Origin of the sequence: Pleomorphomonas oryzae DSM 16300 (genome assembly GCF_000422965.1) — a bacterium.
GTDB lineage: Bacteria > Pseudomonadota > Alphaproteobacteria > Rhizobiales > Pleomorphomonadaceae > Pleomorphomonas > Pleomorphomonas oryzae.
This window is the reverse complement of the sequence record NZ_AUHB01000012.1, coordinates 113,987-170,304: the sequence shown is the minus strand read 5'-3', so window position 1 is coordinate 170,304 and position 56,318 is coordinate 113,987. Positions and strand designations below refer to the sequence as shown.

General features: G+C 63.3%; 57 protein-coding genes and 1 pseudogene (2 of these 58 running past the window's edge). 25 read left to right on the top strand and 33 right to left on the bottom strand.

What is annotated here, in order from left to right:
- The 7 genes and pseudogenes from G522_RS0119255 to G522_RS0119225 all read right to left on the bottom strand — a co-directional run.
- On the bottom strand, window positions 1-736 hold the 5' portion of the coding sequence (locus G522_RS0119255; RefSeq protein WP_026792450.1) for a branched-chain amino acid ABC transporter substrate-binding protein. 398 nt of this gene lie to the left of the window's left edge; 736 of the gene's 1,134 nt are visible here — the first part of the coding sequence; it begins with the start codon at window positions 734-736; its stop codon lies beyond the left edge, outside the window.
- Window positions 737-855: 119 nt separating this feature from the next.
- The gene (locus G522_RS0119250; RefSeq protein ID WP_026792449.1) at window positions 856-1,974 is read right to left on the bottom strand and encodes a branched-chain amino acid ABC transporter substrate-binding protein; all 1,119 of its coding nucleotides are present in this window, start codon (window positions 1,972-1,974) and stop codon (window positions 856-858) included.
- Between the two features lie 165 nt (window positions 1,975-2,139).
- A complete protein-coding gene (locus tag G522_RS0119245) occupies window positions 2,140-2,487 on the bottom strand; it encodes a DUF6867 family protein (protein ID WP_026792448.1) in 348 nt (115 codons plus the stop codon).
- An 11-nt stretch (window positions 2,488-2,498) separates the two neighbouring features.
- Window positions 2,499-3,236, bottom strand: coding sequence for an ABC transporter ATP-binding protein (locus G522_RS0119240; protein ID WP_026792447.1), 738 nt, complete (start codon window positions 3,234-3,236; stop codon window positions 2,499-2,501).
- A gap of 29 nt (window positions 3,237-3,265) precedes the next feature.
- A pseudogene (locus G522_RS0119235) lies at window positions 3,266-4,117 on the bottom strand (ABC transporter ATP-binding protein); the annotation flags it as partial.
- Window position 4,118: 1 nt separating this feature from the next.
- Window positions 4,119-5,513: a high-affinity branched-chain amino acid ABC transporter permease LivM gene (gene livM / locus G522_RS0119230; RefSeq protein ID WP_026792445.1), complete on the bottom strand. Its 1,395-nt coding sequence runs from the start codon at window positions 5,511-5,513 to the stop codon at window positions 4,119-4,121.
- 2 nt (window positions 5,514-5,515) lie between these two features.
- Window positions 5,516-6,436: a branched-chain amino acid ABC transporter permease gene (locus G522_RS0119225; protein WP_026792444.1), complete on the bottom strand. Its 921-nt coding sequence runs from the start codon at window positions 6,434-6,436 to the stop codon at window positions 5,516-5,518.
- Between the two features lie 371 nt (window positions 6,437-6,807).
- Here G522_RS0119225 and G522_RS0119220 point away from each other — a divergent pair, with 371 nt between their 5' ends.
- The 3 genes from G522_RS0119220 (at window position 6,808) to G522_RS0119210 (ending at window position 9,699) form a co-directional block, all read left to right on the top strand.
- Window positions 6,808-7,368: a flavin reductase gene (locus G522_RS0119220; protein WP_036840010.1), complete on the top strand. Its 561-nt coding sequence runs from the start codon at window positions 6,808-6,810 to the stop codon at window positions 7,366-7,368.
- A gap of 152 nt (window positions 7,369-7,520) precedes the next feature.
- Window positions 7,521-8,846 carry an adenylosuccinate lyase gene (gene purB, locus G522_RS0119215; RefSeq protein ID WP_026792442.1) on the top strand — a complete coding sequence of 442 codons (1,326 nt, stop codon included), beginning with the start codon at window positions 7,521-7,523 and terminating at the stop codon, window positions 8,844-8,846.
- A 292-nt stretch (window positions 8,847-9,138) separates the two neighbouring features.
- On the top strand, window positions 9,139-9,699 hold the full coding sequence (locus G522_RS0119210; RefSeq protein WP_026792441.1) for an RBBP9/YdeN family alpha/beta hydrolase: 561 nt from the start codon (window positions 9,139-9,141) through the stop codon (window positions 9,697-9,699).
- Between the two features lie 19 nt (window positions 9,700-9,718).
- Here the strand turns inward: G522_RS0119210 and G522_RS27660 are convergent, their stop codons facing one another.
- Both G522_RS27660 and G522_RS0119200 read right to left on the bottom strand, forming a co-directional pair.
- On the bottom strand, window positions 9,719-10,492 hold the full coding sequence (locus tag G522_RS27660) for an HpcH/HpaI aldolase family protein (RefSeq protein ID WP_051228851.1): 774 nt from the start codon (window positions 10,490-10,492) through the stop codon (window positions 9,719-9,721).
- 19 nt (window positions 10,493-10,511) lie between these two features.
- Window positions 10,512-10,895, bottom strand: a complete 384-nt coding sequence (locus tag G522_RS0119200; protein ID WP_084633288.1) for a DUF1476 domain-containing protein — start codon at window positions 10,893-10,895, stop codon at window positions 10,512-10,514.
- A 349-nt stretch (window positions 10,896-11,244) separates the two neighbouring features.
- Between G522_RS0119200 and purC the strand changes: the two genes are divergently transcribed.
- The 10 genes from purC to G522_RS0119150 all read left to right on the top strand — a co-directional run bounded on the left by purC (window position 11,245) and on the right by G522_RS0119150 (window position 18,845).
- Window positions 11,245-12,042 carry a phosphoribosylaminoimidazolesuccinocarboxamide synthase gene (gene purC / locus G522_RS0119195; RefSeq protein ID WP_026782764.1) on the top strand — a complete coding sequence of 266 codons (798 nt, stop codon included), beginning with the start codon at window positions 11,245-11,247 and terminating at the stop codon, window positions 12,040-12,042.
- Window positions 12,043-12,157: 115 nt separating this feature from the next.
- Complete coding sequence (purS, locus tag G522_RS0119190; RefSeq protein ID WP_026792439.1) at window positions 12,158-12,400, top strand: phosphoribosylformylglycinamidine synthase subunit PurS; 243 nt, start codon at window positions 12,158-12,160, stop codon at window positions 12,398-12,400.
- Window positions 12,401-12,407: 7 nt separating this feature from the next.
- Window positions 12,408-12,527: a phosphoribosylformylglycinamidine synthase-associated small membrane protein gene (locus G522_RS30400; RefSeq protein WP_026792438.1), complete on the top strand. Its 120-nt coding sequence runs from the start codon at window positions 12,408-12,410 to the stop codon at window positions 12,525-12,527.
- Window positions 12,528-12,547: 20 nt separating this feature from the next.
- A complete protein-coding gene (gene purQ / locus G522_RS0119180) occupies window positions 12,548-13,219 on the top strand; it encodes a phosphoribosylformylglycinamidine synthase subunit PurQ (protein ID WP_026792437.1) in 672 nt (223 codons plus the stop codon).
- Window positions 13,220-13,409: 190 nt separating this feature from the next.
- A complete protein-coding gene (locus G522_RS0119175; RefSeq protein WP_026792436.1) occupies window positions 13,410-13,973 on the top strand; it encodes a BLUF domain-containing protein in 564 nt (187 codons plus the stop codon).
- A gap of 128 nt (window positions 13,974-14,101) precedes the next feature.
- Entirely contained in the window at window positions 14,102-16,306 is a 2,205-nt protein-coding gene (gene purL / locus G522_RS0119170) for a phosphoribosylformylglycinamidine synthase subunit PurL (RefSeq protein ID WP_051228849.1), read from the top strand.
- Window positions 16,307-16,458: 152 nt separating this feature from the next.
- Window positions 16,459-16,689 carry a BolA family protein gene (locus G522_RS0119165; protein ID WP_026792434.1) on the top strand — a complete coding sequence of 77 codons (231 nt, stop codon included), beginning with the start codon at window positions 16,459-16,461 and terminating at the stop codon, window positions 16,687-16,689.
- A 51-nt stretch (window positions 16,690-16,740) separates the two neighbouring features.
- Window positions 16,741-17,082 (top strand): Grx4 family monothiol glutaredoxin, encoded by a 342-nt coding sequence (gene grxD, locus G522_RS0119160; protein ID WP_026792433.1) that lies wholly within the window; start codon window positions 16,741-16,743, stop codon window positions 17,080-17,082.
- A gap of 473 nt (window positions 17,083-17,555) precedes the next feature.
- The gene (locus G522_RS0119155; RefSeq protein ID WP_026792432.1) at window positions 17,556-17,915 is read left to right on the top strand and encodes a hypothetical protein; all 360 of its coding nucleotides are present in this window, start codon (window positions 17,556-17,558) and stop codon (window positions 17,913-17,915) included.
- Between the two features lie 570 nt (window positions 17,916-18,485).
- A complete protein-coding gene (locus tag G522_RS0119150; protein ID WP_026792431.1) occupies window positions 18,486-18,845 on the top strand; it encodes a hypothetical protein in 360 nt (119 codons plus the stop codon).
- Window positions 18,846-18,934: 89 nt separating this feature from the next.
- On the opposite strand, the gene G522_RS0119145 is transcribed toward G522_RS0119150, so the two are convergent.
- On the bottom strand, window positions 18,935-19,717 hold the full coding sequence (locus tag G522_RS0119145; RefSeq protein ID WP_026792430.1) for an ArsR/SmtB family transcription factor: 783 nt from the start codon (window positions 19,715-19,717) through the stop codon (window positions 18,935-18,937).
- Window positions 19,718-19,896: 179 nt separating this feature from the next.
- On the opposite strand from G522_RS0119145, the gene G522_RS0119140 reads away from it, so the two are divergent.
- Complete coding sequence (locus G522_RS0119140; protein WP_026792429.1) at window positions 19,897-21,018, top strand: serine hydrolase domain-containing protein; 1,122 nt, start codon at window positions 19,897-19,899, stop codon at window positions 21,016-21,018.
- A gap of 64 nt (window positions 21,019-21,082) precedes the next feature.
- On the opposite strand, the gene rpsD is transcribed toward G522_RS0119140, so the two are convergent.
- From rpsD to G522_RS0119120, 4 genes are all read right to left on the bottom strand, one after another.
- The gene (gene rpsD / locus G522_RS0119135; protein WP_026792428.1) at window positions 21,083-21,700 is read right to left on the bottom strand and encodes a 30S ribosomal protein S4; all 618 of its coding nucleotides are present in this window, start codon (window positions 21,698-21,700) and stop codon (window positions 21,083-21,085) included.
- Window positions 21,701-21,935: 235 nt separating this feature from the next.
- Complete coding sequence (gene murI, locus G522_RS27655; RefSeq protein ID WP_051228845.1) at window positions 21,936-22,745, bottom strand: glutamate racemase; 810 nt, start codon at window positions 22,743-22,745, stop codon at window positions 21,936-21,938.
- A 102-nt stretch (window positions 22,746-22,847) separates the two neighbouring features.
- Window positions 22,848-23,651, bottom strand: a complete 804-nt coding sequence (locus G522_RS0119125; RefSeq protein ID WP_051228843.1) for an RNA methyltransferase — start codon at window positions 23,649-23,651, stop codon at window positions 22,848-22,850.
- A gap of 112 nt (window positions 23,652-23,763) precedes the next feature.
- Entirely contained in the window at window positions 23,764-24,795 is a 1,032-nt protein-coding gene (locus tag G522_RS0119120) for an aldo/keto reductase (protein ID WP_026792426.1), read from the bottom strand.
- A 268-nt stretch (window positions 24,796-25,063) separates the two neighbouring features.
- Here G522_RS0119120 and G522_RS0119115 point away from each other — a divergent pair, with 268 nt between their 5' ends.
- Window positions 25,064-25,978 carry a LysR family transcriptional regulator gene (locus G522_RS0119115; protein WP_026792425.1) on the top strand — a complete coding sequence of 305 codons (915 nt, stop codon included), beginning with the start codon at window positions 25,064-25,066 and terminating at the stop codon, window positions 25,976-25,978.
- On the opposite strand, the gene G522_RS0119110 is transcribed toward G522_RS0119115, so the two are convergent.
- Together G522_RS0119110 and G522_RS0119105 are read right to left on the bottom strand one after the other, a co-directional pair.
- Window positions 25,975-26,604, bottom strand: a complete 630-nt coding sequence (locus tag G522_RS0119110) for a LysE family translocator (RefSeq protein ID WP_169453560.1) — start codon at window positions 26,602-26,604, stop codon at window positions 25,975-25,977. The genes G522_RS0119115 and G522_RS0119110 overlap by 4 nt on opposite strands.
- Window positions 26,601-27,161: an Lrp/AsnC family transcriptional regulator gene (locus tag G522_RS0119105; RefSeq protein ID WP_342663910.1), complete on the bottom strand. Its 561-nt coding sequence runs from the start codon at window positions 27,159-27,161 to the stop codon at window positions 26,601-26,603. Before G522_RS0119105 ends, G522_RS0119110 begins: the two co-directional genes overlap by 4 nt.
- Window positions 27,162-27,285: 124 nt before the next feature.
- Here G522_RS0119105 and G522_RS0119100 point away from each other — a divergent pair, with 124 nt between their 5' ends.
- From G522_RS0119100 to G522_RS29695, 5 genes are all read left to right on the top strand, one after another.
- Window positions 27,286-27,837 (top strand): NADPH-dependent FMN reductase, encoded by a 552-nt coding sequence (locus G522_RS0119100; protein WP_026792422.1) that lies wholly within the window; start codon window positions 27,286-27,288, stop codon window positions 27,835-27,837.
- A gap of 31 nt (window positions 27,838-27,868) precedes the next feature.
- Window positions 27,869-28,618: a type I methionyl aminopeptidase gene (gene map / locus G522_RS0119095; protein WP_026792421.1), complete on the top strand. Its 750-nt coding sequence runs from the start codon at window positions 27,869-27,871 to the stop codon at window positions 28,616-28,618.
- A 159-nt stretch (window positions 28,619-28,777) separates the two neighbouring features.
- On the top strand, window positions 28,778-29,995 hold the full coding sequence (locus G522_RS0119090) for an NADP-dependent isocitrate dehydrogenase (protein WP_026792420.1): 1,218 nt from the start codon (window positions 28,778-28,780) through the stop codon (window positions 29,993-29,995).
- 214 nt (window positions 29,996-30,209) lie between these two features.
- A complete protein-coding gene (locus G522_RS0119085; protein ID WP_026792419.1) occupies window positions 30,210-31,751 on the top strand; it encodes a diguanylate cyclase in 1,542 nt (513 codons plus the stop codon).
- A gap of 283 nt (window positions 31,752-32,034) precedes the next feature.
- Window positions 32,035-32,211, top strand: a complete 177-nt coding sequence (locus G522_RS29695) for a YegP family protein (protein ID WP_084633286.1) — start codon at window positions 32,035-32,037, stop codon at window positions 32,209-32,211.
- A 56-nt stretch (window positions 32,212-32,267) separates the two neighbouring features.
- Here the strand turns inward: G522_RS29695 and G522_RS0119075 are convergent, their stop codons facing one another.
- From G522_RS0119075 to G522_RS27650, 3 genes are all read right to left on the bottom strand, one after another.
- The gene (locus G522_RS0119075) at window positions 32,268-32,636 is read right to left on the bottom strand and encodes a VOC family protein (protein ID WP_026792418.1); all 369 of its coding nucleotides are present in this window, start codon (window positions 32,634-32,636) and stop codon (window positions 32,268-32,270) included.
- 103 nt (window positions 32,637-32,739) lie between these two features.
- Complete coding sequence (locus G522_RS0119070) at window positions 32,740-33,000, bottom strand: hypothetical protein (RefSeq protein ID WP_026792417.1); 261 nt, start codon at window positions 32,998-33,000, stop codon at window positions 32,740-32,742.
- Window positions 33,001-33,289: 289 nt separating this feature from the next.
- Window positions 33,290-33,769 carry a GNAT family acetyltransferase gene (locus G522_RS27650; protein ID WP_281168499.1) on the bottom strand — a complete coding sequence of 160 codons (480 nt, stop codon included), beginning with the start codon at window positions 33,767-33,769 and terminating at the stop codon, window positions 33,290-33,292.
- A 284-nt stretch (window positions 33,770-34,053) separates the two neighbouring features.
- On the opposite strand from G522_RS27650, the gene G522_RS27645 reads away from it, so the two are divergent.
- Entirely contained in the window at window positions 34,054-34,680 is a 627-nt protein-coding gene (locus G522_RS27645) for a PadR family transcriptional regulator (protein WP_051228842.1), read from the top strand.
- An 80-nt stretch (window positions 34,681-34,760) separates the two neighbouring features.
- Here the strand turns inward: G522_RS27645 and alaS are convergent, their stop codons facing one another.
- The 3 genes from alaS to recA all read right to left on the bottom strand — a co-directional run bounded on the left by alaS (window position 34,761) and on the right by recA (window position 39,313).
- Window positions 34,761-37,415: an alanine--tRNA ligase gene (gene alaS / locus G522_RS0119055; RefSeq protein ID WP_026792416.1), complete on the bottom strand. Its 2,655-nt coding sequence runs from the start codon at window positions 37,413-37,415 to the stop codon at window positions 34,761-34,763.
- A gap of 348 nt (window positions 37,416-37,763) precedes the next feature.
- Window positions 37,764-38,159 carry a RidA family protein gene (locus tag G522_RS0119050; RefSeq protein ID WP_026792415.1) on the bottom strand — a complete coding sequence of 132 codons (396 nt, stop codon included), beginning with the start codon at window positions 38,157-38,159 and terminating at the stop codon, window positions 37,764-37,766.
- Between the two features lie 68 nt (window positions 38,160-38,227).
- The gene (gene recA, locus G522_RS0119045) at window positions 38,228-39,313 is read right to left on the bottom strand and encodes a recombinase RecA (RefSeq protein WP_026792414.1); all 1,086 of its coding nucleotides are present in this window, start codon (window positions 39,311-39,313) and stop codon (window positions 38,228-38,230) included.
- 211 nt (window positions 39,314-39,524) lie between these two features.
- Between recA and G522_RS27640 the strand changes: the two genes are divergently transcribed.
- Entirely contained in the window at window positions 39,525-40,421 is an 897-nt protein-coding gene (locus tag G522_RS27640; RefSeq protein WP_051228840.1) for a PfkB family carbohydrate kinase, read from the top strand.
- Between the two features lie 190 nt (window positions 40,422-40,611).
- Window positions 40,612-41,526: a pseudouridine-5'-phosphate glycosidase gene (locus G522_RS0119035; RefSeq protein WP_026792413.1), complete on the top strand. Its 915-nt coding sequence runs from the start codon at window positions 40,612-40,614 to the stop codon at window positions 41,524-41,526.
- Window positions 41,527-41,588: 62 nt separating this feature from the next.
- On the opposite strand, the gene cckA is transcribed toward G522_RS0119035, so the two are convergent.
- The 7 genes from cckA to flgB form a co-directional block, all read right to left on the bottom strand.
- A complete protein-coding gene (gene cckA / locus G522_RS0119030) occupies window positions 41,589-44,132 on the bottom strand; it encodes a cell cycle histidine kinase CckA (protein ID WP_026792412.1) in 2,544 nt (847 codons plus the stop codon).
- Between the two features lie 188 nt (window positions 44,133-44,320).
- Entirely contained in the window at window positions 44,321-45,397 is a 1,077-nt protein-coding gene (flhB, locus tag G522_RS0119025) for a flagellar biosynthesis protein FlhB (protein ID WP_026792411.1), read from the bottom strand.
- A gap of 7 nt (window positions 45,398-45,404) precedes the next feature.
- Window positions 45,405-46,169, bottom strand: a complete 765-nt coding sequence (fliR, locus tag G522_RS0119020) for a flagellar biosynthetic protein FliR (RefSeq protein WP_026792410.1) — start codon at window positions 46,167-46,169, stop codon at window positions 45,405-45,407.
- Entirely contained in the window at window positions 46,166-46,429 is a 264-nt protein-coding gene (gene fliQ, locus G522_RS0119015; protein WP_026792409.1) for a flagellar biosynthesis protein FliQ, read from the bottom strand. Before fliQ ends, fliR begins: the two co-directional genes overlap by 4 nt.
- A 27-nt stretch (window positions 46,430-46,456) precedes the next feature.
- Window positions 46,457-46,798 (bottom strand): flagellar hook-basal body complex protein FliE, encoded by a 342-nt coding sequence (fliE, locus tag G522_RS0119010; protein WP_026792408.1) that lies wholly within the window; start codon window positions 46,796-46,798, stop codon window positions 46,457-46,459.
- Window positions 46,799-46,884: 86 nt separating this feature from the next.
- Window positions 46,885-47,295 carry a flagellar basal body rod protein FlgC gene (gene flgC / locus G522_RS0119005; RefSeq protein ID WP_026792407.1) on the bottom strand — a complete coding sequence of 137 codons (411 nt, stop codon included), beginning with the start codon at window positions 47,293-47,295 and terminating at the stop codon, window positions 46,885-46,887.
- A gap of 9 nt (window positions 47,296-47,304) precedes the next feature.
- The gene (gene flgB, locus G522_RS0119000) at window positions 47,305-47,715 is read right to left on the bottom strand and encodes a flagellar basal body rod protein FlgB (protein ID WP_026792406.1); all 411 of its coding nucleotides are present in this window, start codon (window positions 47,713-47,715) and stop codon (window positions 47,305-47,307) included.
- 393 nt (window positions 47,716-48,108) lie between these two features.
- Between flgB and G522_RS27635 the strand changes: the two genes are divergently transcribed.
- Together G522_RS27635 and fliP are read left to right on the top strand one after the other, a co-directional pair.
- A complete protein-coding gene (locus G522_RS27635) occupies window positions 48,109-49,470 on the top strand; it encodes a flagellar biosynthetic protein FliO (protein WP_036840006.1) in 1,362 nt (453 codons plus the stop codon).
- A 132-nt stretch (window positions 49,471-49,602) separates the two neighbouring features.
- Window positions 49,603-50,421 carry a flagellar type III secretion system pore protein FliP gene (gene fliP, locus G522_RS0118990; protein ID WP_084633284.1) on the top strand — a complete coding sequence of 273 codons (819 nt, stop codon included), beginning with the start codon at window positions 49,603-49,605 and terminating at the stop codon, window positions 50,419-50,421.
- 49 nt (window positions 50,422-50,470) lie between these two features.
- Here the strand turns inward: fliP and G522_RS0118985 are convergent, their stop codons facing one another.
- From G522_RS0118985 to fliM, 4 genes are all read right to left on the bottom strand, one after another.
- Window positions 50,471-54,325 (bottom strand): hypothetical protein, encoded by a 3,855-nt coding sequence (locus G522_RS0118985; RefSeq protein ID WP_156886989.1) that lies wholly within the window; start codon window positions 54,323-54,325, stop codon window positions 50,471-50,473.
- Between the two features lie 129 nt (window positions 54,326-54,454).
- Window positions 54,455-55,825, bottom strand: coding sequence for a MotE family protein (locus tag G522_RS0118980; RefSeq protein WP_026792403.1), 1,371 nt, complete (start codon window positions 55,823-55,825; stop codon window positions 54,455-54,457).
- Window positions 55,822-56,298: a DUF6468 domain-containing protein gene (locus G522_RS0118975; RefSeq protein ID WP_026792402.1), complete on the bottom strand. Its 477-nt coding sequence runs from the start codon at window positions 56,296-56,298 to the stop codon at window positions 55,822-55,824. The genes G522_RS0118980 and G522_RS0118975 overlap by 4 nt, the downstream gene beginning before the upstream one ends.
- Window positions 56,295-56,318, bottom strand: partial view of a flagellar motor switch protein FliM gene (gene fliM / locus G522_RS0118970; protein WP_026792401.1) — the 3' portion only. It continues 1,197 nt past the right edge of the window; the window shows 24 of its 1,221 coding nt (coding positions 1,198-1,221); the start codon falls outside the window, past its right edge; its stop codon occupies window positions 56,295-56,297. Before fliM ends, G522_RS0118975 begins: the two co-directional genes overlap by 4 nt.

The window sequence follows — 56,318 nt, the reverse complement described above, 5'->3', positions numbered from 1 at the left end:
TGGCGATCACCGCTGCGTCGGCCTGGAGGGCTCCCACCACCACCGCCGACACCGCAGCATCCTGGATCTTGCCGATCAGATTGTTCTGGCTCTTTTCGCCGGGCGTGAAACCCTCGGTCATGGCAACGGAACCGCTGGCGTCGGCGAACAGCTTGGCCGCCTGTTCGACCAGCCCCTGGCCATAGACGCTGCCATCGTGGACGAAGGCGACGCGCTTGCCCTTGAAACGCTTGCTCAGGTAATCGGCGATCGCTCGCGCCTCGCGATCGGATCGGATGGCCATGCGGAACACGCCGGCGCCGACCTTCTCGTCGGTCAGACGCGGGTTGGTCGCGCCCGTCGATAGGAACAGTACGCCCGCCTGAGCATAAACGCGCGCCGCCGGCAGCGCCGCCGCCGTACAGGCATGGCCGATAACGGCCTTGACGCCCTTGCCGATCAGCTGATTGGCCACCGCCGTGCCGGTCTCGGCTTCGCATTTATCGTCGACGGCGACCGTGCGGATCTTCTCGCCGTTGATGCCGCCGCGCGCGTTGGCCGCCGCCACGGCGATTTCGACGCCGGCTTTGATGTCGCGTCCGATATCGGCAAAGCTTCCACCCATGGGACCGGCGATCCCGATCGTCACGTCGGCCTGCGCAGGCGACAGGGAAGCGACGCCCAGCGCCACGACCAGAAGACCAGCCCGACACGTGCCGCCTGAGATGCCCGCCATGACCACCGTAGCCTCTGCCATCCGTCCCACTTTCAGCAGCAATAGCAGCTTGGCCCACAAAACGAAACGCCGCCGGATCACTCCGGCGGCGCTCGATGAAGGACTGCTGGAACCCACCACCACGGTGGCAGGTAACAGGCTTACTTCAGCATCTTGTAGGTGATCTTGCCGTCGTCGGCCTTGTACCACTGGTAAATGGTGTAGTCGGCGTCCTTGCGGTCACCCTTGGCGTCATAGGCGATGTCGCCGATGACGGTCGAGATCTTCTCACCCTTGTGGATGTTGTCGGCCACGGCCTGCGGATCAATCGATTTGGCACCCTTGGCTCCGGCGGCAATGATCTGCACGGCGGAATAGCTATAGAGCGTATAAGCCTCGGGCTCGAAGCCGGCGGCGCGGAACTTCTTCACGGCTTCCGTGGCGGCCGGGTTCTGACGCGGATCGGGGCCGAAGGTCATCAGCGTGCCCTCGACGGCCGGACCGCCGATGGCGGCAAACTCGTCGGAGGCGATGCCGTCACCCGACATCATCGTCGCCTTGAGGCCGGCTTCCGCCGACTGGCGAGCGATCAGGCCGCCTTCGGTATGCAGGCCGCCCCAGTAGATGACCTCGACACCGGCTTCCTTCATCTTGGAGATGAGGGCCGAGAAGTCCTTGTCGCCGACGTTGACGCCTTCATAGAGGGCTTCGGTGACGCCGGCGGCGTTGAGCGCCTTCTTGGTCTCGTCCGCGAGGCCCTGGCCGTAGGTGGTCTTGTCGTGGAGGACGGCCACCTTCTTGCCCTTGAGATTGTCGGCAATGTACTTGCCGGCAACGGCGCCCTGCTGGTCGTCACGACCGCAGACGCGGAAGGTGTTCCAGAGGCCGCGCTCGGTGAAGGTCGGGTTGGTGGAGGCCGGTGTCACCTGCATGATGCCGTTCTCGGCGTAAACTTCCGAGGCGGGGATGGACACCGACGAGTTGAAGTGGCCGACCACGAACTTGACGCCGTCACCGACGAACTTGTTGGCGACCGAGACGCCCTGCTTGGGGTCCGACACGTCGTCGCCGAGCTCGATCACCACCTTCTCGCCGTTGATGCCACCGGCGGCATTGATGTCGGCAGCGGCCTGCTCGGCGCCCTTCTGGAGCTGGGCGCCGAAAGCGGCGTTCGGGCCGGTCAGCGGACCGGCAACGCCGATGATCACATCGGCCGAGGCAGCGCCGGCGAAGGCGAGGCCAGCGGCGAATACGACGCCGGACAGGAGGAATTTCTTCATGTTGTGGTCTCCCATTTTTCTGTCACTGGAAGTCTGGTGGGTTCAATCCCGAACCCTGGGTCTCAAAGCGGCAACCGGCGGAGAAAACCCCTGCACCCTGACCGGTCGCCACCCGGAACGCTCCTCGACGGCGGCCGACGTCGGCCACAGCCCTGTCGTTTCCGTTCAGCCGCGCCCCTTCCAGGAGAAGGGGCCGGTGATCTCATATAGCCAGTAGTATTGCGTAGCCATTTGCCGGGCGCGCGTAAACTGGAATCCGGCGAAAGCGATGGCTTCCAGCACGATAGCGTCGACAATGTAATAATGCGGCGACAGCAGCGTGCCGCCGAAGATCGAGAAATGGATGAAGCGGATCCCGATGCTGAGGATCGCGACGTAGACCGCCAGGACGATCCGGGGTTTCCAGGTTCTGGCGCAGGCGCGACCGGTCATCCAGGCGCCGAGGCCGCCCAGAAGCAGCGTCACGAAAATGAAAGTGAGGATCGAGCTTTCTTCGTAGAGGATGCCCTGCATGGCCGATCTCCTTAGTGGGCACCACCCTCGAGATACGCGGCGCGTACCTCGGGGTTCTCCAGAAGTTCGCGGCCGGAGCCGCTCATGGTGATGACGCCGTTGACCATCACGTAGCCGCGATGGGCGAGCTTCAGCGCATGGAATGCGTTCTGCTCGACCAGGAACACCGTGAGGCCGTCCTTCCGGTTGAGCTCGCGGATGGCGTCGAAGATCTGCTTGACGATCAGCGGCGCCAGGCCGAGCGACGGCTCGTCCAGCATCAACAGCTTCGGCCGGGCCATCAGAGCGCGGGCGATGGCCAGCATCTGCTGTTCGCCGCCCGACAACGTGCCGCCACGCTGGTTGATGCGTTCCTTGAGGCGCGGAAACAGGTCGAACATGTATTGGATGTCGGTGTCGAAGAACTCCATGTTGTCGATCGACGCGCCCATCTGCAGGTTCTCGAGCACCGTCATGCGCGGGAAGATGCGCCGCCCCTCGGGCGACTGGGCGATCCTGAGGCGGGCGATCTCATGGGTTGGCAGACGGGTGATGTCCTGCCCGTCGTAGACGATCGAGCCTTCCCGCGCCCGCGGGTTGCCGCAGATGGTCATCATCAGCGTCGACTTGCCGGCGCCGTTGGCACCGATCAGCGTGACGATCTCGCCTCGATTGACGTCGATGTCGACGCCCTTCAGCGCAATGATGTTGCCATAATAAGTCTTGGCGCCCCTGACGGTCAGAAGGGGCTTGTTGTCCTCGGCGCTCATGCCCTGCCCTCTTCGCTTCCGGTCACCACGTCGAGCTCCTGCTCGATCTCTTCCACTTCCTCATCGTCGACGCCGAGATAGGCGGCGATAACGCGCGGATCGTTCCGCGTCTCGGTGGGAGTTCCGTCGGCGATCTTGGTGCCGTATTCGAGCACGACGACATGGTCGGAAATGCCCATCACCACGGACATGTCGTGTTCGATGAGCAGGATCGACGTGCCATCGTCCTTGCGGATCGACAGCAGCAGCGCATTGAGCTCGGCCGATTCACGCGGGTTGAGGCCGGCCGCCGGCTCGTCGAGGCAGAGAAGATCGGGACCGGTGCACATGGCGCGGGCAATCTCCAGGCGACGCTGCGCACCATAGGGCAGATCGCCCGCCGGATCGTCCGCCCGACCGATGAGGCCGATCTTGTCGAGCCAATAGCGCGCCCGTTCGATCGCCTCCCTCTCCTTGGTCTTGTAGCCGCCGATGCCGAGCACGCCTAGGAAGGTCATCCCGGAGGCGATCATCAACGGATTGTGCTGGGCAACCAGGAGATTTTCCAGAAGCGTCATGCCCGAAAACAGGCGAATGTTCTGGAAGGTGCGGGCCACCTTGGCTTTGCGGGCGACGACAAAGTCGGGCATCCGCTCGAGAAGATGCAGCGATCCGTCTCTTGGCCGCATCGACATCATGCCGGTGGTCGGCTTGTAGAAGCCGGTGATGCAGTTGAACACCGTCGTCTTGCCGGCACCATTGGGACCGATCAACGCGGTGATATCGCCACGGCCGACGGAGAAGCTAAGATCGTTCACCGCCACGAGACCGCCGAACCGCATGGTCAGATGCTCGACGGCGAGGACAGGATCGCTGTCCCAATTCCTGAGAGAGGTCGTCATGTCAGCCGTGGCCTTCCTTCACGAGATCGCCGGACACCGTCTTTCGCTTGAACAGGAAAGCGGTTGGCTGACGGGCTGAGACGAAGCCTCGCGGCTTCCACACCATGATCCCCACCATGGCGAGGCCGAATATCAGCATGCGGTACTGATCGGGGTTGAAGTCGTTGCCGAACACGGCCTTCAGGAAGTCGAGCTCGCGCAGCAACTCGGTGCCGCCGATCATCGCCACCGCCGCCAGCGCGACGCCGATCATCGACCCCATGCCGCCCAGCACCACGATGGCAACGATCACAGCCGATTCCATGAAGACGAAGGACTCGGGGGAAACGAAGCCTTGGCGGGCAGCGAAGAACGAGCCGGCAAAGCCGCCGAACATCGCGCCGATGGCGAAGGCCGTCAGCTTGGTGTTGGTGGTGTTGATGCCCAGCGACCGACAGGCCACCTCGTCCTCACGCAACGCTTCCCAGGCACGGCCGATCGGCAACCGGCGCAGCCGCAAGGTAATGAACGCGGTGAGCAGGGCGAGCATCAGGATGATATAATAGAGGAACACCTTGTAGTAGGCCGAGGAGGCCGCGAGGTGAAACGCTTTGGCGAAGTTGTTGGGCGCGCTGACATCGAATGAGTAGATGCCGAACATCGTCACCTTGGGGATCGACGAGATACCCGCCGAGCCGCCGGAAAAGGCCTTCCAGTTGATCAGCACCAGACGGATGATCTCGCCGAAGGCCAGCGTGACGATGGCAAGGTAGTCGCCGCGCAGCCGCAGCACCGGAAAGCCGAGAATGATGCCCCAGAAGGCGGCGAGCATACCCGCAATCGGCAGCAGCACCCAGAAGCTCAGGTGGAAGTTGATCGCCAGCAGCGAATAGGAGTAGGCGCCGACCGCGTAGAAGGCGACATAACCGAGGTCGAGCAGGCCGGCGAGGCCGATGACGATGTTGAGGCCCCAGCCCAGCATCACGTAGATCAGGATCTGCACGCCGTAATTGTCGACCCACTTGATCGAGCCCTGCACGCCGAACAGCGAGATGATCAGCAGTGGGTAGACGAACAGGAAGATCAGCCCGACGATCGATAGGCCTTGAGTGAGCTTGGCACGTGCCTCAAGCTCGGCAAGCGTCGCCGCCGCCTTGGAACGGTTGCCGCGTGCGGCAATCCGCGGATAGATGAAGGCCGACAGCAGGAACCGGCCGACGCCGACGATGACCGACAATATGGCGGCAAGGCCGAGCCGGTTCTGCACGATCAGCTCGTTGGACATGTTCTGCTCGGTCTTCAGGCCGACCAGCGGACCGAGCAGGGCAAAGGCGATGATGCCGACGATCACGCCGTCCTTGAGGGCGCGGCCAAAATCGATGCCCGCCCTTTCGTTAGTCTTCACAGCAGAGTTCATGGTCAGACCTTCTCGACTTCCGGACGCCCGAGCAGGCCCTGTGGCATGAAGATCAGCACGATGACCAGGATGGAGAAGGCGGCGACATTCTGATAGTCGGCCGACACATACTGTCCCCACAGCGTTTCGATCAGCCCGATCAGCAGGCCACCGAGAACCGCGCCCGGCAGCGAGCCGATGCCGCCGAGAACCGCCGCCGTGAACGCCTTGACGCCCGGTGTAAAGCCATCGGAAAACACCACCACGCCGTAGTACATCAGGTACAAAGTGCCGGCGACAGCCGCCAGCGCCGCACCGATGACGAAGGTCAGGGAAATGGTGCGGTCGACGTTGACGCCGAGCAGCGAGGCCATCTTGCGGTCCTGCTCACAGGCACGCTGCGCCCGGCCGAGCGCCGTCTTCTGCACCACATACCAGAAGGCGGCGAGCAACAGCGCCGTCACCACCCAGATGATGATCTGCTTCAGCGAAATGTTGACCGGATAGCCGTTGCTACCCTGCCAGAGCGTGTAGACATCGCGGGTCACCGGCGGGATCGGCTTGTTGCGCGGGCCCTGGGCAACCTGGATGAAGTTCGACAGCACGATCGACATGCCGATGGCCGAGATCAGCGGCGCCAGGCGGAATGACCCTCTGAGTGGTGCGTAGGCGACCCGTTCGATCGCCCAGACGAGCAATCCCGTCAGCACCATCGAAACCACCATCACCAGGATCAGCGCCAAGGTCATCGAGGCAATGCCGAACCAGGAGGTCAGCACCAAGAGAAAGATGAGCGCGAAGAAGGCAGACACCATGAACACATCGCCATGGGCGAAATTCACCATGCCGATAATGCCGAACACCATGGTGTAGCCAATGGCGATCAAACCGTACAGCGATCCAATCGTGATCCCATTGATCACTTGCTGGACGAAAACTTCCATGAAACTGAGACCCCCTGCAGTCGCCCTGTGACAGCATTTTTAGCTGCTTCATTTGTGGGCGTTATGGATTCCATTAGCAGCATCGATTGATCAAGACAACCAAGCCTACTTGTTAATCCGTACGGAATTCCCCATGAGTGAAAACAAGCGATAATCATGCCCAGGTGTAGGGAATAAGCCCGCTTTCTACCGATCCCGCCGCGACTTACGCGTAGTATCCGGAAAAGAGCGATCAGATTTCCAACCCCGTTCCAACCGGGCTATGCAAGAAGTCTGCCGGTTTCCGGAGGACCGTAATATTACGGTCCGCCGACCGCGGCCTTCGTGATAAACCTAACGAGTTCAAAGGATTCGAATTGCAAGAGGCAACAATGGCTACCGACAGTACAGCCGATCGCGACCTGGCGACGCCGTCCGGCGCTTCGGCCACCCTGGCACCGGCCACCGGCGAAGCGTTTCGCAACGCCATTGCGCGCCTTCCATCCGGCGTCAGCATCGTCGCCACCGCCGGCCCGGCCGGCAAGGCGGGATTCACGGCCACCGCCGTCGCCTCGGTATCCGACGATCCGCCGACCGTATTGGTTTGCCTCAACCGCAAAAGCCCACAAAACAAGCTTATGCAGGAAAATGCCCAGTTCTCAATCAATCTGCTACCTAAAGATGCAGTGACGCTGGCCAACATTTTCGCGGGCCGAACCGGCCTGCACCTGGAAGATCGCTTCCAGCATGGGCAATGGACGACGCTTTCCACCGGTTCGCCGGTGCTGAAGGATGCCGTCATGGCGCTCGACTGCCAGCTCCTGTCCTTGCAGGAGGTCGGCTCGCATATCGTCTACTTCGGCAGGGTCGTCGCCACGGAGACCAAGCCGCGCGATCCCGACGGCGCCAAGGAAGTGCTGATCTATCACGACAGGCACTACGGGGAAGCATGAGTTCGGCAGAAAAATCAGAGGCTTGGCCAGCACTTCGGACTCAAGACGCGAAACTCCGGTCTGATCGCCAGGATTCGCCGCTCTGACTCCGGTTGAGCCTGTTCGCCCTTCCTGCTAAACCGCGCGCCATCCCCTCAAGAGAAGGCCGAGCCATGATCCCGCGCTACGCCCGCCCCGAGATGACCGCCATCTGGAGCCAGGAAACCAAATTCCGCATCTGGTTCGAGATCGAGGCGCACGCGACCGACGCGCTCGCCGCCATCGGCGTCGTCCCGAAGGAAGCAGCGAAGACCATCTGGGAGAAGGGCGGCGCGGCCAAGTTCGATGTCGACCGCATCGACGAGATCGAGCGGGTCACCAAGCACGACGTCATCGCCTTTCTGACCCACCTCGCCGAGTTCGTCGGCCCGGACAGCCGCTTCGTTCACCAGGGCCTCACCTCTTCGGATGTGCTCGACACCTGCTTCAATATTCAACTGAAGCGCGCCGCCGACCTGTTGATCGCCGACGTCGACGCCCTGCTCGCCGCGCTGAAGCGCCGGGCCATGGAGCACAAGCGCACCGTCTGCATCGGCCGCAGCCATGGCATCCACGCCGAGCCGGTCACCTTCGGGCTGAAGATGGCCGAGGCCTATGCCGAGTTCGACCGCTGCCGCGCCCGCCTCGTTGCCGCTCGGGAGGAGATTTCCACCTGCGCCATCTCCGGCGCCGTCGGCACCTTCGCCAACATCGATCCGCGCGTCGAGATCCACGTTGCCGAGGCTCTCGGCCTCAGGCCCGAACCGGTGTCGACCCAGGTCATCCCGCGCGACCGCCACGCCATGTTCTTTGCAACACTTGGCGTCGTCGCCTCGTCGGTCGAACGGCTGGCCATCGAGATCCGCCATCTGCAGCGCACTGAGGTGCTGGAAGCCGAGGAGTATTTCTCGCCCGGTCAGAAGGGCTCGTCGGCCATGCCGCACAAGCGCAACCCGGTGCTGACCGAGAATCTGACCGGCCTTGCCCGCGTGGTCCGCGCCGCCGTAACGCCGGCGATGGAGAATGTCGCCCTCTGGCACGAGCGCGATATCTCGCACTCGTCGGTCGAGCGCTATATCGGCCCTGACGCCACCATCACCCTCGACTTCGCCCTCGCTCGCCTGACCAACGTCGTCGACAAGCTGCTGGTTTACCCCGAACGCATGGTCGCCAACATGGATCGGCTGGGCGGCCTCGTGCATTCGCAGCGCATTCTCCTGGCACTGACGCAGGCCGGCGTGTCGCGTGAAGACGCCTATCGCCTCGTCCAGCGCAACGCCATGAAGGTTTGGGAAAGCTACCATCACGGCGGCAGCTCGACCGTCGATTTCCTCACCGAACTCCTGAACGACACGGAAGTCCGCGCCGCCCTCTCGGAGAAAGAGATCCGCGACAGGTTCGACCTCGACTATCACTTGAAGCACGTCGAGACGATCTTCGCCCGCGTGTTCGGCGACTGACGGGCCGAGCGCGAGAGGCTCCTGAATCAGAACTTGAAGACGGCCGGGCAGCCCATCTGCCCGGCCGTTTTCGTTGGCGGCAAGCGGCATGGCAAGGAAATGAATCTACGCTTCAACGCGTCGAATCGTCCTCGGAAGTTCCATTGGTAAACCGTTGATTCGACTCGCGATCGAAACCCGACTCTCCACATGAACGGAAGCGCGATACGATCGGATAAGCGCCATTCCTCCACCCCAGGATCGCAAAACGGTCTGCCTTGCATTCCGTCCGAAAGGCATTCAAGGTCACGCCATGAAGACCTCGGAATGCGACATTCTCATCGTTCCCGGCTGGAACAACTCCGGCCCGGACCACTGGCAGACCCGCTGGGAAAAGCGTCTCACCACCGCGCGGCGCGTCATCCAACGCGACTGGGATCACCCCGAACGCGACGCCTGGGTGTCCGCCCTCGGCATCGCCGTCGGCAAGGCGAAACGCCCGGTGGTACTGGTCGCCCATTCGCTTGGCGTCGCCACGGTGATCCACGCGGCGCCCTATGTGGGACGGAAAGTGGCGGCCGCCTTCCTGGTCGGCCTGCCCGATGTCGACCGGCTTGAAGAGCCGGAAATTGCCAGCTTTGCCGGCCTGTCCACGGATCCCCTGCCCTTCCCATCCATGCTGGTGGCGAGCCGCGACGATCCCTACTGCGCCTTCGAGCGGGCGGATGAATACGCCGCCGCTTGGGGCTCGGATTTCGTCGACGCAGGATTTGCCGGTCACATCAACGGTGAAACCGGCTACGGCCCTTGGCCGGAAGGCCTGACACGCTTTGCAACGCTGCTGAGGCGCGCCAGCGCACCGGCGTCACCCTGACCGGCACCGCCGCCTCGGATCAGCCCTCGCTCTCAACTTCGGCGATCGCCGCCTTGGTGGCGCCGGCAATCAAATCCATGTCGGTCGATAGCGTGGCAAAGGTGAACCCGAGGCCGAGATAACGACGCACCAGCGTCGCGTTGGCTCCGAACGCACCACAGACCTTGCCGGCCGCCTTCGTTTGCCGCGCCACCCGCTCCATGGCGGCGATGGTATCCGGCCGGTCGAGCCCCGGCTCGCCATCGGGCGATAGGGCGATGGAAAGGTCATAGGGGCCGACGAACACGCCATCGATCCCCGGCACCGCCAGAATGGCGTCGAGATTGGCCAGCGCCGAGCGCGTCTCGATCATCACGATGGCCAGCGTCGACCCGTTGGCCGATGTGCGATAGGCGTCCGCCGACAGGCCGGACAGCTGAACGGCACGCGCCGGCCCATAGGATCGGAGACCGTCGGGCGGATATTTCATGAAGCTGGCGAAGACGCGGGCGTCCTCCGCCGTCTCTATCATCGGCGCCACCACCATATCGGCGCCCCAGTCGAGAAGACGGGAGGCGGATTGATATTCGCCGACCGGAATGCGGGCGAGCGCATGACCGCCGGCGGCGCGAATCGCACCGAGCATGGCTGGCGCGACGCCCATGTCGATCAGCCCGTGCTGCAGGTCGATCAACACCGCCTCGAAACCGGCGCGCACCATGGTCTCGGTGGCCAGCGGATCAGGCAGGCAGGACCAGCCAACCCGGAGCGGACGGTCGCCGGCAAGGGCGGCACGTAAAGAGGAACGGTCCATCGGCTCCCTTTCGGACGGGTCAGGCTTCAGTTCTGACCTCGAGTTCGGCGCGCGTCATCAGATCGCGCAGCGTCGCCTGTATCTCGTCGTCCGTCACAGTAAGGCCGGCGCCGGCGAGATCTACCGCCAGCTTGGCGGCGACATCGCGACCACCAACCCGATTGAGATCGGCAAGGACGACGGTCCGAGCATAGTCGGCCGCTTCCTGATCGCCCATACCCAATTTGCGCGCCGCCCACAGACCGATCAGCTTGTTGCGGCGCGCCGTGGCGCGGAACTTCAATTCCTCGTCGCGGGCGAACTTGGTCTCAAAGGCTTTTTCGCGGTGATCGAAGACTGCGATGGTACCGTTGTGGCCACTTTCGCCAGACAAAGGTAGGCTTCGGCTCCATGTCGTGGACATCCGAACCTCCTTTCTTTGAAAGGCAAAAGCGCGAGCACTCTCCTTGCATTAAATATATGCTTTCACACTGCCGTGATCAACTTGGACAGAAGTCGGTAAAGAACGTTTAGAGTTAAGGAATGACCACTACGCGAAATTGCGCCGCAACGGGATTGTTATCCGAGACCCGATCGGATAGTGTGCACATAGGCGAGGGAGCGGGCGGACGTCAGTTCGCCCGCTTTCTGTGCTTAGAATGTGTCCACGTTGGCCTGAGGTTTGCACCACGGTCATCATGTCGACGCATCCTGAATTCCCGCCGAGGCGACAAGCGGGCTAATGTATGATTCGGACCCGGAGCCCCGGCCTCATGGATTTCATCAACAGACCACGGTATATCCCCATGAACCGCCGCCGGCGTATCTACGAAGGTAAGGCCAAGATCCTGTACGAAGGTCCTGAGCCGGGTACATTGATTCAGCACTTCAAGGATGACGCCACGGCGTTCAATGCCAAGAAGCACGAGATCATCGACGGCAAGGGCGTTCTGAACAATCGGATTTCGGAATACCTCTTCACTCATCTCAACAACATGGGCATTCCCACCCATTTCATCCGTCGGCTCAACATGCGCGAGCAGTTGATCCGCGAGGTGGAGATCATTCCGCTTGAGGTGGTGGTGCGCAATGTGGCCGCGGGTTCGATCGCCACGCGACTCGGCATCGAAGAGGGCACGCAGCTGCCGCGCTCGATCATCGAGTTCTATTTCAAGAGCGACGAGCTGAAGGACCCGATGGTCTCCGAAGAGCACATCACCGCCTTCGGCTGGGCTTCGCCGCAGGAAATCGACGACATCATGGCGCTGGCCATCCGCGTCAACGACTTCCTGGCTGGTCTGTTCCTCGGCGTCGGCATCCGCCTTGTCGACTTCAAGATGGAATGCGGCCGTCTCTGGGAAGGTGACATGATGCGCATCGTCGTGGCCGACGAGATCAGCCCCGACAGCTGCCGCCTGTGGGATATCGCCACCGGCGACCGTCTCGACAAGGACCGTTTCCGCAAGGATATGGGTGGCCTCGTCGAAAGCTATACGGAAGTCGCCCGCCGCCTTGGCATCCTCAATGAATCCGAGCAGACGCGCCCTTCCGGCCCGACCTTGGTGAAATAAGGACGGACGCTGTGCAAAGCAGCGCCACCAAAGGCGAAGACGCCGCGAAAACCGACTTGTGAATCTGAGAACGCCGGGTTATTCCCCCGGCGTTCTTCATTTTCGGGATACGGCCATGAAAGTGCGCGTCACCATCACCCTCAAGGCGGGCGTTCTCGACCCGCAGGGCAAGGCGATCGAGGGCGCGCTGCGCGGCCTCGGATTTGCCGGCATCGACGGTGCCCGCCAGGGCAAGATCATCGACCTCGCCCTCGCCGAGACCAACCCGGACAAGGCTCGGGCAACGGTCGCCGACATGTGCGAGAAGCTGCTCGCCAACACCGTCATCGAAAACTACGATATCGCCATTCTCGGCTGAGGCAGGCATGGCCGACGGTTCCGACGATACCCGCCGGATCATTGTCTTCATGCTGATCAAGGCAGCGATCTTCATCGGGATACCGGTTATCGCCGCCGCTCTTGCCGTTCTGTTTCTGATGCCCTGACCCTTCGAGGAGAAAACGATATGCGCTCGGCCGTCGTCCTCTTTCCCGGCTCCAACCGTGACCACGACATGGTCAAGGCACTCCATTCGATCACCGGCGTCCAGCCGACCGTCGTCTGGCATCAGGACGCGACGTTGCCCGATGTCGACCTGATCGTCCTGCCCGGCGGCTTCTCCTACGGCGATTATCTGCGCTGCGGTGCCATCGCCGCCCGTTCGCCGGCCATGTTGGACGTGGCGAAGAAGGCGAAAGCCGGTGTCCGCGTCCTCGGCATCTGCAACGGCTTCCAGATCCTGACCGAGGCCGGCCTGTTGCCCGGCGCGCTGATGCGCAACGCCCATCTCCGCTTCGTCTGCAAGGAAGTGAAGCTCGAAGTGGTGAACAACGACACCGATTTCACCCGCGCCTATGCCAAGGGTCAGGTGATCCGCTGCCCGGTGGCTCACCACGACGGCAACTATTTCGCCGACGCCGAGACCTTGGCACGCCTCGAGGGCGAGAATCGCGTGGCCTTCCGCTATGCCGAGGGCACCAACCCCAACGGTTCGATCAACGACATCGCCGGCATTCTCAACGAGGCGGGCAACGTGCTGGGCATGATGCCACACCCGGAAAATCTGATCGAGGCGCTGCAGGGCGGCTTCGATGGCCGCGGCTTGTTCGAAAGCGTCGTCACGTCTCTCGCTGCCTGATGGGCATGCGCATCGCCGGTTGCGGAGATGCGTCATTGACAGTTTTAACGAGTTGATTAACCGCTATTTACCGTAAAGAGCAGATCGCGGATCGTTTTTCACCGCCGCCGGCCCTTGGTAACCATTTCTCTGCCACATGCAGGCATAGCCTCTGTGTTGATTGGATCAACATTGGCCGGAGCGTTGTGCCATGCTGTCTCGCCTGGTGTTCTACGGTCGCACCAATGTCAAAATTGGTGAATCCGCAGGGATGATCAAAAGCATCCTGATGGCGGCCAGTGATTATAGCCCGGCCTCCGGTCTTACCGGCGGTCTGGTCTTCAACGAAAAATACATGATGGAAGTCATAGAAGGCGCGCGTGAGCAGGTCTCAAAGCGATTGCGGCTTCTGTTTGAAGATCCGCGCATCGAAGAACTGACCGTACTTGCCGTCAACACCATCGATAAACGTGTGTTCGAGGGCTGGGCTGTAGGCTATGCTGGCAGAACGATCGATGCCGAGCGGCTCTACTTGAAATATAGCCCGACAGTCGACATCAACCCGACGAGCATGTCGGCGGTGGCTGTTCTCGATTTTGTCCGCGAGTTCTGTGCGCTCGATACCCTCTATGTGCAGCGGACCGGCCTTGCCGAGCAGCGTATGCCCGCTCCCACGCTTCAGCAGGCAACAGCAGCCCGTCCTGCACCGCCTAGACAGGACCCGCCGGTCGAAACGATCAAGGTGGTCAATACCAAGTCGGCGGCGCCGACCTGACGGTTTCCGTCATCTCTGTCTGAAAAATCGGCGACACTCTGTTTTTTGTGCGCCCGCTTTCTTGCGGTTTTGCGCCAGTCGTTCTATCCCCTGCCCAACCGTCGGCCAGGTCTCCAAGGGGATTGCCCGTGTTCCAGAACGACATCGACATTACACCCGACCTCATCGCTCGCCACGGGCTCAAGCCCGACGAATACGCGCGCATCCTTCATCTGATCGGTCGCAAGCCGACCCTGACGGAACTCGGCATCTTCTCGGCGATGTGGAACGAGCATTGTTCCTATAAATCGTCCAAGAAATGGCTGAAGACGCTGCCGACCAAGGGCGACAAGGTGGTGATCGGACCAGGCGAGAACGCCGGCGTCATCGACATCGGCGATGGCGATGTCGCCATCTTCAAGATGGAGAGCCATAACCACCCGTCCTACATCGAGCCCTACCAGGGCGCCACGACCGGCGTCGGCGGCATTCTGCGCGACGTGTTCACCATGGGCGCCCGGCCGATCGCCGCCATGAACTCGCTGTCCTTCGGCGAGCCGGAGCATCCCAAGACCCGCCATCTCGTTGCCGGCGTCGTCGCCGGCGTCGGCGGCTATGGCAACTCCTTCGGCGTGCCGACCATCGGCGGCGAGGTGCGCTTCCACGCCCGCTATAACGGCAACTGTCTCGTCAACGCCTTCGCCCTGGGCATCGCCAAGCGCGACGGCATCTTCCTCAGCGAAGCCAAGGGCGTCGGCCTGCCCGTCGTCTATCTCGGCGCCAAGACCGGCCGCGACGGCGTCGGCGGCGCCACCATGGCCTCGGCCGAATTCGACGACACCATCGAGGAGAAGCGCCCGACCGTGCAGGTCGGCGACCCCTTCACCGAGAAGCGCCTGCTGGAAGCCTGCCTCGAGCTGATGAAGACCGGCGCCGTCGTCGCCATCCAGGACATGGGGGCTGCCGGCCTCACCTGCTCGGCGGTCGAAATGGGCGCCAAGGGCAACCTCGGCATCCGCCTCGACCTCGACCGCGTGCCGCAGCGCGAAGAGGACATGACGCCCTATGAGATGATGCTCTCGGAAAGCCAGGAGCGCATGCTGATGGTGCTGGAGCCTTCCAAGGAGAAGGAGGCCGAGGCCGTCTTCCGCAAGTGGGAGCTCGATTTCGCCGTCTGTGGCGAGACCACCGACGATCTGCGCTTCCGCATCATCTGGCAGGGTAAGGAAGTTGCCGATCTGCCGATCAAGGAATTGGGTGACGAAGCGCCCGAGTATGATCGCCCCTGGGTCGAGCCGAAGAAGGCTGCGCCGCTTGCCGCCGATGCCATTCCCGCGGTGAACGATGTAGGCGCCGCGCTTCTCAGGCTGATGGGTGCGCCGGACCAGTCCTCGCGCGCCTGGGTCTACGAGCAGTATGACTGCCTCGTCCAGGGCAACTCGGCGCAGATCCCCGGCGGCGACGCCGGCGTCGTGCGTGTCGAAGGCACCAATAAGGCGCTCGCCATGTCGGCCGACGTGACGCCGCGCTACTGCGAAGCTGACCCCTTCGAGGGCGGCAAGCAGGCTGTCGCCGAAAGCTGGCGCAACGTCACTGCCGTCGGTGGCGACCCGATCGCGCTGACCGACAATCTCAACTTCGGCAATCCCGAAAAGCCCGAAGCCATGGGCCAGTTCGTGCGGGCGCTGCAGGGCATCGCCGAGGCCTGCCGTGCCCTGACCTTTCCGATCGTCTCGGGCAACGTGTCGCTCTACAACGAGACCAACGGCGAAGGCATCCTGCCCTCGCCCACCATCGTCGGCGTCGGTCTGCTGCCGGACGTGACAAAGATGGCCACCATTGCCTTCAAGGCCGATGGCGACGAGGTTATCCTGATCGGCGGCCATGGCAGCCATCTCGGCCAGTCGGTCTACCTGCGCGACCTCTACGGCCGCGAGGAAGGCACGCCGCCGCCGGTCGATCTCGCGCTTGAGAAGAAGAACGGCGACTTCGTGCGCGGTCTCATCGCCGCCGGACGAGTCTCCACCTGCCACGACCTTTCCGATGGCGGTCTCGGTGTGGCGCTTGCCGAAATGGCCATGGCCGGCCGTCGCGGCGTTCGCGTCGAACTGGGCGGTCTGGCGCCGCATGTGGCAGTCTTTGCCGAGGATCAGGCGCGTTACCTGATCGCCGTGAAACCGGCCGAAGCAGCCACCATTCTGGCGGAAGCCGCCAAAGCGGGCGTCAAGGCCGAGCGGATCGGCACTGTCGGCGGCGACGCCGTCGACTTCGGCGCCGCCGGCAAGGCAACGATCGTCGACCTCCGCGCTGCCTATGACGGCTGGTTCCCCACCTACATGGGCGGCAAAGCCTAAAGCACCGCATTTGGCTCGGGCTGACGCAGCCCGGGCCAGTCGAATATGCGCGAAGGCATCACCCAGAGCATTTCCTTTTTGACCGGATGATGCCATCTGATCGAAAGGTGCTAGGTAGCTCCTGGCCGGTAACGACGAGAGGGGTGTTCGACATGGCCATGCAGGCAAGAGACATCGAGGCGATGATCAAGGAAGCGCTGCCGGACGCCAGCGTCGAAATCCGTGACCTTGCCGGCGACGGCGACCACTATTCGGCCATCGTCGTATCGGAAGCCTTTCGCGGCCTGACGCGGGTCAAGCAGCACCAGTTGGTTTACGACGCGCTCAAAGGAAAAATGGGCGGCGAGCTGCATGCCCTTGCACTTCAGACCAGCGCGCCTTAATTTTGAATGCTTCCAATTCGGACCTTGAATCCGACCGACCGAGGTAGACCAATGGCTGACATCAAGTCGTTCATCGACAACGAAGTGAAGACCAACGATATCGTCCTGTTCATGAAGGGCACGCCAGACTTTCCGCAGTGCGGCTTCTCCGGACAGGTCGTGCAGATCCTCAGCTACCTCGGCGTACCCTTCAAGGGCGTCAACGTGCTGGAAAATCCCGAGCTGCGCGACGGTATCAAGACCTATTCCAATTGGCCGACGATTCCGCAGCTCTACGTGAAGGGCGAATTCATCGGCGGGTGCGACATCGTCCGTGAGATGTTCCAGAAGCAGGAGCTGCAGGCTCACCTCAAGGAGGCCGGTATCGCCGTCAATGAGGCGGCTGCCGAGTAAGGCTACCAGGCTTCGTTCTCCGAGCCTTTCGAGCTCCCGCCATCGCTTGGCGGGGGCTTTTTGCTTTCTCAGGCCCCGTCACCTGAAAAAGCGGGCGGCCAAAAGCCGTTCAAGAGGCGGCTAATCCCGAATCTGGCGGCTTCATCGGAAAATTTTTGACTTTTTGCGGCTGGTTTTCGTGAACGGAGATCTTCCGCCATTCACGGCCAATCCAGACCTCCGTGAGCAGTTGCGACGCACTTTATCGCGGCCAGCCGCAGTTTCATCGAGCCTTGCGGCAAGCGATCAACTTCCGGCACACGAATTCGCGATCCCATGTTCAACTTCCTGACGCGCACTCGTCAGCGGGGGCCGGTTTCCTCGTGATCGGTCTAGGTCCAAATGTTGGTCATCGGCAGCGAACAAGACCTCCTCCCGCTGCCACCCGACAAAACCAACGACCCGACCAAAAATTCTAGACCGGAGTTATCATCATGAAGAAGTTCCTCACTGCCGCCGCTTTCGCCGTTGTTCTGGCCCCCGCCCTGGCCAACGCCGCCTCGTCCTTCGACCCGGGTGCTGACAATGCCTCCCCGACGTTCGTCACCGCCCCGGCTCAGGTGAACCCGGCCAATGCCGCTGCCGCCGCCGCCGATGCCCAGCGTTATGCGCAGGTTGGCTCCGCTGTCGTCGGCACCCATGGCGCCTCGCCGAGCACCGTCGTTGAATATGATCCGGGCGCGGCTGCCGGCACCGATTTCGTGACGAAGACCGTCCTGCCGGGCGCTGCCCCTCAGGTCGCCCAGCCGCACTACATCCCCTATGCCGCCAACAGCGATGTGATCGGCAACTGATCGTCAGCTTGAGCTCAACCGGTCGGCGAAAGCTGACGCTTGTCGGGAAGGCCGCCCATTCGGGCGGCCTTTTCGCGTCTTGGCGGATGTCGGCCCGGCAGCTCCGGCGCAGTGAACTGCCCCTGAAAGCTGGACACCAACCTTCGGGGGCTTTTTCGTTTCCTTGAATGAACGCTGCGCGGGGGATGAAGCGCTCCGTCGGCCCGTTTCAAAGGCGGCTAACGCCTATTTTGCTGGTTTCAATGGAAAATTTTCGACTTTAGTCGAATGCGCTCGTGAACGGACGGCCTCTTCCGTTCACGCCGGCGCTCGCGATCCGTGAGCGGTTCTGATGCCATTTTTGGCGGCAGACCGCGATTTCATTGGGCACCGCGCCAACCGATCAATTCCCAGCACACGATTTCGCGATCCCATGTTCAACTTTCTAACGCGCACTCGTCAGCGGAGGCCGGTTTCGCCGTGATCGGTCTAGGTCCAAATGTTGGTCATCGGCAGCGAACAAGACCTCCTCCCCGCTGCCACCCGACAAAACCAACGACCTGACCAAGAATTCTAGACCGGAGATACATCATGAAGAAGTTCCTCACTGCCGCCGCTTTCGCCGTTGTTCTGGTTCCCGCCATTGCCAACGCCGCCTCGTCCTTCGACCCGGGTGCTGACAATGCCTCCCCGACGTTCGTCACCGCCCCGGCTCAGGTGAATTCGGCCAATGCCGCCGCCGCCGCTGCCGACGCCCAGCGTTATGCGCAGGTTGGTTCGGCTGTGGTCGGCACCCATGGCGCTTCGCCGAGCACCGTCGTTGAATATGATCCGGGCGCGGCTGCCGGCACCGATCTCGTGACGAAGACCGTTCTGCCGGGCGCTGCCCCTCAGATCGCCCAGCCGCACTACATCCCCTATGCCGCCAACAGCGATGTGATCGGCAACTGATCGTCAGCTTGAGCTCAACCGGTCGGCGAAAGCTGACGCTTGTCGGGAAGGCCGCCCATTCGGGCGGCCTTTTCGCATATTGGCGGATGTCAGCCCGGCAGCCCCGGCATGGCGAAGGGGCGTCCGGTTTCCACCAGCGTTTTGAGACGGGAGATGGCCTCGATCCAACCAACGGCTACCATACGGCTGGTCGTCGTATCGCCACCGAAGTCGTCATGAACCAGGCTGAGTTTGGTAGCCCCATTCCCCACCGGCTCCAGTTCCCAGGTAACCCGCGACGGCGGATCGCCGGCAACATCCTCGGACCAGCGGGCAGAAAAGCTATGGGAAAGGCGCTTCGGCGGCGTCATCTCGATCAGCTCGCCAACGATCATCGCCCGATCACCAATCAGGAATTCGATCTTGCCGCCGACGCGCCATTCGGTGCGTGACGTCATGTTGAAATGCTGCCAGAGCGGCGTCTTGTCGTCGTCGGTCAGGACCGCCCACACCGCCTCCGGCGTGGCGTCGATGAAAAGCTCATAAATGTGTTTCGGCGCAATCTTCACGGTATCCATTTTAAATACCCCCTGCTGGAATCCGCTCTTTAGGTCAGCGAGACCGCGCGCAAACGGCGAGGCGTAGCGCGAGATCCAGCGATCGCTCACGTCCTGAATGGGAACGGGGTTGAGATAGTGAAACTTCTCGCGCCCGATTTTGCGGGTGACCACCAGCCCGGCATCTTCAAGGACGCCGAGATGCTTCATCACCGCGAAGCGTGACAATGGCAGACAGGTCTCGAGCTCGCCCAGCGTCTGGCCATCCCGCTCTCTGAGGGCGTCCAGCAGCTGGCGACGGTGCGCACTGGCGAGGGCATCAAAAACGTCGGCCATGGGGAGATAATATGTTCCTATTTAGTAACGTGTCAATATAGTAACGTATGAGACGCGGCGCCACTTTCATATGGCCGGCCATTCCACTCCCGCCAGAAATCGACGTGCCAAAGATTAGGATGCCGCACGCAGCCACAGAGTGGCAGTATGGCTGCGGACAATTTCAGGGAGAGGGCCAAGTGAGCAACGCCAGTCAGTTTTCCGCCGTCGACAGGGTAGTCGACCACGCCATAAGCAGGACGATCGTCGGCGCCAACCTATTGATCAAGCTGAACGGTGAACTCGTCTACAGTAGGCAAGCCGGTTTCCTCGACCGCGAAGCGTCACGGCCGATGGCCCCGAACACAATCTTTCGTCTGGCATCGGTGAGCAAGCCAATGGTCTCCGCTGCCGCGCTCGCCATGGTCGAGGCGGGCAAGATGCGCCTCGACGATCCCGTGACCCGCTACCTGCCCGACTTTCGCCCGCGGCTTGCCGACGGTCGCGCGCCGACCATCACCATCTCCCAGCTCATGACCCACACGTCGGGTTTGACCTATGACACCGACAACGGCAACGGCAAGCCGGCCTGCGGCGGTACTGGTCCGTCCGATTTCGACCTTGCCGAAAACATCCGCCGTATCGCCGCCCTACCCCTCGCCTTCGAGCCGGGTACCAGCTGGTGCTATTCGGTCGCCATCGACGTGCTGGGCGGCGTCATGGAGGTGGTCGACGGCCGCACCTTGCCCGAGATCGTCAAGGCGCGGGTGACCGATCCCCTCGGCATGACGGATACGGGCTTCTGGCCGACCGATCCTAACCGTCTAGCCGTACCCTATGCCGACGGAACGCCGCCGACCCGGATGGTCTATATCGAACGCGTCAAGAACGAGGACGGTTTCGTGGAGTTCTGGACCGGCCGTGCCTTCGATCCCAAGGCCTTCCCGTCAGGCGGCGCCGGCATGATCGGCACGGCAGAAGATTTCCTCACCTTCCTCGAGGTGATGCGCCAGGGCGGCACGCCCATCCTGTCGCCGGCCTCCAGGCCGCTCTTGACGGAAGCGCATACCGTGGATCTCGATCCGGCCCCCTCCGGTCAGGGCTATTCGCACGGCTGGTCAATCTACCGCGACCCAACCATGCAAAAGCTGCCTTGCCAGCCCGGCACCTGGGCCTGGGGCGGCGCCTATGGCCATCAGTGGTACGTCGATCCGGCGACAGGGCTCACGATCGTCATCTTCACCAACACGGCGCTCGAAGGCTGCATAGGCGCCTTCCCGAAGGACATCCTCCACGCCGTCTACAGAGACCTTCAGGCCTGATCCCAAAAGCGAAAAGGCCGCCCGATGGGCGGCCTCTCCATAAGTCCGAAGCTTCGGAACCCTATCAGCGCGAGTAATACTCGACGACCAGGTTCGGCTCCATCTTGACGGCGTAGGGAACGTCGGCCAGGCCGGGCACGCGGACCAGCTTGGCGACCTTCTTGGCGGTATCGACTTCGATGTAGTCGGGGGTATCGCGCTCGGCGAGCTCAACCGACTCGAGAACGATCGCCAGTTCCTTGGACTTCTGGCGAACTTCGACCACGTCGCCGATCTTGCAGCGGTAAGAACCGACGTTGACCTTGCGGCCGTTGACGGTGACGTGGCCGTGGTTGACGAACTGACGAGCCGCGAACGGGGTCGGCACGAACTTGGCGCGATAGACGACGGCGTCGAGACGGGTCTCGAGCAGGCCGATCAGCGCTTCCGAGGTATCGCCACGCAGACGGACGGCTTCCTCGTAAATCTTGTAGAACTGCTTCTCGCTGAGGTCACCATAGTAACCCTTCAGCTTCTGCTTGGCGCGCAGCTGCAGACCGTAGTCGGAGGTCTTGCCCTTGCGGCGCTGACCGTGCTGGCCGGGGCCGTATTCACGCTTGTTGACCGGGCTCTTGGGGCGACCCCAGAGGTTCTCGCCCATGCGGCGGTCGATCTTGTACTTTGCACTATGGCGCTTAGACATCGCGTATCCCGCTTTTTGTCAGTGTTCTATTCAGGACTCGCGCCCTCCTCTGCTCCGATGCGGTCCGAAGACCACCCGAAACCGACAGGGAAACGCTGCGCGCGGCAGGCTCCCCACGGGACACGTGAACGGCCACGCCGGCTCCTCGTTACCAAGGAACCGGCGGGTTGAGGGGTGAATAGTCGAGTGAGGTGCCGCTGTCAAACTGAAAGCGCGGCGTTTCCGGCCTTTTCGGTCAGGCCCGGGCGATTTTCAACGCTTCGCCGGCGAAGAGACCGTCGCTCTCCTCGAATCCGAATGCGTCGAGCATACTGCGCGCAGGCCGGCGACCGGTCGAGAAGAAGCGGCGCGGGGCGTCCTCGTCACGCGACAGGCCGGCACCAGCCGTCACCGTCACCACGCGGCGGGCAATGGCCGGCGCCGGATCGATCCACTCCACCGGCCAGGGCGCCAGCGCCTTCAGCCGGTCGAGCACCAACGGATAATGGGTGCAGGCGAGCACGACGGTATCGGTCCGCCTCCCACTTTCTTCCACAAAGCAGGGAGCGATTTCAGCGAGCAGCTCGGCGTCGGTCACCGGTATGCCTGACACCTCGCGTTCGACCAGCTCGGCCAGGGCCATCGAGCCAACCAGCGTAAAACGACAGTCGCCAGCGAATTTAGCGATCAGGTCGCGCGTGTAGTCGCGCTTCACGGTGCCGGGCGTTGCCAGCACGGAAGCGAGTCGCGATCGGCTGTGCTCGGCGGCCGGCTTCACCGCAGGCACGGTGCCGACGATCGGCAGCTTGAAGCGGGCTCTGAGCGGCGGCAGTACCAGCGTCGAAGCAGTATTGCAGGCAATCACCAGAGCCGCTGGGTCGAGAACGGCGAGTGCCTCGTCCATCAATGACACGACGCGGTCGATCAGCACGTCGGGTTCCAGTGCGCCATAGGGGAAGACGGCGAGATCGGCGACATAGTCCATGCCGACGCCCGGCAGCGCCTTGCCGATTTCGCGGGCAACCGAGAGGCCGCCGACGCCGCTATCGAACACCAGGATACGCATGGGATTCCCTAGAGCCTGCCTCGTTCACCCAGCAGTGCCAGCCGAATGCGGCGACATCGGGCCGAGCCGCCCTCATCCTCGGCCCGCACGGTTAACGAAATCCTATGCTTCGCTATCGTCGGTGATCGGCTTCTTCGGCCGATGGTTCTTGCCGTCGAGGCAGGTGATGATGCCGCGCAGCGTCCGGATCTCCTGCTGCGTCAATTGCTGGCGCTGGAAAATGGCGCGGAGGTTGCGGATCATCGTCGGCCGCTTCTCCGGCGGATGGAAGAAATGCCGCTCGTCGAGCGCCGATTCCAGATGATCGAACAGGCCCAGCAACTCTGCCTTGCCGGCCGGTGGCGAGCGGTCGGAGGCAGCAAACGGCAGCGCACTGTCGGGATCCTCGAAGCCCGCCTTGCGCCACTCATAGGCCACCACCAGCACCGCCTGGGCGATGTTGAGGGAAGCATATTCCGGCGCCACCGGCAGCGTCAGGATCTCGTCGGCAAGGGCCACCTCGTCGTTATTGAGCCCCCAGCGCTCGCGGCCAAACAGCAAACCGACGCCCGCGCCCTGGACTTCGAGCGCCCGCATGTGTTTGGCGGCATGCACCGGTCCGCGCACCGCCTTGGTGACGTCACGGTCGCGTGCCGTGGTCGCATAGACGAAGGAGAGATCGACGATTGCATCCTCGAGCCGGTCGTAGACGCGGGCCGCATGGATGATGTGCGTCGCCTTGGCGGCGTTGGCTTCCGCCTTCTCGTTGGGCCAGCCGTCGCGCGGGGCGACGATCCGGAGATCCGACAGCCCGAAGTTGGCCATGGCACGGGCCGCCGCGCCAATGTTCTCGCCCATCTGCGGCTCGCAGAGGATGATGGCCGGTCCGCGTCCGGCCGCTGTCTCGTCCGACATGATCTTGCCCATTCCGCTTTTGGCGCGGGTTTGGCACATCGCGCCGGCCAAGAAAAGGGAGAAATCCCGGATATGGCCGCGTGGGAAGGCGGGCGGCGCGGTCCCGCGCCACCCGATTCCTCTTTTATCTGGGCTTGGCGACGGTCGACAGCCGCTCGCTGCCCTGCCGCTCCAGCATCCAGCCGGGATATTCGGCCGGCAGGGCCGAGACGGCATCGAGACGGGCAAGTTCATCAGCCGACAGAACCACCTCGCTGGCGGCGATGTTGTCGTTGAGCTGCTCCACCGACTTGGCACCGATGATCACCGAGGAGACGAAAGGCTTGTGCAGCACATAGGCGAGCGCGATGCGCGCCACCGACGCGCCCTTGTCCTTGGCGATTTCGGCCATCACGTCGACGGCGTCGAAGGCGCGATCCTTGTTGACCGGTGGGAAATCGAAATTGGCGCGGCGGCCCTCGCCGGACCCGTCGCGGCTATACTTGCCCGACAGGAGGCCACCGGCCAGCGGGCTCCACACCATCAGGCCGACCTTTTCGGCCTGCAGCAGCGGCGCGATGTCACGTTCGAGGTCGCGACCGGCGATGGTGTAATAGGCCTGCAGGCTGGCGATGCGGTCGAGCCCCAGCCGATCGGCGATGCCGAGCGCCTTCATGATGCGCCAGGCCGGCCAGTTGGAAACACCGACATAGCGAATGAGTCCGTCGCGAACCAAATCGTCGAGCGCCCGTACCGTCTCCTCGATCGGCGTCACCGGGTCGGTGCCATGGATCTGGTAGAGGTCGATATAGTCGGTCCCGAGCCGTTTCAGGCTGGCCTTGACGCCATCCATGATGTGGCCGCGCGAGGCGCCGCGATCGTTGACGCCCTTGCCGACCGCACCGAACACCTTGGTGGCCAGGACGACGTCGGAGCGGGCACGACCCGAATTGCGGATCGCCGCGCCGGTGATCTCTTCCGACAGGCCTTCCGAGTAGACGTCGGCGGTATCGATGAAGTTGACGCCCTGATCGAGGGCCCCGGCGACGATGCTGTCGGCCACTGACTGATCGAGCGAGCCGATGGCGGTCCAGAAGCCCTGACCGCCGAAGGTCATGGTGCCCAAGCAAATTTCCGAGACGAGGAGGCCGGTGCCACCGAGCGTATTGTAACGCATGTCATCACCTTGAAGAATGGATTGAGGAACGAAAGAGCAGCCGGCAGGGGAATGCGCGGCGGGCGGAAGCGGGCTCGAACGAAAACGGCCCCGGCGCCTGCCAATGACATAGGCCGCCAGCGGTGGCCGGAATAGCCATGCCAAACACAACAGGCTGATTAGCTGAACTATACAATCGGCTGCTTTTGAGGTTGTTATTATGCATCCTCTGGCGCGGGTCGCCAAATCACGCTTGGGCGAGCTCGTGCATCCCGCGATAGGAACGACCATGGCCCGAACGGACCTTTTCGACGGCATCAGCGAGTTTCTCACCGTGGTCCGGCGTGGCAGCTTCCGCGCCGCTGCCCGCGAACTCCGCGTCACCCCTGGCGCCGTCAGCCAGGCAGTGCAGACACTGGAGCGGCGGATCGGTCTGCCCCTTCTCCATCGCACCACCCGGCATGTCGCCCTCACCGAGGCCGGCGAGCGCTTTCTCGCCGAGGTCCAGCCAGCCGCCACCGCGATCGCCGGCTCGCTCGACAATCTCGCCAACCTCAGCGGCAGACCCTCCGGCACACTCCGCCTTCTCACCCACCACATTGCCGCCCGCGAAGTGCTGACGCCGATGCTGCCAGCCTTCCTTCAAGCCTATCCCGATATTGCCGTCGAGGTGATCACTGACACCAAACGCAACGACCTTGTCGGCAGCGGCTTCGACGCCGGCATCCGCATCGGCGAGTTCATCGATCAGGATATGCTGACGGTCCGCGTCACCCCGCCCTTCTCCTGGATCGTCGTTGGCTCTCCCGCCTATTTCGCTGCCCACGGCAGGCCGGAGACGCCAGACGACCTCGCCAACCACACCTGCCTGCGCTTCCGCCTGCCGCCGAACGGCGATCTCTATCGCTGGGAATTCGAGCGCGAAGGAGTCGCCGTGACCATCGACCCGCCAGGACAGATGACCTCCGACGACTCGACCCTGCTGCGCGCCATGGCCGTGGCCGGTCTCGGACTGACATATGCCTCGTCGCAGACCGCCCATCGTGAGCTGGCCGACGGCCGCCTCGAAACCTGCCTTGACGATTTTGCGCCGGCCCAAGACGCGCTCTACCTCTATTATCCCAAGTCGAGCCGGCTGCAGCCCAAGCTGCGCGTCTTCATCGACGCCTGCCTCAGAAGCATGCGCGAGCGATCAAGGACCTAGCGCAACAGCCCAGCGACGAAGGAGCCCACCGCCAAAACGCCGAAGGCCAGGATCAGACCACCCGACAGCCGCCCGACCCAGAGCGCAAAGCGATCGCTGACCTTGTGGCGGACCAAAGCCACGCCGCCCGTCAGAATGATCCACCAGGCGAGCGAGCCGGCAAACACGCCGGCCACCACCACCAGGGCAGACGGAGCGTCCGCCGCCGAGGCGAGGCCCAAGCCGGCAAAGAATACGGCAAAGGACAGAATGGTCGTCGGGTTGGCGATGGTGAGGAGAAAGGTGGCGCCGATCGTGCCGAGAAGATCGCGTGCGCCGATCTCGGCCGCCGGGCGCGGCGGCTTCGGTTGCATGCCCTTCCAACCGAGCCAGATCATGGCAAGGCCGCCGACAAGGCGCATCGGCCCGTCGATCGTGGCGAGAAAGGCTGAGAAGGCGGCAAAGCCCAAAGCCGCCAGAGCGCCGTAGAAGGCATCGGCGAACGCCGTGCCGAGCCCGCCGGCTAGCCCGACCCAGAAGCCGCGCTGCAGCGTCCTGTTGATGCAGAGCGCCCCGATCGGTCCGAGCGGTGCGGCGACCGCAAAGCCGAGCGCGAAACCCTTGGCGGCAAACAGCAACAGACTCACGATCGATCCCCTCGCGGTCGGAATGGCGGTTCGACGACCGTGGAAAGCGCGATCATCGTCTCGCTGCGGGCGATCAGCCGCCACCGCTTGAAATCGTCGAGGAAGGACTCGATGCCGGCAAGCGACGCCACGCGGATCTTGATGAGATAGTTCCAGCCGCCGGTCACGTGCTGGCATTCGATGATGGCAGGGTGATCGGCGGCCACCGCCCGAAACACCGCTTCGTCGGCGTCAGCAGCAAGCGCGACGAAGACGAAGGCGCTGATACCAAGCCCCATGGCCTCGGCGTTGGCGTCAATGGTGAAGCGGCGGATCACGCCATTTGCCAGAAGACGGCGAATACGTTCGTTCACCGCCGACGTTGAAAGGCCGACCTCGCCACCAATATCGGCCAGCGAACGGCGCGCATCATCCCCAAGGCACATCACGATTTGACGATCGATTTCATCCATACAGGAAATAATCCCGTCATAAGCCATGGAGTCAATACATTTTCCCGACATCCCGATGAATATCGGGAAATTATCGTGAAAATAGCAACACGACGCAACGATCACTTACATGGACAGTCCTCCGGCAAATCCCCTATAACAACGGCGGCGATCCGCCGTGCCAATTGCGGCCGACGGCGTTGAGACGGAGGTCGGCAATAGCCACTCCGCCGGGGCAAAGGAGAAAATCATGGCCTATGATGTCGCGGTTCTGGTCGGCAGCCTGCGTAAGGGATCTTTCTCGCGGGCAGTGGCCGACAACCTCGCAACGCTTGCCACGGACAAGGTGACGCTTCGCAGCGTGGAGATCGGCGAGCTGCCGCTCTACAATCCCGATCTCGACGAGGGCACGCCGCCGGCCGCCTGGGCCAGGTTCCGCAGCGAGATCGTCGGCGCCGATGCCGTGCTGTTCGTCACGCCCGAATACAACCGTTCCATTCCCGGATCTCTAAAGAACGCCCTCGACGTCGGCTCCCGCCCCTATGGCCACAGTGTCTGGAAAGGCAAGCCCACCGCCATCGTCAGCGTCTCGCCCGGCTTGCTCGGGGCCTTCGGCGCCAACCACCACCTGCGCCAGCCGCTGGTCTTCCTTGACATGCCAGTCATGCAGCAGCCTGAAGCCTATGTATCCAAGGTCGGCGACCTCCTAGATAAGGACGGCAAGCTCGCAAACGACGATACCAAGGCCTTCCTCACCGGCTTCCTTGCCGCCTTTGCGACCTGGATCGGCAAACACAAATAACGGCACTCAAGGTGGCGCCAGGAGAGATAGCATGACCATTACCAGCGAAGACGAGCTCGAAGGGCTCAAGGCGATCGGCCGCGCCGTGGCGGACGCCATCGCTGCCATGGCCACTGCTGTCCGCCCCGGCGTCACCACCGCCGAACTCGACGAGATCGCCGGCCGAGTGCTCGAGGAAGCCGGCGCCATACCGGCGCCGAGAGCAACCTATGGCTTCCCCGGCGTCGCCTGCATCTCGGTCAGCGAGGAGATCGCCCATGGCATCCCCGGCGACCGGGTGCTGAAGGTCGGCGACCTGATCAATCTCGACGTTTCCGCCTCCAAGGACGGCTTCTTCGCCGACAGCGGCGCCTCGTTCGCCGTCTCGCCCGTCCCGGCCAAGCTCGACAAGCTCTGCCGTGACGGCCGGCGCGCCATGTGGGCCGGCATCGGCGCCGTCGCGCCCGGTAAGCCGCTGGCCGGCGTCGGCCGCGCCGTCGGCGCTTTCGCCCGCAAGAATGGCTACACACTGGTGCGCAATCTCGGCAGCCACGGCGTCGGCCGTTCGCTGCACGAGGAGCCGTCCGATATCGCCACCTGGCCCGATCCGCGCGAGCGGCGCGTCATCACCGAGGGTCTCGTCTTCACCGTCGAACCCTTCCTGTCGCTGGGTGCCGAGTGGGCCGAGGATGGCGACGACGAGTGGACGCTCTATTCCGAGCCGCGCGCACCCACCGTGCAATTCGAGCACACCATCGTTGCCACCCGCAACGGGCCGGTGGTGGTGACCCTGCCCTCCTGATACCTTCCGTTTACGTCAGCGTACGCCCAAAAGCCAAGCGGTTGCACTGGCCTCGGCGGCAACGCCATGCTACAGGCGGAGCATCCGTGCGTTTGCGTACCGGCAGGCGCACGAACCGGCCTCAAGGCCCCGGTCACACGTTCGGAAGGTCACCCCACTATGGCGAAAATCAAGGTTGCGAACCCGGTCGTCGATCTCGACGGCGACGAGATGACCCGCATCATCTGGCAGTTGATCAAAGACAAGCTGATCCTGCCCTATCTCGATATCGACATTGAATATTATGACCTTTCCGTCGAAAACCGCGACGCCACGGCCGACAAGGTGACGGTTGACGCCGCCAATGCCATCAAGAAGCACGGCGTCGGCATCAAGTGCGCCACCATCACGCCCGACGAAGCGCGCGTGAAGGAATTCAACCTCAAGGAAATGTGGAAGTCGCCCAACGGCACCATCCGCAACATCCTCGGCGGCGTCATCTTCCGCGAGCCGATCATCTGCAAGAACGTGCCGCGCCTCGTCCCCGGCTGGACGCAGCCGATCGTCGTCGGCCGTCACGCCTTCGGCGACCAGTACAAGGCGACCGACTTCAAGTTCCCCGGCAAGGGCACGCTGACCATCAAGTTCGTTGGCGAAGACGGCGCGGTGATCGAGAAGGAAGTCTACAAGGCCCCCGGCGCCGGCGTGGCGCTCGCCATGTACAACCTTGACGAATCGATCCGCGAATTCGCCCGCGCATCGATGAACTACGGCATCATGCGCAAGTGGCCGGTCTATCTCTCGACCAAGAACACCATCCTCAAGGCCTATGACGGCCGCTTCAAGGATATCTTCCAGGAAGTGTACGAGACCGAGTTCAAGGCCGAATTCGAAAAGCTCGGCATCACCTACGAACATCGCCTGATCGACGACATGGTCGCCTCGGCGCTGAAGTGGTCCGGCGGCTATATCTGGGCCTGCAAGAACTATGACGGCGACGTGCAGTCCGACACCGTGGCCCAGGGCTTCGGCTCACTCGGCCTGATGACCTCTGTGCTGCTGACGCCGGATGGCAAGACGGTGGAAGCCGAGGCCGCCCACGGCACGGTCACGCGCCACTATCGCGAGCATCAGAAGGGCAAGGAGACCTCGACCAACTCCATCGCCTCGATCTTCGCCTGGACGCGCGGCCTCGCCCACCGCGCCAAGCTCGACAACAACGCCGAGCTCGCCAAGTTCTCCGCCACGCTGGAAAAGGTCTGCGTCGACACCGTCGAAAGCGGCTTCATGACGAAGGATCTCGCCCTGTTGATCGGGCCGGACCAGAAGTGGCTCTCCACCACCGGCTTCCTCGAGAAGGTCGCCTCCAACCTCGAAGCCGAAATGGCCAAGTGGTAAACTGATACTCACGAACGGAATTATTAGGCGGCGGATCGGAAACGGTCCGCCGCCTTTCATTTTAACGGTCTGATGTCCATAGGAAATTGTTCATACTTGTAAGATGTTACCATTCGCAGGTATGGATTTGCCTGGAGAATGTCGGCTCGGCCCAGCGGCACCAAGCAGGTACTGGCGGCTTTTCTTACCTACTCCCTGCCTTGCTGGACGATATATGTTCGATATTCCAACGGTATTCATACTCATATCAGTTCTCAGCCTGACACTGGGCGGCGCGATCAGGGTTACACAGACCACAGAACTGAAATGGGGACTTCACGAGCTTTCCTATGGCTTGATAGCACATGGCATAGCCTATGGACTGTTCACCTTATCTCCTTCACTCGGGCTCGGAGCCGTCTGGCTCGCCGAGGTGTCGATCGCACTCTTCTTTTCGTTCGTCATTCAGGCCTTGGAAGTTTTCTTCGGCAGGAAAAAGCGCTGGATTTGGCATCTGCTGCTGATTGGCTCGATCGCGCTGGTCGCCGCCTTGCTGCTCGACAACCGGCCAGCCAGGACCATGTGCGACAGCCTGATTCTCATTGCGACCGAGGCCACCATTCTGCGGTTCTTGTGGGCGAGGCGCGCGACAACACCAGGACGGGGCCAGTATCTGATCGTCGCGGCCATTCTGCTCAATCTGACAACGTTGTTTTATCGCGAATTGACGGCGGTTTACTCGCTCCAGGCGTCTGGCGCCATTTCGATGAGCGAACTGTCGCAGGCACTTCTCTATACGGCGACCCTTGTTGGCCTGACGCTGCTCACCGTGGGCTTTCTGCTGATGGCCAAGGAGCGCACCGAACATCTCAATCAACAGATGATCCTGAGTGACAAACTCACCGGCGTTTGGAATCGCCGAAAGCTCGAAGAGGTCGCGGAAGGCGAAATCCAGCGCCTTGTCCGCCATGGCACATTGGCCTCGTTGCTGATCCTCGACCTCGATGACTTCAAGGCCATCAACGACTCCGAGGGGCACGCCGCCGGCGACGCCGTCCTTCAGGCCGTGACCTCGTCTTGGCAAACTATCCTGAGGGACACCGACGTTCTGGGCCGTTGGGGTGGAGAGGAGTTCGTCGTCGTTTTGCCCGGAACCGGCGTGCGGGATGCGCTGCTGCTCGCCGAGGCGCTGCGCGATGCGACAAGCGCAACGGACATCGGCAATCCTCGACGGGTAACCGTCAGTATCGGCGTCTCGCTTTGCCTTAGCTATGACAGCTGGAAAAGCTGGTTCGATCGCGCCGATGCAGCGCTTTATCGCGCCAAGGCGGCTGGCAAAGATCGCGTTTCCCACGACATTCCCATGGAGTGGGAGGATGGCCTAACGCTTATCAACTGGTCGTCCATGTTTGAAACGTCCGTACCGGAACTCGACGCCGACCATCGTCAACTGGTGAAAAAGGTCAATCAGCTGCTACGCAACGTCAGGACGAGCGGCAACAAGGCAGCGATCAGCCAAGATCTGAATGAAATCGGGCTGGACATGCGCCGCCATTTCGCCCGAGAGGAGGTTGCCATCGCCGATGTCAGCCCAGACGATCTTCAAAAGCATCGCTTCGAACATGCGGCACTCGTGGCGCGTCTAGGCTTCCTCACGGAGCGCTTTCAGCGCGATGCCCTGCCCCTAGAGGCGCTCGTACAGTTTATGGCCTTTGAAATGTGCGCCCATCACATCGCAGGAAGCGACCGGCGTCTCTTCTCAAAACCCGGCCTCTAGCTGTCCGCTCGCGTAGATCGCGGGATCAGCTTCAGCTCTTCCTTGACGCACAATTCCGCCCGTGAAGCACTAACTCTGAATTTCTCTAGACATATTGATGAGGATAAATAGCCGCGTTCATACTTGAAGACCAATGACAGCCTGTCTGGCTGTCAATACCTTTACTCGGGGTGGAATTGCTCCGACACGTCCGACAACCTCGATTGCATCGGGGTGAACCCGCCCTGAACGACGCGGCGACCCACGGTTTTACGGGCAAGCCGCCAAAATGGAGGGGAAAATCATGGCGCACAAATTCGAAATCAAGAAGAACAAGGCCGACGAATACGTCGCCTATTTCAAATATAATGGCGAAACCATCTTTTGGACCGAGGGCTACAAGTCCAAGGCGTCGGCGCTCAATGCCATCGAGTCGATCAAGAAGAATGGCCCAGCAGCGCCCACCGAAGACAACAGCTGACCTCCGGCAAGTCATCAGCCCGCCGGGCCGAGCCCGGCGGGCGCCCGAACCGATCGTCAGGCGGTAACGGCGAAGATGCGGATGCGATGCCCGTCCGGGTCAACCACCATCATGCTGCGGCCGAAATCCATGTCGGTGGGCTGCTGGAATACCGGCAGGCCGCGCGCAAGCCAGCTTTGATGGAAGGCATCGACATCCTCTGGCGTCTTGAGGGCAATGCCGATTTCAAGCGCTCCCGGCGCTCCGCCCGTTGCCGGTTCGACGGTGGCCTTCGACCACAAGCCTACCTTCATGCCGCCTTCGAGGACGAACAGCACGAAGGTCGACGACGTCTCGACCGGCGAGCGACCAAACAGCTCGGTGTAAAAACCCGCGCTTTGCTGAGGGTCGGTAACATGCAGCAGATAATAGGTGGGCGTAAGCATCAGGATCTCCTCATCTCCTAGCGAGGAGCCTGCTTACGACACACTGCTGACAAAATATGTCAGCATTCGAACATGGAGGGCAAGGGTACTTGGCAGTGCGCGCTCAAACGCGCGTACGGATCGGAAGGAACGGAAGCCTGAGATAGGCCAGCGCTGCGCCGAGGGCATAGGCGGCTTCAAAGAAGATGACCGCCTCGGCAATATGCAACGCTATACGTGGCCCGGATGCGCCAATGGTCATGGCTTCCAGAAAAGCACACGCACAGGCAGCCAACGCCAGCGGTGCCATGGCCGACACTCGGAACTGTGTTCCCACGATGAGGCCAGCCACGACCAGCATCAGCACCACCTCGAGCGCAAGCATGTACCGGCCTCCGACACTCTGGATCGCCCTCCCCCGCCGCGGGATCGGAACGAGCCATTCAGGCTGCGAGTCAATTGCAGTAGGAACGTATCATGTTTAAACTTTCCTACTCGGTCTATTTCTACTTAGTCGTAATATCACGTGAAAACAGCGGATGCCCTGTAAAAGCGCACCCTACAATTTCCGGCTGTCAGTTAAATAGCTCGTTTCATTAGAGGTTTAACCATATTACGACACGATTAGACTTTAGTCGGCATGATCATCCGAATGATCGTTTGTGCTGCGTCTCTCAGCCGTGCGCCGCCATCCACGCCACCTTCTCGGCCCGCTCGCTTTCGGCGCGCTCCGGATCGAGCGTACGATAGAGCGAAATGCTATTGGTCGGCAGATAGCCAAGCGCCGCGTAGAAGGCGAGCACGGCTTGATTTTCGTTACGGACAAGTAGGTTGAGCTTGGGTGCACCGCGTGTCTTGCACCAGACTTCAGCCGCTCGCACCAGCGCTTTGCCGATGCCACCCCGGCGGCAATCGGGATCAACGCCGAGATAGTAGAGTGCGCCCCGATGGCCGTCATGGCCGGTCATGGCGGCTCCGACGATTCGTCCGTCCGCCCGCGCCACCAGAACGGTGGCGTTCTCGCTCGCCTCGGCTAGCGCCATATCCGCCTCCGGATCATTCCACGGCCGCGTCAATCCGCAGCGCGACCACAGCGCAATGACCTGCTCGCGCTCATCCCCAACCATCTCGCCGATGTCCGCCTCAAAAGACACTGCCCGTCTCCATTTCCCTGACTGGCTCTCACCGCAAGACCGATAGCCGCGAGCCACTTTAGATATAGCCGATGCCGGTCGTCCGGTAAGAGTAACAGGCGCATCCGTTATCGGCGACGGGAAACACGGGTTTGTGATCGACTGATTATATCCATATTTTTCAGAAGGTTGGCCGATAATTTTTTCTCAGAAATTTCTGGACTGGCAATCTCGAAGCTCTCGCCTCTTGCAATAAGATTCACTTTAGATATATCTAATTACATCACGAGCTAACGGAGATATCCATGCATCACAAATTCCACTTCCTTCGCGCCCTTCATGAACAGAACCACGACCACGACGATCCCCGCGCCACCGGCGGACGCGGTCCGTTCGGCCGCCCGCTTTGGGGCGAGCGGGGCGAGCGTCCAGACCGCCATGGTCCCGGCCATCGCGGCGGTCCGTTCGGTCGCGGCCGCTTCTTCGACAACGGCGTGCTGCGCCTCGTCGTGCTGGCGCTGATCGCCGAGCAGCCTCGGCATGGCTACGAGATCATCAAAGAGATCGAAGAGCGCACCGGCGGCGCCTATGCGCCGAGTGCTGGCGTCATTTATCCGACGCTGACGCTGCTTGAGGAAACCGGCCTGATCGAGGTCGCGAACTCAGAGGGCAACAAGAAACTCTACGCCGCCACCGACGCCGGCCGGGCCGCCGTGGAGGAGAACCGCGCCGCCATCGACGCCGTCCTCGCCCGCTTCGCCGAAGCCGGCTCCGATCGTCGGCCCGAGCGCGATCCGCGCCTCATCCGGGCCGTTGAGAACATGCGCCTAGCCCTGCGCCTGAAGACGCAGAGTGCCACGCTGACGCCCGAGCAGATCGACGCGCTGGCCGAACTTCTCGACGAGACCGCTCGCAAGATCGAGCAGATCTGACGCGGCTTCCATCCCAAAGCAAACGCCCGCCCGAGCCACCGCTCGGACGGGCGTCGTTATTTTGGGCTGTCGGCCAGGCTTCAGCCAGCCAACGCCTTGCGAACGGCGTCGAGCGCTTCCGCCGCCTTGGCGCCATCCGGGCCACCGGCCTGGGCCATGTCCGGACGACCGCCGCCCCCCTTGCCGCCCAGCGCCTCGGACGCCACACGCACCAGATCGACGGCCGAGAAGCGCGCCGTGAGATCCCGCGTCACGCCGACCACCACACCGGCCTTGCCATCCTCGGAGACGCCGACCAGCGCCACCACGCCCGAGCCGAGCTTGGCCTTGCCCTCATCGACGAGGCCCTTCAGGTCCTTCGGGCTGACGCCCTCGGCCACACGGCCCAGGAACTTGACGCCAGCGATCTCCGCCACCTCGTCAGCCGCCGCGCCGCCACCCATGGCAAGCTTGCGCCTGACATCGGCCAGCTCGCGCTCCAGCTTGCGCCGCTCCTCGACCAGCGCCGCCACACGATCGACCACGTCGCCGACCGGCACCTTCAGCTCCCGGGCGACGTTACGGACCGTCTTTTCCTGATCTTCAAAATAGGCGCGGGCACCGTCACCGGTCAGCGCTTCGAGGCGACGTACACCGGCCGCCACCGCGCTTTCAGCCAGAATGTGGACAAGGCCGATTTCGCCGGTGCGCGACACATGGGTGCCGCCGCAAAGTTCGGTCGAATAGGTCTTGCCCGCCTTCTCGCCTTCCAGCGCCGTGCCCATGGTGACCACGCGCACTTCATCGCCGTATTTCTCGCCAAACAGCGCCATGGCGCCCTCGGCGATCGCCTCTTCCTGACCCATCAGGCGAGTGGTCACCGGGCTGTCCTGCAGCACGATGGCATTGGCAAGACGGCTCACTTCGGCAAGCTCCTTCTCGTCCATCGGCTTGGGATGCGAGAAGTCGAAACGCAGGCGGTCCGGCGTCACCAGCGAACCCTTCTGGGCTGCATGCTTGCCGAGCACCTCGCGCAGCGCCTCATGCAGCAGATGGGTCGCCGAATGATTGGCGCGGATGCGCGAGCGGCGGGCATGATCGACGTTGAGCTCGACCGGCTCACTCACCTTCACGGTGCCGCTCTCGACCGTCACCTGATGCACGAACAGGCCGTCGGCCTTCTTGCCGACATCGGTCACCGCCAGGCGGAAACCGGCGCCGGAGATCACACCGCTGTCGCCCACCTGACCACCCGACTCGCCATAGAACGGCGTCTGGTTGACGATCAGCGAACCCGTGTCGCCGGCCTTCAGTTCGTTGACTTCCTTGCCGTCCTTGACCAAGGCGACCACGACGCCCTCGGCCTTCTCGGTGTCGTAGCCGAGGAACTCGGTGGCGCCCACCTTTTCCCTGAGGCCGAACCACACGGTCTCGGTGGCCGCTTCGCCGGAGCCGGCCCAATTGGCGCGCGCCTCGGCCTTCTGCCGCTCCATGGCGGCGGAGAAGCCGTCTGTGTCGACCGAGATGCCGCGCGCCTTCAACGCATCCTGCGTCAGATCGAGCGGGAAGCCATAGGTGTCGTAAAGCTTGAACGCCGTCTCGCCATCGAGGCTGCCGCCCTTCTCCAGGCCACTGGTGGCTTCATCGAGCAGGCCGAGGCCGCGCGCCAGCGTGCGACGGAAGCGGCTCTCTTCGAGCTTCAGCGTCTCGGTGATCAGCGCCTCGGCGCGCACCAGCTCCGGATAGGCCTGCCCCATTTCGCGCACCAGCACCGGCACCAAGCGATGCAGCAGCGGCTGCTCCGAGCCCAGAAGATGGGCATGGCGCATCGCCCGGCGCATGATGCGACGGAGCACGTAGCCGCGCCCTTCGTTGGACGGCAGCACGCCATCGGCCACCAGGAAGCTCGAGGCGCGCAGATGGTCGGCGATGACGCGATGCGAGGCGAGACGATCGCCTTCGGCAGCAACGCCGGTCGCCTCGACCGAGGCGCGGATCAGCGCCTGGAACAGATCGATGTCGTAGTTGTTGTGGACGCCCTGCAGCACGGCGGCAACGCGCTCAAGCCCCATGCCGGTGTCGATCGACGGCCGCGGCAAATTGACGCGCTCAGTCTTCGACAGCTGCTCATACTGCATGAACACGAGATTCCAGATCTCGATGAACCGGTCGCCATCCTCCTCGGGCGAGCCCGGAGGACCGCCCCAGACGTGATCGCCGTGGTCGTAGAAGATCTCCGAGCAGGGACCGCAAGGGCCGGTGTCGCCCATCGCCCAGAAATTGTCCGAGGTGGAGATGCGGATGATGCGGTCATCGGAGAGACCGGCGATCTTCTTCCAATAGGTCGCCGCTTCCTCGTCCTCGGAATAGACGGTGACCAGCAGCTTGTCCTTCGGCAGCCCGAATTCCTTGGTGATCAGGTTCCAGGCCAGCTCGATCGCCCGGTCCTTGAAATAATCGCCGAAGGAAAAGTTGCCCAGCATCTCGAAGAAGGTGTGGTGGCGGGCGGTATAGCCGACGTTGTCGAGATCGTTGTGCTTGCCACCGGCACGCACACACTTCTGCGACGTGGTGGCGCGGCTGTAGGGACGCTTTTCAAGGCCGGTGAACACGTTCTTGAACTGCACCATGCCGGCGTTGGTGAACATCAGCGTTGGATCGTTGCGTGGTACCAGCGGGCTAGACGACACCACCTCGTGACCGTTCTTGCCGAAATAGTCGACGAAGGTCTTTCTGATCTCGTTCACACCACTCATGACGATCCGCCTGCCTGCGCTGGGACGGCATCGCCCGCATCACGCGCGGCCAATCCGTCCGAACCCCATTTCCCGCGAGCCGCTCGCACGCTCCCGCAACCCAGAGCCCTGCGTCGAGCGATCGAAGAAACGGGCACCGGCCGGCGGATCGTTCCAGCCATCCGGGCGGCGCCCTGACGGCATGCCTCGGTGGGAAGAACGCGCGGGCCAGACCGGCTCCGACGATATCGGTTCCAGGCAAGGCAAAGGGTTATTTAGCCGCCGGCTATGCGCCTGTCCAGCGGCGGTGGACGACTGCAACGGAGCGATTTCATTGCGGAGTAGCTGCTTTTTGCCCAACGGGCCGTATCAGCTCGTCGGCATCTCACATGCCGCCCAGGCGTCGACCTCTGCGTTGAGGGCGGGCGTGCCCAGCGCCGAGACGTAAAGAAGCGTCGTGCAGGGCCTATGGTCGCCGAAAAATGCGCCGAATATCTGCCGCCGTCGGTCGGGATCGACCTCCCCGACCAGATAGGTCGTCACCTTGACGAGGTCACCAATCGTCATACCCGCCGCATCGAGATTACGGCGGACATTATCAAGCGCCACCTCGAGCTGCTCGGCTGCGTCGTCCGGCAAAACACCATCAGGCCGTATGCCGACCTGGCCGGCCAACACCAGCCAACGGGCACCCGCCGATACCTCGACTTGGTGGCTATAAGCGGCGACCGGCGCATGGACGCCGGCCGGATTGCGAAACTGCATCGATTCCTCCGAACCGGCGCCGGGCGCCCGCCTTCACCTCCCGAGAGGAGGCTGTGGCAGCCCTGCCCTCACTCGAGTTCAGGCGCCGTTCCGTCGGCGTCGTCCTCGGGTGCACCCTTGAGGATCGAGTCGGCAATGACACCCGCGTTCTGACGAATGGCCGCCTCGATCTCGTTCGCCAACGCTTCGTTCTCGCGCAGGAACTGCTTGGCGTTCTCGCGACCCTGCCCGAGGCGCTGGCTATTGTAGGAGAACCAAGCACCGGACTTCTCGACGATGCCGGCTTTGACGCCGAGATCGATCAGTTCGCCCACCTTGGACACGCCTTCGCCGTAGAGGATGTCGAACTCGACCTCGCGGAACGGCGGCGCCAGCTTGTTCTTGACCACCTTGACGCGGGTCTGGTTGCCGACGATCTCCTCGCGGTTCTTCAGCGCACCGATGCGGCGGATGTCGAGACGCACCGACGCATAGAACTTGAGCGCGTTGCCGCCGGTCGTCGTTTCCGGGCTGCCGAACATCACGCCGATCTTCATGCGGATCTGGTTGATGAAGATGACCATGGTCTTCGACTTGGAAACCGAGGCGGTGAGCTTGCGCAGCGCCTGGCTCATCAAACGGGCCTGCAGGCCGGGCAGCTGGTCGCCCATTTCGCCCTCGAGTTCGGCCCGCGGCGTCAACGCCGCCACCGAGTCGATGACCAGCACGTCGACGGCGCCGGAGCGAACCAGCGTGTCGGTGATCTCCAGCGCCTGCTCGCCGGCATCCGGCTGCGAAATCAGGAGATCATCAAGGTTGACGCCCAGCTTGCGGGCATAGACCGGATCGAGCGCATGCTCGGCATCGATGAAGGCGCAAACGCCGCCGCGCTTCTGCGCCTCGGCCACCGTGTGCAGCGCCAGCGTCGTCTTGCCCGACGATTCCGGTCCGTAGATCTCGACGATACGCCCCTTGGGCAGACCGCCGATGCCGAGCGCGATATCAAGGCCGAGCGAGCCGGTCGGCACCGTCTCCACTTCCACCACCTGCCCCTTGCCGAGGCGCATGATAGACCCCTTGCCGAAGGCCCGTTCGATCTGCGACAGGGCGGCGTCGAGCGCCTTAGTCTTGTCCATGGAGGTTCCTTCCACGAGGCGAAGTGAATTCTGCGACACTGGCTCCGCTCCTTATTTCACGACCGTTCCCGGATTTCAAACTCACGGTCAATGTACACGATTTGTTCCTATGAGCAAGCGGATATATGTCCTTGACATAAAAATACAAGTCTGATTTCGTTCCCGTCGTGTTCCGGCAGGACTAAGGCACCGGAAAATAGGGAGAAAAGCGCTGAGCGCGGGGAATCGAAACGGCGGCTTCGGACCACTTTTGGTCGTCGGCGGCTGCCATCAGGACGTACTTGGCCGGGCGAGCTTCGTCTACGAGCCCGCAACGTCCTGTCCAGGAATCGTGACGCGCCGCCCCGGCGGTGTGGCGCGCAATGTCGTGGTGCTGCTGGGACGGGCCGGGGCACCCTGCCGCTTCGTTTCGGTGGTCGGCGACGACGCTGCCGGTCGCGAACTCAGAGCCGAGCTCTCCTCGGCCGGCATCGATACCGCTGCGATGGTGGTGGATGCCAAGGGTCGGACCGGCACCTATCTCGCGGTCCATGACGAGGCCGGCGAACTCGTGTCGGCCATCTCCGACCTCGGCCTTTACGACGGCTTCGTGCTGCCGCCGGCCGCCCTCGAAGGCGCTGGAGGGCCGCTGGTGTTCGCCGACGCCAATCTCGCTCCTCACGAGTTGGCTCGGCTCGCCGAAGCCCATGGTGACAGATTGGTGCTGGACGCCATATCCCGCGCCAAGGCGCCGCGCCTCAAGCCACTCGTTGCTTCCGGCGCCCTTTTTATCTGCAACCTTCCTTCGGCGGAGTTGCTGGTTGGCCATCAGGTGAACAGGCCGATCGAAGCTGCCGAACGGCTGGCCGCCGCTGGCGCCCGGCGGGCGGTGATCACTGGCGGATCGAAACCGCTGGCCATTCTCGAAGCCGGGCAGATTACCGAACTGACGCCACAGCCGGCCGAGGTGGTCGACGTCACCGGCGTCGGTGACGCTCAAACCGCCGGCCTGCTGTTGGCATTGTCGGCAGGTGCCCCGCTCGTTGCCGCCGTCGAGGTTGGCATGGCAGCCGCCCGCGCCGCGCTCGCCACCGCGGGCGCGCTCGGCGAGCTGCCGAAAGACGTCTTGGCGGCGGCTCTGAAGGCCGGAGAGCGGGCCGAGACCTGACAAGCAGCGCGCCAAAGCGCTGCGCTCACATTGAAAAGAAACGATAATCTTCAACTTTTTGCGAATCTGCGTCTTTCCTCTTTCGCAAGCCGTCCCTCTCGTCGTATAGGGTTTGGCTCGGAGATCCATCACCCGCCGCCGACGTCGCGTGCCCACTCCGTGGCCATGTCGTGCGGCCACATTCGGAGGCATGATGGCATCCCTGCCACTCGTCTATTCGCCTGAAGTCGAAGCCGCGATCGCTGCCGGCAAGCCGGTCGTCGCGCTTGAGTCCACAATCGTCACCCACGGTATGCCCTATCCGGACAACGTCGAGACGGCGCGCGCCGTCGAGGCGGAGATCCGCAACCGTGGTGCCGTGCCGGCCACCATCGCCGTCCTCGAAGGCAAGATCCGCGTCGGCCTCGATGCCGAAACGCTCGACCGCCTCGGCACCATGACTGGCGTCATGAAGCTGTCGCGCGCCGACCTCGCCTTTGCGCTGGCCACCGGCCGTCCGGGCTCGACCACCGTCGCCGCCACGATGATCTGCGCCCGCCTCGCCGGCATCGACGTCTTCGCCACCGGTGGCATCGGCGGCGTGCATCAGGGCGCCGAGGAGAGCTTCGACATCTCCGCCGATCTCGAGGAACTGGGCCGCACGTCGGTGATCGTCGTCGCCGCTGGCGCCAAGGCGATCCTCGACCTGCCGAAAACGCTGGAAGTGCTGGAGACCAAGGGCGTGCCGGTGGTCGGCTATCGCACCGACGAGTTCCCGGCCTTCTGGTCGCGCGGCTCTGGCCTGAAAGCGCCGCTGCGGCTCGATTCCGCTGCTGAGATTGCCGCCTTCCAAAAGGCGCGCGAGACCATCGGCATCGACGGCGGCATGCTGATCGCCAATCCGGTGCCCGAGACCGACGAGATCCCGGCCGTCCGCATGCAGGGCTTCATTTCCGCCTCGCTGGCGTCGGCCAAGGCAGCCGGCATCTCGGCCAAGGAGGTAACGCCCTATCTGCTCGCCGACATGTTCGAGCGCACCGCCGGCTCCTCGCTCAAGACCAACATCGCGCTGGTCATGAACAACGCCCGCCTTGCCGCCGACGTCGCCAAGGCGCTGAAGGCCTGATGAAACAATAAAGCCGGGGCTGGTTCGCCGGCCCCGGCTTCATTTTCAGCTTCAGGCCGCCTTCATTCGGCCAGCGTTTCCTTCACCGTCGTTGCCAGCTGCTTCAGCGAGAAGGGCTTGGGCAGGAAGTTGAACTGCTCGTTTTCCGGCAGGTTCTTCTTGAAGGCGTCCTCGGCATAACCCGATACGAAGATGATCTTGAGGTCGGGCTGCGTCTTGCGCAGCTCCCGAAGCAGCGTCGGCCCGTCCATCTCCGGCATCACCACGTCCGACACCACTAGATCGACCTTGCCGCCCACTTCGGCCATCACCTCCAGCGCCTCGGCGCCGGTCGATGCCTCGTGGACGGTATAGCCGCGCGACATCAGCGCGCGGGCGGCAAAAGCGCGCACCGCCTCTTCGTCCTCGACCAGCAGGATTGATGCGGTACCGGTGAGATCGGCCATCGGCGTGGCTTCGACGTTCTTCTTCGGCATCGCTTCGGCCGGCGCTTCGTGGCGCGGCAGGAAGATGTGGAAGGTGGTCCCCACCCCCAGCTCCGACACCGGATAGATGTAGCCGCCGGTCTGCTTGACGATGCCGTAGACGGTGGATAGGCCGAGGCCGGTGCCCTTGCCGACCTCCTTGGTCGAGAAGAAGGGATCGAAGATCTTCTCCATGATCTCCGGCGTCATGCCCGAGCCGTTGTCCTCCACCTCGATATGCACGTAGTCGGCGGCCGGCATACCCTTGAAGGTGTAGGATTTGGCGCAATCGGCCGCCGTGACGTTGGAGGTGCGGATCTCCAGCTTGCCGGCCTTGGTCATGGCATCGCGGGCATTGACCGCGAGGTTGATCACCACCTGCTCGAACTGGTTGAGGTCGGCCATCACCGGCCAGACGTCGCGGCCGTTGTTGACCTTGAGCTGCACCTTCTCACCAAGGAGCCGGCTCAAGAGGTTGGACAGTTCCGCCAGCACATCGGAGAGCACCAACACCTGCGGCCGCAGCGTCTGGCGCCGCGAGAAGGCCAGGAGCTGCCGGACGAGGCCGGCGGCGCGGTTGGCGTTCTGCTTGATGTTCATGATGTCCTGGAAGGACGGATCGGTCGGCCGGTGGTTGTTCAGCAGCAGGTCGGAGAAGCCGATGATGGCGGTCAGCACGTTGTTGAAGTCGTGCGCCACGCCGCCGGCCAGCTGGCCGACCGCCTGCATCTTCTGGCCCTGCGCGAACTGCGCCTCCAGCGCCCGCTGTTCGGTGGTCTCCAGCGCGTAGACAATCGCCACCTCGCCGTCGCCGGCCCCTTCCTCGACGGTCGAGACATAGAAGCGAGCCGAACGATCGCCCTCGCCGGGCAGAGACACGTCGATGCCGGTGATATTGCCCTGCCCGTTCACCGCCGACACGATCGCCTCGGAGATCGCCTTGCGGTCGCGCTCGGCAACCACGTCGGCAAGACGGCCGCGCGGTGCCGAGGCGTCCGGTTTGATCGAGGCGCCGAACAGGCGCATGAACGGCGCGTTGTTGCGGCCGATGCGGCCTTCCTTGTCGATGGAGGCGATGGCGGCCGGCGTGTTGTTGAAGAAGCGGGTGAAACGCACTTCGGCAGCGCGTAGCGACTCCGAGACATCCTCGCCCGGCGAGCGGTTCAGCACCAGCGTGCGGCTGTCGCCGACCGAACCGTCGCTGCCCACCGGCACGCGGTGGATGATGCGGACCGGCAGGATCTGGCCGTTGCGCTTCATCATGTCGAGATCGACGATGCCGGTCTTCACCTCGCCCGAGGCGCCGCGAATGCCGTCGAGCAGCGCCACGCCGTCGCCGACCACAATCTCTTTGAGCTGCATGGCGCCGGCCTCGAATTCGGCGAGGTCGTAGCCGAGCCAGTCGGTCAGCGTGGCGTTCATGTAAACCACGCGGCCGAGCGCGTTGGCCGACAGGAAGCCGGCCGGCGCGTGATCGAGGAAATTCACCGCCCGCTGCAGCGCCTGGAAGCTGTTCTCCTGTTCGTCGCGGTCGCGGGTGATATCGGCCACCTGCCAGACATTGAGCGGCTGGAACAGACCGTTGAGCGGCCGCACACGGATGCGGTACCAGCGAGCCGGCCCGTCGATGCGACCGAGCGGGTGGGCAACGCGCACCTCTTCCGTCGCTCGCCGCCCTTCCCGCGACGCCTGGGCGAGACGGAAGATCACGTCGGCGGTGTCGGGATCGCCCGAGAACACCCGCTCGACGGTGCGGACATCAACGGCCGACTCGGCGCGGATCAGCCGGCCATAGGTGGCATTGGCGTAGACGATGCGGCCGTCGCCGTCGGTCACGCAGACGCCGTCGGTCATCGTGTCGAGGAAGCGCTTGGCGAGCTGCACTTGGCCGTCGTTGCGCGAGGACAGGCGGACGAGGCCGATGGCGATGGCGAACAGCGAGAACACGCCGATCACTGCCAAGAGGCCGAGGAGGCCGAGCACATAGGGTTCGGCAGCTGCCCGGTCGAGTACCGCGAACACCGCAGCGGCGGCCACCAGCGCCAGCGCTAAGGCAATCACCAAGCCGACGTTGCCGCCGCGCTCGGAACGGTCGACGATCGGCGTTTCAACGGAAGGTGCCGACGGTTCGGTTTCATTCATGCTGCTCTTGCCCTGCCCGCCTGCCGGTGCCGCGCTGCGTGAGTTCGCGCGCCCGCCGGGAATCGTCTGTTCACGCCATGATCTTTAGCAATCGCCCGTGACGAGGCAAACGCTGACTTGCGCCTTTTCGTGAATTGGAGCGGATGATACCAGCTTTTGGCGCTTATCCCCGTCGTGGTCATGCTCATTCACGACCGCCAGCTCGCCTTCTTCTTGAGATTCATGACGTAGCCCACCACCTGCGCTACCGCCTTGTAGTGCTGCTCGGGGATGGCTTCGTCGAGATCGACGCTGGCATAGAGCGCGCGGGCGAGCGGCGGGTTTTCGACGATCGGCACATCAGAGGTTTTCGCAAGCTCGCGGATGCGCAGGGCAACCTCGTCGACACCCTTGGCGACGCAGATCGGCGCCGGCGTCGACTGGTCGTATTTCAGCGCCACGGCATAATGGGTCGGGTTGGTGACCACCACCGTCGCCTCCGGCACCTTCTGCATCATGCGCTGCTTGGCCCGCTGCATACGTATCGCCCGGATACGGCCCTTGATGTGAGGGTCGCCTTCGGTCTGCTTGTGCTCGTCCTTGACTTCCTGCAGCGACATGCGCTGGCGCTTCATGTAGCGGAAGCGCGCCCACAAATAGTCGATGGCAGCGATGAAAAACATCAGCGCCAACATGAAGCCGAGCATGCGCAACGTCAGCGATTCCGCCACCGGGATCGTGCGCGCAATGTCAATGGTAACAAGCGCGTCGAGCCGGTCGCGCTCCGGCCACAGCACGGACACCATCACGGTGCCGAGCATGGCGATCTTCAGGAGGCCCTTGACGAAGTTGGCCAGGCTCTCCGGCGAGAACATGCGCTTGAGGCCGGCGAGCGGTGACACCTTGTCGAACCGGGGCTCCAGCGATTTCCACGAAAACACCATGCGGTGCTGAGCAAGGTTGCCGGCGATACCGCCGAGCGCCATCAGCACCAGTGGAAAGGCCAGTGCGATCAGAAAGCCGCCGACCAGCGTGAAGTAGAGGCGGCGCAAACCACCCCCATCGACGGTAATCTCGGCAGCATGCTCGATGAGGCCACGCAAGTTCGGCAGCAGCAGGCTGGTCATGCTTGAACCGGTGAGCCCGATGACGGCAGTCACGGCGACGAGCCCAAAGAAGGTGCTCACCTCCATGCTCTTGATGACGTCGCCCTGCTCGTGCGCCTGCTCGAGTTTTCGTTGGGTAGGTTCTTCTGTTTTGTCGCTGTCGTCGTCCGAACCGGCCATGGCTACCTCAACTGGGGATGAGGCGCATCAGACCGGTTTCCAGGAAGGACCGGTAGAGGCCGAGGATGGTGGCGATCAGCGACGCGAGGATGGCAAGACCGATCATGATGGTGAGCGGCATTGCCAGGAAGTAGACCTGGAACTGAGGCATCAGCTTCTGCAACACGCCGAGACCGAGATTGTAGACCAGGGCAAATACCATGAAGGGCGCGGCAATCTGCAGCGCCGTCTTGAAGGACTCGGCGATGGTCAGAATGGCGGCGTCCTTGAAGTCGGCCACCGGCACCATCTCGCCGGGCGGAAACATGGTGTAGCTGCCGGCGATGCCGGCCAGCGCCACATGGTGCAGGTCGGTCACGAAAATGACGGTGACGCCCGTCACCGACAGGAAGGACGAAATGATGGCGCCCTGTTGCCCCATGGTGGGATCGACACTCTGGGCAAACCCCAGGCCGATGTCGGACGCAATGGCGGTGCCCGCCGTCTGGATCACGCTCATCAGCAGGCGGGCGGTGAGGCCGATGGCGACGCCGATGATCACCTCGGCGACCAGCGTGAAGATCAACCGGCTCATATCGTTGGCAAGCCCGGTCGGCAGCCGGTTGGACAGCACTGGATAAAAGACGACGGTGAGCAGCAGGGCGAAGGTCAAGCGAACGCGCGACGATATCGTCTGCTCGCCGATGCCGGGCATCAGCATGCAGAGCGCGCCGATCCGGGCGAACAGCAGGAGGAACACTACCGTCACATCGGGAAGGATGTGAATGGTCATCCGCGAACGATCCACTCGGAAAGGGTGATCATGAAGCTGTTGAGCGAATCCGCCATAAAGGGCAGCGTCAGGAGCAGCACGACGAAGATCGACAGGATCTTCGGAATGAAGGCCAGCGTCTGTTCCTGGATTTGTGTCAGCGCCTGAAACAGCGACACGACAAAACCGACCGCGAGGCCGGTCAGCATTACCGGCGCCGCAATCTTGATGGTTACCCAGATCGCGGTCCGGGCCAGGTCGAGAACCTCAGCGCCACCCATTCCGTCCGCTCCGAGCCCGCGCCGGCGTCAGATCGCCATGCGCATGATTTCCTCATAGGCCGAGATCACCTTGTCGCGCACCGACACCATGGTATCGAGCGCCACCTCGGCTTCCGACACGGCGGTGACGACGTCAATGATGTCGCCCTTGCCGGCCATGTAGCTCGCCTGCTTGGCCTCCGAGGCGTTGCCCTGGTCGACCACCTGCTGCACTTGATCGCGCAGCATGGCGCCGAAATCGGACGACTTCGCCCCACCGGCCAGACTGGCCGTCGCGTCCATAGCCTGCCCCGACTGGCCGCGATTCGCCAGCTTCGACATGGCGCCATACACATGACTGGCATTGAGCGCGGTGGTGGTAAGCGCCATGACGGTGATCCCTCTGGGGCAATTCCGGCAAGAGCACGTCGCGGCTTTGCGTCAGGAACTGCGGTAAAATAAAACGGTCGACCGGTTCAGCCGCGCAGGATGTCGATGGTCTTCTGAAGCATGTTACGCGTCGACGAGACCACGTTGAGGTTGGCCTCGTAGGTGCGCTGCGCGCTCTGCATGTCGACCATCTCGATGAGCGGCGACACGTTGGGATACTTGACGTTGCCACGCGCATCCGCGGCCGGGCTGTTCGGCTCGTATTTCACCTCGAAGTCGGTGCGGTCGGGCACCACCTTGCCGAGCCGCACCATTTCAGCCCCGAGTTCCTTGTCGAACTTGGACGTCACGGTAGGAATCTGGCGCCGATAGGGGTCGCCCCCGGGCGTGGAAGCCACCGAGTCGGCGTTGGCGACGTTTTCGGCGATGATCCGCATGCGGCCGGTCTGCACCTTGAGGCCGGCGGAGGAGATCATCAGTGTCTTGAGAAAATCCATGGCCTTACCTCACTTCTTGCCGACAGCGGTTTTCAGAAGGCCGAGGCTGCGCTGATAGAGCGACGTCACCGTCTGGAAATCCATCTGGTTGCTGGTGACCTTCATCATCTGGTCTTCGAGCGACACCGCGTTGCCATCGGGCGTCACGTCGTAGCCGCCGACCTTCTCGGGACGGAACGGCGTGCCGTTGCCAATGGCCGGCCCGGCGATGTGCATCGGGTTGGTCAGCACGGTCGAGACACCGGCATCGGCATCGCCATCCACCGCCACGCGGAAGAAGTCCGGTGCCTTGATGTCGCGCGCCGTATAGCCTGGTGTCTCAGCGTTGGCGACGTTCTCGGCGAGCACTTTTTGCCGCGTCTCGTGAAAACGAAGCTTTCCTTTGAGGGCCTGCAAAACCGGCAGATCGGTCATCGACATTGAACAACTCACCGGAAATGGCGGCCAATCCAGCAGCCAAACACCGCCTGGGGAGCGGCGCCCTGGAAGTCGCGATCCCCGACAAGGATTCGCAACCTGAAACCATAGGCAATATTTGCCGACTGCGTGGTTAATGAATGGTTAACAATTTGTTCTTCTGCCAGCCTAGAGACTTGAAAAGCGCCCAATTTCGCTGATAGCTGGGCAAAAGTACCGAATTGGCTTAGGGTTGCACTCTGCAACAGCAGACCGACCGCACGTAACCGAGCCACGTGAAACAATGCGAGCAACGAGCGAAGACGTTTCCGAATAATTTCCCATTTCGAGATAAACCGGCTATCGACTTGACGAATTGGCCCCTTCAACGCAACGGGTCTTAAGTGGAAAAGTGAGATGCAGGATTTGCTGGTAACTTGGTTTGGCGCCACGGGTGCCACCGTTGTGCGCTACGCCGTAGCCCTCGCGGTCGTGATCGGGCTGCTGCTGCTGCTTCGCTGGGTTCTGCGGAACTATGCTACGGGCGGCCAGCTTTCGATCGGCCGGAGCCGCCACAACCGGCTGACGATTGTCGAGCAGATCGCTCTGGACCCGCGCCGACGGCTTCTGCTCGTACGACGCGACGGCGTCGAGCATCTGATTCTGGTGGGCGGTGGCAACGATCTCGTCGTCGAGCCAACCATCATTCGCGGCGTACCGGTTGGAAGTCTGGGGCGGGCGGCTCGTCCGGCCAGTTCCGTGTCGACCGAAGCCGAGGCCGAGCCTCGCGCGGCCGAGACGCCTGCCGTCGCCACACCCGCCGTCGCTGCAACCGAACCTCCGGCCGCTGCCAATCGCCCCATGCCCGCACCGCGCCAGGCGCCGACTGTCGAGCCGATCCGTCCTGCCTTCCCCTCGCACGTCGCCAGCGAGCACCCCAAGGCGACGTCCATTCAAGCTCGGCTCAACCGCGTTCCGCCCCGCATGCCGGAAACCGCGCGCACCACGCCGCCCTCTCCTTACATCCCGCCGGAAGCGCATCGGGTAGAGCCGACAGTCTCCGCCATTTCGCCCATCGTGACCGACAAGTCGGCCCAAGAGCGACCGACGCCCGAGGCCCAGCCAATCGAGCAGAAAGCCGCCGAGCCGACGCGCGGCGCGCCCGTGAGCGAGCCCGCCCCCTCAAACGACGAAGACTCTGGATTCGATGATCTGGCCCGTCAGCTCGATGAGGCGCTGAAAAGCGAAATCGAGGAAATGAAGATCGAGGCCGCCGCGCCGGCGGTCGAGCCGCCCGCCCCTGTCGTTCAGGAGCCAGCACCCAAGGCCGAGCCGCCGAAGCCGGCCGTCGCATCGGCCGCGTCCGCCTGGCTTCGTCCCCGCGCCGCTCCGACGCCAAGACCGGCCGCTGCCCCTCGTGAACCGGTGGCTCAGCGTGAAGCCAGCCAGCCCCGTGAACCCATTGCCCAGCGCGAACCGATCGTATCTCGAGCCTCCAGTATAACTCGGGAGCCTGTCGCACAGCGCGAACCCGTCGCACAGCGCGAGCCGGTCGTACCGATCGCTCAACGGTCGCAGGCTCGTCCGCCGGTCGCCGAGCCACGGGCGGTTGAGCTGCCGGCCGAGCCCGTCGCGGTCGCGCCGGAGCCGGTCGTGGCGCCTCCCTCGGCCGAAGCGTCGGAAGACGATGCACGGAACAACGCCGATTTCTCCTCTCTGGAAAACGAGATGGCCCGCCTGCTCGATGAGCTGGCTGGCGATTCCAAGGGAAAACGCTGACCGCTTCCCCGCTTTCGAAGGCTGTCGCCTTGAGCCGCTCACCGGCCAGGGTGACAGTGTGCCGAGAAGCCGGATGATTCGCGTCCGGTCATGACCGGGTGCGCAGCACGCCGGTCCTCTCGGAAGGGCGCGATGGCGGCGGACGACGGCAGAACCGATGAGACCGGAACGACTCCGGCGCAAGACCGGCGCAAAGCCGCATTGCGGCCGCTCCTCGTTGTTCTTTGTCCCCTTCTGCTCGGCCTACTCTGGCTCGGCTTGTCCGTCGGGATAGCCGAGGCTCAGGACGTCAGCATTTCGCTCGGCCAAGGGTCGACGCTGACCGAACGCGCCGTTCAGCTCGTCGGCCTTCTCACCGTTTTGAGCCTCGCCCCGTCGATCGTCGTCATGATGACGTCGTTCACGCGCATCGTCGTCGTGCTGTCGCTGTTGAGATCGGCCATCGGCCTGCAGTCGGCGCCCCCCAACGCGGTGATGATTTCGCTGGCGCTGTTTTTGACCGCGTTCATCATGGCCCCCACTTTTCAGGAGGCCTACACCAACGGTATCGAACCGGTAGTCAACAATCAGATCGAGCTAACCGAGGGCTTTGCCCGCACCATGCGGCCGATGCGTGCCTTCATGCTGGCGCACACCCGCGAGTCCGACCTGCGCCTGTTCGTCGACCTTGCCAACCTGCCGCAGCCGGAAAGCCAGGCCGATCTCGAAACGCGCATCATCATCCCGGCCTTCATGATCTCCGAGCTGCGTCGTGCCTTCGAGATCGGCTTCCTGATCTACCTGCCCTTCCTGATCATCGACATGGTCGTGTCGTCGATCCTGATGGCCATGGGCATGATGATGCTGCCGCCGCAGGTGGTGTCGCTGCCGTTTAAGCTGATCTTTTTCGTGCTGGTCGACGGCTGGGCGCTGCTCGCCGGCAGCTTGGTGCGCAGCTACGCTGGCGGATAAGTGCCATATTGCAGCCTGTGCTCACACAATCTGATTGGCGAAACCGGAATTAACCGGCGTTGGTCGGGCCGCCGGCATCGGCCGAGGCGTTGGATTCGCTCGGCTTCGTCGTGACGGCGCCCTCGGCCGGCGCAACCATGTCAGGCTTGTCGCCGTTGGTTTCGACGTCGAGATAGCGTTTGCGATAGTCGGCGAGGAAGCTCTTCATGGTGTCGGCATCGGCGATCGACTTGACGATGGTCTGGAAGTCGCTGCCACTCGCCACGATCGGTCCGGTCACCGCGTCGAAGGCGGAACCGTTGGCGGTCGGCGCCATTTTTTCGGTATACTTGGAGCGGAGGCGGTCGATGCTCATGCGGTCGCCGGCCAGCGTGTAGGCGATCCCCGCCTTGAGAACGGCCAATTGCTCGCTGTCGCTGAGCGGCATCGCGTCGGTCCAGCGGGTGCCGAGCATTCGCTCATAGGCCGTCCCGGCATCGGCATAGCGATTGGCCGACCAGAGGATGTCGGCCCTGAGGCGGCCGATCTCCACACCATCGAGCGGCTGCAGCACCTCAAGCGCGCCGTCGGGATTGCCGGAGTCGGCCATGGCCTTGGCTTCGACGGTGCGCCGCTGACGCTCGATCGCCACCGGCAGCGAGGCCTGACGGGTGGTCGACAGCGTGAACAGGGCCTTGTCCGCCCGATGGTCGAGAAGATAGACGAGCGCGAGATCGGCGGCGACCTGGGCGCGCGCTGCGCCGCGCAGCCGGTTCTTCACCTGATAGTCGAGCAGCGATGCCGCCTGAGGCAGAAGGTCGACACCGACAAGACGATCGGCGAGCTTGCGCACCATGGCATCGCCCCGGCGTCCGCTCGGCGTCAGTTCGCGATAGTCATAATAGAGCGACAGCGCCTGCACCGGGCTGAGATCGGAATTTTTCTTGTCGAGGAAGACCTGCGAGAAGGCGGTTTGCATTTCCTCGGTCATCTGCCGCGAGGTGCTCGAATTGGGATTGACCTGTTCGGCAACCCGCATCACCTCGAAGGCGCGCCGATAATTGCCACGCTCCACCGCATACTGACCGAGCAGACGCAGCGTCTTGAGCTCCAGTTCATCACCACGCCAAGTGACAGCCAGCTGTTCCAACCGGTCGATGCCTTGGTCGAGCGTGATCAAGCCCTCGCGCCGCTGCATCTGGACCAGGCGGTAGGTCGCCTCGGCGGCGATCGGCCCCTGGTGTTCGCGCACGATGTTGGACAGAAGCGCCACGGCGTCCATGGCATGGCCCGCCGCATCGCGCGCCAGGGCGTTGAGAAGATCGAGCCGCGCGCGTTCGTTGGGGCTGAGGCTGCTCGGGTCGAGCCGTGCCAGGAGGTCGCGCGCCGTCGTGTAGTCTTTGAGATCGATCGCCGAGGCAATATGGCTCAGCGCGTAGCGGCGCTGAATGGCCGGCGGAAAGGTGCCGATCACCGCGTCGCCCTTGGCAAACTCCGCCACGGCATCTTCATGCCGGCCGAGATCGCTGAGCGCCATGGCCTTCCACACAGATGCATCGGCGCTGTCGTCGAAGTCGCGCCGATCCAGAAGTTTCAGCGTCTGCTCCGGCCGGTAGGTGAAATACTCGCCACCAGCCCTCAGGGCGGCCATACGGCCCGCAGCGGTCTCTTCCGGCGCCAGCTTGCCAACGAGATCCAGAATGCCGGTGGTCTCGGGACCAAGCCCCTCGGCCAGCGCAAGGGTCGCCGCCTTGTACCAGAGATTGACGCGCTCCGGCACATCGCGAGCCTGGGTGATCGACGTCATCAGCTTCTGGCGGGTACTCCGATAATTGGCGGCATCAGCATTGCGAACGTCGCCGAAATCGATCACCGCCTCCTTGCGCGCGATCGACGAGCCGAGCGCGCCCGGCAGGTCGAACAACGTCGCCTTCTTCTCCTCGGCAAGCGTCGACACGGCGAGCCCTCCGGGACGACCGACCGACACCAGAATACCGTCGGAGGTCACCTGGAGGTCATCCACCTTTGGCACCAAAGCGAGCCCGTGAATGGAAGCCAGTGCATCGAGCTCGGTAAAGGCATGTGGCTTGACGAGGCCGCGTGCCTGCCCCTTGCCGGTGACCACAATGACCGAATCCTCGCTGCGCGGATCAGTCAGCTTGTGGATGCGGGAGACCGGACCGAAGGGGATATCGAGCGACTTCGATCCATCCGGATGCACCTGCCGAGCAATCGACAGCGGCCGGGTCGGATCAGTGACCATTTCGCCAATCGTCACCACCCACTTGGGACCATCGGGGCTCATGGTGGAAACGTAGCGATCGATCAACTCGATGCGGATCAGCTGGGCGCCGTCGAGCGTCGTTGGCTCGATGCTCTTGGCATAGCCGACGAAGGCATCCTGTAGCGTCGCCGCATCGATCGGCGCCGTATCGTCGAATACCATCCAAAGCGTGTTGTCGCGCATGAACAGCGCCGCGCCAACTTCCTTCTGATAGGGGAAGGTGATGTGGACGGCCTGGCCAACTCGCTCGGACTCGACACGGATCACACCGTCGACCAGCGCCCGCGCAACAGCGTTCTCGGGCAGCTCGGCGACATCGGCCTTCGGCTTGCCGGCCGGCGCGACGATCTCCGGCCGCATGGGCGCTGCTGGCGCCATGTCCGGCTGGGCGTTCGGCTGTGCTGAGGTGGCTCCAGCGTCAGTCGTCGGAGGGGTTGCGACCGGCGCTACGGCCGTTGTGTCGGCGCGCGGTGCCACGCCATTGGCTGGCGGAACAGTCTGATGAGAGCCGTCCGGCGTCGCGGTGGCGACCGGCGTGCCGGGATCGGCCGCCGCTGTCTGGGTTTGCGGTGCCACTTTGCCATTGGTCGGCGCAGCGGCCCCGCTGGGGGCGTCCGGGGCGACATGATCGGCGACGGGAGGCTGGACCGTGGCCGCCGCCTTTTCTCCAGCCGGTGGCGGAGCATCGTGCCCGCCGGAGCTCACCGCTTGCGTTGCGCCAGCCGGCGCCGCTGGCAACGGCGAGACGGCCGACTGCAGCGCGCGATCAAGCGGCGTCATCGCAGCCGGATTGTCGGGTCCGCGCACGTCGACGACATAGCTATCGCCATCCTTATAGGCACGGACGTCGGCTACGCTGTCGGCCAGCACGTGGACGGTGAGGCCCTGTTCGCCCTGCTCGGCGGTGATGTCGTTGACATATGGGGGCGGATCGGCGCGGATCGGCGTCAGATCGGGCGTCGCCATGCGATTGAAGCGCAGATCCACACCGAGATCGGTGCGCCGGAAGTCGACCTCGAACGGCACGTTCCACTTGAAGGTCAGGCGGCTGAACGTCGGCGCCTTGGCAGCGGAGACATCGATCCGGATGGGCTTCTCGGTCTCGGCAATCATTTTCTGCGCCGCCGCGGCCGCTTTGGCCATCTCGTCCGCCTTCTTGGCGAGCGCAGTGACCACCTCATCGGGCAGGCGCGGTGTCTCGCCGGTCCAGTTGCCGGGCAGAAAATCGACGAAAAGCTGCGGCCCGGCCTCCATCACGTTGATCTTGACCGAGCGGGCCAGCGCCATGCGAACGCCGAGACCATCGGGATCGGTGCGTGCGATCAGCACATAGTCGGCGAGCCGGGTCACCGCCGCCTCGGCATCGAGATTGACTGGCTGATCGAACTGGATGACCAACACGCCGCTGTCCGACGTCACCTTATGCGGCGGCAGAAGGTTGAGGTTGGGGAAGGTCAGGATCATGCGGCCGAAATGGGCGTCGGACCGGAACTCGACGTTCACCGGCTCGGCAGCCTGCTGGGCCTTTGCCGCGCTCAACGCCCCGATCGTCACAAGACATAGCGTTGCGACGACGGCCACAAGACGGACCGACGACCGAATACGCAACGCTGCCTCACGCACCAACCGGGCAAAACGCATGAACACACCCCGATGACGCCGAAACACACCGGCGCCTCGGAAGCCTAGGAGATATGCGCTTAATTTGCCGTTACTTCCGTCTGAGAAATAACCGGATTTTCAGGGGAATTCTGCGCCACCGAGCAACGATCAGTGTCCGGTCGGCGCAGGCATGATCTGCGGTAACTGCGAGGTGTCGGCCGGCGGTGCCCCACCGGCATCCGGCGCCGGTCCAAGCGCCGGCGCCATCTGCTCCACCTGAACGACGACGTGCTTCTGCGCCTGCTGGGCGCCAACCATCAGGCCGGTGATGCGGCTGGCCTTCTCCGGGTCCATGGCGGCCATGATCGGCGACAGTTTGCGCGGGTTCATGTGGCCGGCAAGTTCGAGCAGCGTGCCGGTGTCGAGCTTGTCGAACACGGCGGCGGCGGCCTTTGGCTTCATGCCCTCATAGAGCGACACCAAGGAGGCCATTTGCTCGTTCATCGCCGGGGCTGCCCCAGGAGCGGCTGGCGCCGCGGGGGAAGCCGCCGTGGATGCGGAGGCGGGCGTAGAAACAGATGCCGACTTCGGCGCGGATGCCGAGGCGGATGCTGGTGTCGATGCCGGCGTTGCCGCCGATGTCGAAGCCGGTGCTGGAGCGGCCGCGGCGGGAACCCCGCCCCCGGCCACACCGAGCTGGGTTTCGATGGATTGCAACTGGCTCAGTCGTTCGTTGAGACGCTTTTCCGCAGCTTCGAGCAGCTTGGCGCGGAGGTCGAGATCCTGCGCCCGCTTGTCGAGATCGTCTCGCCGCTGAGCGAGGCCTTCCAGAATGGCCCGTTCCGATGAGCCGATCGGCGGGGAATATTCCTGTGGCCGCTCGGTATAGACACCGGTCTTCGTCTTGGCCTCGTGTCCGGCATCGGCCGGCTTGCCGTGGGCATCGGCGGCAGGGGCGGCCTCGTGACCGCCAGCCGCTGCGGGCTTGGCATCGGCAGGCGCAGCAGCGTGGGTATCGGCCGTCGGTGCGCCATTGTCGGCTGGCTTGGCATCCGCCGGGGCAGCGCCATGCGCGGCGTCGGCCGCCGGGGCGGCGCCTTCAGCGGGTTTCGCATCGGTGGGCTTTGTCTCTGCCGGCGCAGCGCCATGGGTGGCGTCCGCCGCCGGGGCGGCCTCGTGGGCGCCTCCATCGGCGGGCGTGGCAGCCGGCGCGGCGGCGTGACCGTCTTCGGCAGGCTTCTTTCCTTCGGCAGGCGCCTCGCCATGCCCGGCCGCCGCCTTATCCTGCTCTGCCTTGAGCTTCTTGTATTCGTCGGCAAGGTCGATGGGCGCCGTCAGGCGGTCAACCGCCGATGTATCGGCCGCTGCGGCCGCCGGGGCCGCAGCCTCACCATGACTTGCCGCCTCACCGCCCGATGCAACGGCCGACAGCGGCCCCACCGCGAACGGTTCCACCCCCATTACGAAGCCGAGCACCTTCACGGCGAGCAACGCCGAAACGGCAATCAGCACCAATGGAAGCAGGCGGATCCTTTTCACGCAGCGGCCTCCCGCTTGCCGCGCCGAAGAGCCGACAAACGTTCCGCCGCCGCCTCGGCAGCTGCCTTGAGGTTACGCGCGCTGCTCTCGCGCCCCATCGGCTCCGGTTCGATGTCGGCCATCGGCGGAACGGCCCCGGTGCGGGCGGCGCCAACGATGGCACCGATCCTTTTCACGATCTCGTTGCCGGCCGTCAGCCGCTGATCGAGATCGCCGAGCAGCGTTTCGGCAGCCAGCATGCGGCCACCCACCGCTCGCTCGCACTCGGAGGCGGTCGCCTTGAGGCCAAGGATTGCCCGTTCGGCGATCTCGGTGGCGGTGATCAGCTCGGAGATCGTGGCGCGCAATATTTCTTCATCGGCTCTGAGACGCGTCAGGCGGCGATTGAGGATGGCGCAGTAGACGATGGTGAGCGCGAGAAGGATGGCAACGACGATCTCGATCGCCACGCCCAGATTGAGGCCGGAGGTCATGTGTTCTGCATCTCCTTCTG

Coding starts and splice junctions, on each gene's coding strand:
- G522_RS0119250 (WP_026792449.1), bottom strand. CDS start 1,974: ATGAAGAAATTCCTCCTGTCCGGCGTCGTATTCGCCGCTGGCCTCGCC.
- G522_RS0119245 (WP_026792448.1), bottom strand. CDS start 2,487: ATGCAGGGCATCCTCTACGAAGAAAGCTCGATCCTCACTTTCATTTTC.
- G522_RS0119240 (WP_026792447.1), bottom strand. CDS start 3,236: ATGAGCGCCGAGGACAACAAGCCCCTTCTGACCGTCAGGGGCGCCAAG.
- livM (WP_026792445.1), bottom strand. CDS start 5,513: ATGAACTCTGCTGTGAAGACTAACGAAAGGGCGGGCATCGATTTTGGC.
- G522_RS0119225 (WP_026792444.1), bottom strand. CDS start 6,436: ATGGAAGTTTTCGTCCAGCAAGTGATCAATGGGATCACGATTGGATCG.
- G522_RS0119220 (WP_036840010.1), top strand. CDS start 6,808: ATGGCTACCGACAGTACAGCCGATCGCGACCTGGCGACGCCGTCCGGC.
- purB (WP_026792442.1), top strand. CDS start 7,521: ATGATCCCGCGCTACGCCCGCCCCGAGATGACCGCCATCTGGAGCCAG.
- G522_RS0119210 (WP_026792441.1), top strand. CDS start 9,139: ATGAAGACCTCGGAATGCGACATTCTCATCGTTCCCGGCTGGAACAAC.
- G522_RS27660 (WP_051228851.1), bottom strand. CDS start 10,492: ATGGACCGTTCCTCTTTACGTGCCGCCCTTGCCGGCGACCGTCCGCTC.
- G522_RS0119200 (WP_084633288.1), bottom strand. CDS start 10,895: ATGTCCACGACATGGAGCCGAAGCCTACCTTTGTCTGGCGAAAGTGGC.
- purC (WP_026782764.1), top strand. CDS start 11,245: ATGGATTTCATCAACAGACCACGGTATATCCCCATGAACCGCCGCCGG.
- purS (WP_026792439.1), top strand. CDS start 12,158: ATGAAAGTGCGCGTCACCATCACCCTCAAGGCGGGCGTTCTCGACCCG.
- G522_RS30400 (WP_026792438.1), top strand. CDS start 12,408: ATGGCCGACGGTTCCGACGATACCCGCCGGATCATTGTCTTCATGCTG.
- purQ (WP_026792437.1), top strand. CDS start 12,548: ATGCGCTCGGCCGTCGTCCTCTTTCCCGGCTCCAACCGTGACCACGAC.
- G522_RS0119175 (WP_026792436.1), top strand. CDS start 13,410: ATGCTGTCTCGCCTGGTGTTCTACGGTCGCACCAATGTCAAAATTGGT.
- G522_RS0119165 (WP_026792434.1), top strand. CDS start 16,459: ATGGCCATGCAGGCAAGAGACATCGAGGCGATGATCAAGGAAGCGCTG.
- grxD (WP_026792433.1), top strand. CDS start 16,741: ATGGCTGACATCAAGTCGTTCATCGACAACGAAGTGAAGACCAACGAT.
- G522_RS0119155 (WP_026792432.1), top strand. CDS start 17,556: ATGAAGAAGTTCCTCACTGCCGCCGCTTTCGCCGTTGTTCTGGCCCCC.
- G522_RS0119150 (WP_026792431.1), top strand. CDS start 18,486: ATGAAGAAGTTCCTCACTGCCGCCGCTTTCGCCGTTGTTCTGGTTCCC.
- G522_RS0119145 (WP_026792430.1), bottom strand. CDS start 19,717: ATGGCCGACGTTTTTGATGCCCTCGCCAGTGCGCACCGTCGCCAGCTG.
- rpsD (WP_026792428.1), bottom strand. CDS start 21,700: ATGTCTAAGCGCCATAGTGCAAAGTACAAGATCGACCGCCGCATGGGC.
- murI (WP_051228845.1), bottom strand. CDS start 22,745: ATGCGTATCCTGGTGTTCGATAGCGGCGTCGGCGGCCTCTCGGTTGCC.
- G522_RS0119125 (WP_051228843.1), bottom strand. CDS start 23,651: ATGGGCAAGATCATGTCGGACGAGACAGCGGCCGGACGCGGACCGGCC.
- G522_RS0119120 (WP_026792426.1), bottom strand. CDS start 24,795: ATGCGTTACAATACGCTCGGTGGCACCGGCCTCCTCGTCTCGGAAATT.
- G522_RS0119115 (WP_026792425.1), top strand. CDS start 25,064: ATGGCCCGAACGGACCTTTTCGACGGCATCAGCGAGTTTCTCACCGTG.
- G522_RS0119100 (WP_026792422.1), top strand. CDS start 27,286: ATGGCCTATGATGTCGCGGTTCTGGTCGGCAGCCTGCGTAAGGGATCT.
- map (WP_026792421.1), top strand. CDS start 27,869: ATGACCATTACCAGCGAAGACGAGCTCGAAGGGCTCAAGGCGATCGGC.
- G522_RS0119090 (WP_026792420.1), top strand. CDS start 28,778: ATGGCGAAAATCAAGGTTGCGAACCCGGTCGTCGATCTCGACGGCGAC.
- G522_RS0119085 (WP_026792419.1), top strand. CDS start 30,210: ATGTTCGATATTCCAACGGTATTCATACTCATATCAGTTCTCAGCCTG.
- G522_RS29695 (WP_084633286.1), top strand. CDS start 32,035: ATGGCGCACAAATTCGAAATCAAGAAGAACAAGGCCGACGAATACGTC.
- G522_RS0119075 (WP_026792418.1), bottom strand. CDS start 32,636: ATGCTTACGCCCACCTATTATCTGCTGCATGTTACCGACCCTCAGCAA.
- G522_RS0119070 (WP_026792417.1), bottom strand. CDS start 33,000: ATGCTTGCGCTCGAGGTGGTGCTGATGCTGGTCGTGGCTGGCCTCATC.
- G522_RS27645 (WP_051228842.1), top strand. CDS start 34,054: ATGCATCACAAATTCCACTTCCTTCGCGCCCTTCATGAACAGAACCAC.
- alaS (WP_026792416.1), bottom strand. CDS start 37,415: ATGAGTGGTGTGAACGAGATCAGAAAGACCTTCGTCGACTATTTCGGC.
- G522_RS0119050 (WP_026792415.1), bottom strand. CDS start 38,159: ATGCAGTTTCGCAATCCGGCCGGCGTCCATGCGCCGGTCGCCGCTTAT.
- G522_RS0119035 (WP_026792413.1), top strand. CDS start 40,612: ATGATGGCATCCCTGCCACTCGTCTATTCGCCTGAAGTCGAAGCCGCG.
- cckA (WP_026792412.1), bottom strand. CDS start 44,132: ATGAATGAAACCGAACCGTCGGCACCTTCCGTTGAAACGCCGATCGTC.
- flhB (WP_026792411.1), bottom strand. CDS start 45,397: ATGGCCGGTTCGGACGACGACAGCGACAAAACAGAAGAACCTACCCAA.
- fliR (WP_026792410.1), bottom strand. CDS start 46,169: ATGACCATTCACATCCTTCCCGATGTGACGGTAGTGTTCCTCCTGCTG.
- fliQ (WP_026792409.1), bottom strand. CDS start 46,429: ATGGGTGGCGCTGAGGTTCTCGACCTGGCCCGGACCGCGATCTGGGTA.
- fliE (WP_026792408.1), bottom strand. CDS start 46,798: ATGGCGCTTACCACCACCGCGCTCAATGCCAGTCATGTGTATGGCGCC.
- flgC (WP_026792407.1), bottom strand. CDS start 47,295: ATGGATTTTCTCAAGACACTGATGATCTCCTCCGCCGGCCTCAAGGTG.
- flgB (WP_026792406.1), bottom strand. CDS start 47,715: ATGTCGATGACCGATCTGCCGGTTTTGCAGGCCCTCAAAGGAAAGCTT.
- G522_RS27635 (WP_036840006.1), top strand. CDS start 48,109: ATGCAGGATTTGCTGGTAACTTGGTTTGGCGCCACGGGTGCCACCGTT.
- fliP (WP_084633284.1), top strand. CDS start 49,603: ATGGCGGCGGACGACGGCAGAACCGATGAGACCGGAACGACTCCGGCG.
- G522_RS0118985 (WP_156886989.1), bottom strand. CDS start 54,325: ATGCGTTTTGCCCGGTTGGTGCGTGAGGCAGCGTTGCGTATTCGGTCG.
- G522_RS0118975 (WP_026792402.1), bottom strand. CDS start 56,298: ATGACCTCCGGCCTCAATCTGGGCGTGGCGATCGAGATCGTCGTTGCC.